Origin of the sequence: Nocardiopsis suaedae (assembly GCF_027706745.1) — a bacterium.
Taxonomy (GTDB): domain Bacteria; phylum Actinomycetota; class Actinomycetes; order Streptosporangiales; family Streptosporangiaceae; genus Nocardiopsis_A; species Nocardiopsis_A suaedae.
This window is the reverse complement of the sequence record NZ_JAQFWP010000027.1, coordinates 1-57,119: the sequence shown is the minus strand read 5'-3', so window position 1 is coordinate 57,119 and position 57,119 is coordinate 1. Positions and strand designations below refer to the sequence as shown.

The 57,119-nt window shown below is 74.4% G+C and carries 45 protein-coding genes, 2 tRNA genes and 1 pseudogene (1 of these 48 running past the window's edge); 19 read left to right on the top strand and 29 right to left on the bottom strand.

Going from position 1 to position 57,119, the window contains the following annotated elements:
* Positions 1 to 1,314 carry the 3' portion of a serine/threonine-protein kinase gene (locus tag O4U47_RS15685; RefSeq protein ID WP_270678605.1) on the top strand. The gene continues 657 nt to the left of window position 1, outside the view, so 1,314 of the gene's 1,971 nt are visible here — the last part of the coding sequence; the start codon falls outside the window, past its left edge; the stop codon is at positions 1,312 to 1,314.
* Between the two features lie 530 nt (positions 1,315 to 1,844).
* Here the strand turns inward: O4U47_RS15685 and rsmA are convergent.
* Both rsmA and O4U47_RS15675 read right to left on the bottom strand, forming a co-directional pair.
* Entirely contained in the window at positions 1,845 to 2,732 is an 888-nt protein-coding gene (gene rsmA / locus O4U47_RS15680) for a 16S rRNA (adenine(1518)-N(6)/adenine(1519)-N(6))-dimethyltransferase RsmA (RefSeq protein WP_270678604.1), read from the bottom strand.
* A gap of 124 nt (positions 2,733 to 2,856) precedes the next feature.
* Positions 2,857 to 4,044, bottom strand: a complete 1,188-nt coding sequence (locus tag O4U47_RS15675) for a ubiquitin-like domain-containing protein (protein ID WP_456299835.1) — start codon at positions 4,042 to 4,044, stop codon at positions 2,857 to 2,859.
* A gap of 356 nt (positions 4,045 to 4,400) precedes the next feature.
* On the opposite strand from O4U47_RS15675, the gene O4U47_RS15670 reads away from it, so the two are divergent.
* Positions 4,401 to 5,501, top strand: a complete 1,101-nt coding sequence (locus O4U47_RS15670; RefSeq protein ID WP_270678603.1) for a CaiB/BaiF CoA transferase family protein — start codon at positions 4,401 to 4,403, stop codon at positions 5,499 to 5,501.
* A 12-nt stretch (positions 5,502 to 5,513) separates the two neighbouring features.
* On the opposite strand, the gene O4U47_RS15665 is transcribed toward O4U47_RS15670, so the two are convergent.
* Both O4U47_RS15665 and metG read right to left on the bottom strand, forming a co-directional pair.
* Positions 5,514 to 6,440 (bottom strand): TatD family hydrolase, encoded by a 927-nt coding sequence (locus tag O4U47_RS15665; RefSeq protein WP_270678602.1) that lies wholly within the window; start codon positions 6,438 to 6,440, stop codon positions 5,514 to 5,516.
* A 102-nt stretch (positions 6,441 to 6,542) separates the two neighbouring features.
* Positions 6,543 to 8,360, bottom strand: a complete 1,818-nt coding sequence (gene metG, locus O4U47_RS15660; protein WP_270678601.1) for a methionine--tRNA ligase — start codon at positions 8,358 to 8,360, stop codon at positions 6,543 to 6,545.
* Positions 8,361 to 8,512: 152 nt separating this feature from the next.
* Between metG and O4U47_RS15655 the strand changes: the two genes are divergently transcribed.
* On the top strand, positions 8,513 to 8,932 hold the full coding sequence (locus O4U47_RS15655; RefSeq protein WP_270678600.1) for a hypothetical protein: 420 nt from the start codon (positions 8,513 to 8,515) through the stop codon (positions 8,930 to 8,932).
* Positions 8,933 to 9,025: 93 nt separating this feature from the next.
* Positions 9,026 to 11,710: a protein translocase subunit SecD gene (gene secD, locus O4U47_RS15650; RefSeq protein ID WP_270678599.1), complete on the top strand. Its 2,685-nt coding sequence runs from the start codon at positions 9,026 to 9,028 to the stop codon at positions 11,708 to 11,710.
* Between the two features lie 155 nt (positions 11,711 to 11,865).
* Here secD and rsmI read toward each other — a convergent pair whose 3' ends face one another.
* Positions 11,866 to 12,693 (bottom strand): 16S rRNA (cytidine(1402)-2'-O)-methyltransferase, encoded by an 828-nt coding sequence (rsmI, locus tag O4U47_RS15645; RefSeq protein WP_270678598.1) that lies wholly within the window; start codon positions 12,691 to 12,693, stop codon positions 11,866 to 11,868.
* Between the two features lie 163 nt (positions 12,694 to 12,856).
* Here rsmI and O4U47_RS15640 point away from each other — a divergent pair, with 163 nt between their 5' ends.
* Positions 12,857 to 14,488, top strand: a complete 1,632-nt coding sequence (locus O4U47_RS15640; RefSeq protein WP_270678597.1) for a dolichyl-phosphate-mannose--protein mannosyltransferase — start codon at positions 12,857 to 12,859, stop codon at positions 14,486 to 14,488.
* A 352-nt stretch (positions 14,489 to 14,840) separates the two neighbouring features.
* Positions 14,841 to 15,044: a cold-shock protein gene (locus O4U47_RS15635; protein WP_017540722.1), complete on the top strand. Its 204-nt coding sequence runs from the start codon at positions 14,841 to 14,843 to the stop codon at positions 15,042 to 15,044.
* Here the strand turns inward: O4U47_RS15635 and O4U47_RS15630 are convergent.
* Positions 15,041 to 15,943, bottom strand: coding sequence for an ion transporter (locus O4U47_RS15630; protein WP_270678596.1), 903 nt, complete (start codon positions 15,941 to 15,943; stop codon positions 15,041 to 15,043). The two genes, O4U47_RS15635 and O4U47_RS15630, sit on opposite strands and share 4 nt — an antisense overlap.
* Before the next feature lie 246 nt (positions 15,944 to 16,189).
* Here O4U47_RS15630 and O4U47_RS15625 point away from each other — a divergent pair, with 246 nt between their 5' ends.
* Positions 16,190 to 16,507, top strand: a complete 318-nt coding sequence (locus O4U47_RS15625) for a sec-independent translocase (RefSeq protein WP_270678595.1) — start codon at positions 16,190 to 16,192, stop codon at positions 16,505 to 16,507.
* A gap of 40 nt (positions 16,508 to 16,547) precedes the next feature.
* Here the strand turns inward: O4U47_RS15625 and O4U47_RS15620 are convergent, their stop codons facing one another.
* From O4U47_RS15620 to galU, 11 genes are all read right to left on the bottom strand, one after another.
* A complete protein-coding gene (locus O4U47_RS15620) occupies positions 16,548 to 17,114 on the bottom strand; it encodes a hypothetical protein (protein ID WP_270678594.1) in 567 nt (188 codons plus the stop codon).
* A gap of 238 nt (positions 17,115 to 17,352) precedes the next feature.
* Entirely contained in the window at positions 17,353 to 17,571 is a 219-nt protein-coding gene (locus tag O4U47_RS15615; protein WP_270678593.1) for a hypothetical protein, read from the bottom strand.
* A gap of 527 nt (positions 17,572 to 18,098) precedes the next feature.
* Positions 18,099 to 19,514, bottom strand: a complete 1,416-nt coding sequence (locus O4U47_RS15610; RefSeq protein WP_270678592.1) for a pyridoxal phosphate-dependent decarboxylase family protein — start codon at positions 19,512 to 19,514, stop codon at positions 18,099 to 18,101.
* A 21-nt stretch (positions 19,515 to 19,535) separates the two neighbouring features.
* Positions 19,536 to 20,021 carry a MarR family winged helix-turn-helix transcriptional regulator gene (locus tag O4U47_RS15605; protein ID WP_270678591.1) on the bottom strand — a complete coding sequence of 162 codons (486 nt, stop codon included), beginning with the start codon at positions 20,019 to 20,021 and terminating at the stop codon, positions 19,536 to 19,538.
* 336 nt (positions 20,022 to 20,357) lie between these two features.
* Positions 20,358 to 20,431 (bottom strand) — tRNA-Ala (locus O4U47_RS15600).
* Positions 20,432 to 20,500: 69 nt separating this feature from the next.
* Positions 20,501 to 21,202, bottom strand: coding sequence for a divisome protein SepX/GlpR (gene sepX, locus O4U47_RS15595; RefSeq protein WP_270678590.1), 702 nt, complete (start codon positions 21,200 to 21,202; stop codon positions 20,501 to 20,503).
* A 510-nt stretch (positions 21,203 to 21,712) separates the two neighbouring features.
* Positions 21,713 to 22,345 (bottom strand): GNAT family N-acetyltransferase, encoded by a 633-nt coding sequence (locus O4U47_RS15590; protein WP_270678589.1) that lies wholly within the window; start codon positions 22,343 to 22,345, stop codon positions 21,713 to 21,715.
* A 153-nt stretch (positions 22,346 to 22,498) separates the two neighbouring features.
* Positions 22,499 to 23,023 (bottom strand): MogA/MoaB family molybdenum cofactor biosynthesis protein, encoded by a 525-nt coding sequence (locus O4U47_RS15585; protein ID WP_270678588.1) that lies wholly within the window; start codon positions 23,021 to 23,023, stop codon positions 22,499 to 22,501.
* Entirely contained in the window at positions 23,020 to 23,547 is a 528-nt protein-coding gene (gene moaC, locus O4U47_RS15580; RefSeq protein WP_270678587.1) for a cyclic pyranopterin monophosphate synthase MoaC, read from the bottom strand. Before moaC ends, O4U47_RS15585 begins: the two co-directional genes overlap by 4 nt.
* A 67-nt stretch (positions 23,548 to 23,614) precedes the next feature.
* Positions 23,615 to 24,841, bottom strand: coding sequence for a molybdotransferase-like divisome protein Glp (glp, locus tag O4U47_RS15575; RefSeq protein ID WP_270678586.1), 1,227 nt, complete (start codon positions 24,839 to 24,841; stop codon positions 23,615 to 23,617).
* Positions 24,842 to 24,863: 22 nt separating this feature from the next.
* The gene (galU, locus tag O4U47_RS15570) at positions 24,864 to 25,796 is read right to left on the bottom strand and encodes a UTP--glucose-1-phosphate uridylyltransferase GalU (protein WP_270678585.1); all 933 of its coding nucleotides are present in this window, start codon (positions 25,794 to 25,796) and stop codon (positions 24,864 to 24,866) included.
* A gap of 160 nt (positions 25,797 to 25,956) precedes the next feature.
* Between galU and O4U47_RS15565 the strand changes: the two genes are divergently transcribed.
* Complete coding sequence (locus tag O4U47_RS15565) at positions 25,957 to 26,541, top strand: 5-formyltetrahydrofolate cyclo-ligase (protein ID WP_270678584.1); 585 nt, start codon at positions 25,957 to 25,959, stop codon at positions 26,539 to 26,541.
* A 163-nt stretch (positions 26,542 to 26,704) separates the two neighbouring features.
* Positions 26,705 to 26,845 (top strand): annotated as a pseudogene (locus O4U47_RS31295) (FmdB family zinc ribbon protein); the annotation flags it as partial.
* A gap of 14 nt (positions 26,846 to 26,859) precedes the next feature.
* On the opposite strand, the gene O4U47_RS31290 reads toward O4U47_RS31295, so the two are convergent.
* Positions 26,860 to 27,084 (bottom strand): hypothetical protein, encoded by a 225-nt coding sequence (locus O4U47_RS31290; protein WP_408638977.1) that lies wholly within the window; start codon positions 27,082 to 27,084, stop codon positions 26,860 to 26,862.
* Between the two features lie 155 nt (positions 27,085 to 27,239).
* Between O4U47_RS31290 and O4U47_RS15555 the strand changes: the two genes are divergently transcribed.
* Entirely contained in the window at positions 27,240 to 27,887 is a 648-nt protein-coding gene (locus O4U47_RS15555; protein ID WP_270678582.1) for an SAF domain-containing protein, read from the top strand.
* 107 nt (positions 27,888 to 27,994) lie between these two features.
* Positions 27,995 to 28,420, top strand: coding sequence for an MscL family protein (locus O4U47_RS15550; protein ID WP_270678581.1), 426 nt, complete (start codon positions 27,995 to 27,997; stop codon positions 28,418 to 28,420).
* Positions 28,421 to 28,484: 64 nt separating this feature from the next.
* Here O4U47_RS15550 and O4U47_RS15545 read toward each other — a convergent pair whose 3' ends face one another.
* Positions 28,485 to 29,537 carry a D-alanyl-D-alanine carboxypeptidase family protein gene (locus tag O4U47_RS15545; protein ID WP_408638978.1) on the bottom strand — a complete coding sequence of 351 codons (1,053 nt, stop codon included), beginning with the start codon at positions 29,535 to 29,537 and terminating at the stop codon, positions 28,485 to 28,487.
* Positions 29,538 to 30,016: 479 nt separating this feature from the next.
* Between O4U47_RS15545 and O4U47_RS15540 the strand changes: the two genes are divergently transcribed.
* A tRNA-Arg gene (locus tag O4U47_RS15540) sits at positions 30,017 to 30,092 on the top strand.
* A 159-nt stretch (positions 30,093 to 30,251) separates the two neighbouring features.
* Here O4U47_RS15540 and O4U47_RS15535 read toward each other — a convergent pair.
* The gene (locus tag O4U47_RS15535) at positions 30,252 to 31,031 is read right to left on the bottom strand and encodes an SDR family NAD(P)-dependent oxidoreductase (protein ID WP_270678579.1); all 780 of its coding nucleotides are present in this window, start codon (positions 31,029 to 31,031) and stop codon (positions 30,252 to 30,254) included.
* 85 nt (positions 31,032 to 31,116) lie between these two features.
* Here O4U47_RS15535 and O4U47_RS15530 point away from each other — a divergent pair, with 85 nt between their 5' ends.
* Positions 31,117 to 31,965: a helix-turn-helix transcriptional regulator gene (locus tag O4U47_RS15530; protein ID WP_270678578.1), complete on the top strand. Its 849-nt coding sequence runs from the start codon at positions 31,117 to 31,119 to the stop codon at positions 31,963 to 31,965.
* 436 nt (positions 31,966 to 32,401) lie between these two features.
* A complete protein-coding gene (locus O4U47_RS15525) occupies positions 32,402 to 34,336 on the top strand; it encodes an ABC transporter ATP-binding protein (protein ID WP_270678577.1) in 1,935 nt (644 codons plus the stop codon).
* A gap of 78 nt (positions 34,337 to 34,414) precedes the next feature.
* On the opposite strand, the gene O4U47_RS15520 is transcribed toward O4U47_RS15525, so the two are convergent.
* Complete coding sequence (locus tag O4U47_RS15520) at positions 34,415 to 34,972, bottom strand: hypothetical protein (RefSeq protein ID WP_270678576.1); 558 nt, start codon at positions 34,970 to 34,972, stop codon at positions 34,415 to 34,417.
* A 22-nt stretch (positions 34,973 to 34,994) separates the two neighbouring features.
* Entirely contained in the window at positions 34,995 to 35,561 is a 567-nt protein-coding gene (locus tag O4U47_RS15515) for a peptidoglycan-binding domain-containing protein (RefSeq protein ID WP_270678575.1), read from the bottom strand.
* 295 nt (positions 35,562 to 35,856) lie between these two features.
* Here O4U47_RS15515 and O4U47_RS15510 point away from each other — a divergent pair, with 295 nt between their 5' ends.
* Positions 35,857 to 36,471, top strand: coding sequence for a hypothetical protein (locus O4U47_RS15510; protein WP_270678574.1), 615 nt, complete (start codon positions 35,857 to 35,859; stop codon positions 36,469 to 36,471).
* A gap of 45 nt (positions 36,472 to 36,516) precedes the next feature.
* Positions 36,517 to 36,699: a hypothetical protein gene (locus O4U47_RS15505; RefSeq protein WP_270678573.1), complete on the top strand. Its 183-nt coding sequence runs from the start codon at positions 36,517 to 36,519 to the stop codon at positions 36,697 to 36,699.
* Positions 36,700 to 36,706: 7 nt separating this feature from the next.
* On the opposite strand, the gene O4U47_RS15500 is transcribed toward O4U47_RS15505, so the two are convergent.
* Positions 36,707 to 37,741, bottom strand: a complete 1,035-nt coding sequence (locus O4U47_RS15500; RefSeq protein WP_270678572.1) for a helix-turn-helix domain-containing protein — start codon at positions 37,739 to 37,741, stop codon at positions 36,707 to 36,709.
* Between the two features lie 120 nt (positions 37,742 to 37,861).
* Between O4U47_RS15500 and O4U47_RS15495 the strand changes: the two genes are divergently transcribed.
* Positions 37,862 to 38,758 (top strand): alpha/beta hydrolase, encoded by an 897-nt coding sequence (locus tag O4U47_RS15495; RefSeq protein ID WP_270678571.1) that lies wholly within the window; start codon positions 37,862 to 37,864, stop codon positions 38,756 to 38,758.
* On the opposite strand, the gene O4U47_RS15490 is transcribed toward O4U47_RS15495, so the two are convergent.
* The gene (locus tag O4U47_RS15490; RefSeq protein ID WP_270678570.1) at positions 38,727 to 39,389 is read right to left on the bottom strand and encodes a TetR/AcrR family transcriptional regulator; all 663 of its coding nucleotides are present in this window, start codon (positions 39,387 to 39,389) and stop codon (positions 38,727 to 38,729) included. The genes O4U47_RS15495 and O4U47_RS15490 overlap by 32 nt on opposite strands.
* 95 nt (positions 39,390 to 39,484) lie before the next feature.
* On the opposite strand from O4U47_RS15490, the gene O4U47_RS15485 reads away from it, so the two are divergent.
* A complete protein-coding gene (locus tag O4U47_RS15485; protein WP_270678569.1) occupies positions 39,485 to 40,006 on the top strand; it encodes a hypothetical protein in 522 nt (173 codons plus the stop codon).
* Between the two features lie 166 nt (positions 40,007 to 40,172).
* Entirely contained in the window at positions 40,173 to 40,997 is an 825-nt protein-coding gene (locus O4U47_RS15480; protein WP_270678568.1) for an SAM-dependent methyltransferase, read from the top strand.
* A gap of 46 nt (positions 40,998 to 41,043) precedes the next feature.
* On the opposite strand, the gene O4U47_RS15475 is transcribed toward O4U47_RS15480, so the two are convergent.
* The 5 genes from O4U47_RS15475 to O4U47_RS15455 all read right to left on the bottom strand — a co-directional run bounded on the left by O4U47_RS15475 (position 41,044) and on the right by O4U47_RS15455 (position 56,480).
* Complete coding sequence (locus O4U47_RS15475; protein ID WP_270678567.1) at positions 41,044 to 44,361, bottom strand: AAA family ATPase; 3,318 nt, start codon at positions 44,359 to 44,361, stop codon at positions 41,044 to 41,046.
* 67 nt (positions 44,362 to 44,428) lie between these two features.
* Complete coding sequence (locus tag O4U47_RS15470) at positions 44,429 to 45,949, bottom strand: hypothetical protein (protein ID WP_270678566.1); 1,521 nt, start codon at positions 45,947 to 45,949, stop codon at positions 44,429 to 44,431.
* A 59-nt stretch (positions 45,950 to 46,008) separates the two neighbouring features.
* Complete coding sequence (locus tag O4U47_RS15465; RefSeq protein WP_270678565.1) at positions 46,009 to 55,683, bottom strand: WXG100-like domain-containing protein; 9,675 nt, start codon at positions 55,681 to 55,683, stop codon at positions 46,009 to 46,011.
* A 6-nt stretch (positions 55,684 to 55,689) separates the two neighbouring features.
* Complete coding sequence (locus tag O4U47_RS15460) at positions 55,690 to 56,052, bottom strand: hypothetical protein (RefSeq protein ID WP_270678564.1); 363 nt, start codon at positions 56,050 to 56,052, stop codon at positions 55,690 to 55,692.
* Between the two features lie 53 nt (positions 56,053 to 56,105).
* Positions 56,106 to 56,480, bottom strand: a complete 375-nt coding sequence (locus O4U47_RS15455) for a YbaB/EbfC family nucleoid-associated protein (RefSeq protein WP_270678625.1) — start codon at positions 56,478 to 56,480, stop codon at positions 56,106 to 56,108.
* Positions 56,481 to 57,119 lie beyond the last annotated feature (639 nt).

Below are 57,119 nucleotides of genomic sequence, written 5' to 3'. Positions count from 1 at the left end.
ACGCACCCGTTCGGCAACGGCGACGCGATGACGCTCGGAAAGCGGGTGCTCTTCGCCGAGCCGCAGATCGGCGACCTCGACAGCCCGCTGGACCGCCTGGTGGCCCGCGCGCTGGCCAAGGAGCCCGAGCGCCGCCCCAAGGCGCAGGACCTCCTGCTGGAGCTGGCCGGGGGCGAGGACACCGGCGGCGACAGCGCCAACGACCCCAACGACATGGTGAGCCACGCGCTGCACCAGTCGTGGCGGCCCAACCTGCCGCCTATGCCGCCGCCCGGGCCGCCCATGCCCCCGCACCCGGGCCCCAACCCGAACATGACCAACATGGTCCCCCACGGCCCGCCGCAGGGCCCGCCGCCGGGGCCGTACCCGCCGCCGGGCGGTCCCGCGCACGGGCCGCACGGGGCTCCGCCCAACGGCCCCCAGGGCCCACCGCCTCCTCCGCCGGGGCCGCACACCAGCCAGCCGATGCAGCGCCCGGCCGGGGTGGCCCAGCAGGCACCCGCCGGGCAGACCGGCCAGTTCGGCCAGCACGGCGGGCCGATGCCCCCGCAGGGGCCGCCCGGGCCGCAGCAGACGGGGCCGATCCCGCTGCCCCCGCAGGAGCAGCAGGCGCAGCCGTACGTGCCCCCGGCCCCGCCCCCGCCGCACCGCCCGCTGCAGCCCGCCAAGCGCAGGATGAAGTGGGTCGCGATCACCGCCGCGGTGGCGGTGCTCCTGGTGGTGCTGCTGGTGGCGGTGCTGACCCTGCTCAGCGGATCCGGACTGCCGGTGCCGTGGGGCGGCCGGGACGACGCCGACGCGGCCGCGGACGGCGGCCAGGAGCAGAACGGCGGCGAAGGCGCGCAGAAGGAGCCGGGAAGCGGAGACGGAGCGGACGGCGCCGACGACACCGGCGCGCGGGCCCCGGACCCGGGCGACCCCGGGGTGGCCGACGACGGCCTGTCGGCGTTCACGGCGCAGGGCTACCGCTGTTCCGACCGGGTCGACGGGCGGCACCTGCGGGTGGAGAACGGCACCTACTGCGTGTTCGAGCTGGAGCTGTTCAACGGCGGCGACGAGCCGGTGCGGCTCGACCACCGGCGCCAGCGCCTGAGCGCACCGGGACTGGGCGACGTGGTGGCCGAACGCCCGTCGGACCTGGAGGCGGAGGCCCCGCTGTGGGACCCGGTGGCCCCGGGCGAGAGCGCCCGCGGCGAGCTGGTGTTCACCGTCCCCGACGCGGAGCGGGTGCGCGACGGCGTCCTGATGCTGACCAGCAACGACCGCGGCGGCGAAGCGGAACTCCCCATCGAGGAGTTCACCGAGTCCGACTGAGGCCCAGACGCCGACGGCCGCGCCCCAGTGGCCGGGCGCCGGGGCCCACCATGCCCGATCCCCCTCCGGCGGACCGGCAGGTACCCCTCTGACGGATCCCGGTCGGGCGCCGGGCCGCAGGGGCGCGAGGAAGAGAGCGGCGACCATGCGCACGCCTGACGAGCGACAGCGCTGCCGCACGGGGCGCCGACCCCCCGTCGTCGTAGTCCCTCTTCGTCTCGCTTCCGCACCAGGAGACCTGGCAGACGGCGGACCGCCGGAAGACGCGCGGACCCGGTCCGTCGCCCCGCGCGCAGGAGGCCGAGGCCCTGTCGGGGCGGGGTGGGCCCGCCCGGCCACGCGACCCACGCGACGCGCGGTGGGGATGCCACCGCAACCACACCCCCATGACTCCGCTACCCGGCCAGGGCCGCGCGAAGGGACACCTGCTCAGCCGTCGCCCCCTGCGCGGTGACCACACACTCGTGGCGGGCGGCGGCGGGCGGCGGCGATGCGTCCGGGACCGGCTCCCGAGACCTCCGCCGGTCTGTTCAGACCTCCTTGGGCGGGGCGTGCTCGGCGATCCTGGCGAACTCCTCGATTCCCAAGGCCTCGCCCCGCGCCGTCGGGTCGACACCCGCCGCCCGCAGTGCCTCCTCCGCGCGCGCGGGCGAACCCGCCCACGACGACAGGGCCGCCCGCAGGGTCTTGCGGCGCTGGGCGAACGCCGCGTCGATCACGGCGAAGACCTCCCGCCGGTCCACGTCCGCCACCGGCGCGTCCCTGCGCTCCAGCGACACCAGCCCCGAGTCCACGTTCGGCGCGGGCCAGAACACGTTCCGCCCCACCGCCCCCGCCCGGCGCACGTCGGCGTACCAGGCCGCCTTCGCCGACGGCACCCCGTAGGTCCGGCCGCCCGGCGCGGCCGCCAGGCGGTCGGCGACCTCGGCCTGGACCATCACCAGGCCGCGGCGCAGCGACGGCAGCAGCTCCAGCAGGTGCAGGACCACCGGGACCGCCACGTTGTAGGGCAGGTTCGCCACCAGCGCCGTCGGCTCGGGGCCGGGCACCTCGGTGATCCGCATCGCGTCGGCGGCGACCACCCGCAGCCGGCCGGCCAGGTCCGGCGCGTGCTCGGCGACGGTCCCCGGCAGCGCGTCGGCCAGCACCGGGTCGACCTCCACCGCGGTCACCCCGGCCACGTGCGGCAGCAGGGCCAGCGTGAGCGACCCCAGTCCGGGACCCACCTCCAGCACGGTGTCCCCGGCCCCGACCCCGGACACCCGGACGATGCGGCGCACGGTCCCGCCGTCGATCACGAAGTTCTGCCCGAGGGTCTTGGTGGGCCGCACGCCGAACCGGTCGGCGAGCCGCCGCACGTCGGCGGGGGTGAGCAGGCGGGCGCCGTCGGCGCTCTGGGAGCTTTCGGAGTCGGTCACCCGGACATTTTGCCAGGCGGCGGGGGCGACCGGGGTCGGACGAGCGGGGTACGGGGCCCGCTCGTGGGCCAGGCCGCCCGGCCGCCTCCGGACCGGAACCCCCTCCGCGCCGCCGCGCACGCCCTCAGTCGAACAGGTGGCGGCCGCATTCCGGCCACTGGCTCCGCCAGTTCCCGCCGACCATCTCGTACAGCTTCTGCGCCCGCATCGTCTGCTCGCTCGCCGACGCCTCCGCCGGGGAGCCCGTCCCCCCGGCCGACCGCCAGGTGGACGGCGAGAACTGGTACAGCCCGTAGTACCCGCCCGCCGCGTTCACCGCCGACGGGTCGCCGCCCGACTCGCACTGCGCCAGCGCCGACCAGTTCAGGCCGCCCGCCGACCCCGCCTGCCCGGGCTCGGCCGTGCCCACCTCCACGACCCCGTCGACGGGCTCCTCGACGACCTGCTCTTCCAGCACCCGCTCGGCCTCCTCGCCCTCCTCGAGGACCGGGAGCACGGTCACCTCCTTCACCCCGTCCTCCGCCTCGCGGACCGTGCGCTCCTCCCCCTTCTCCAGCTCGTCGGTCTCGCGCTCCTCCGTCTCGGCCTCGATGGCGACCTCCTCGGTCTCCGGCTCCCCCAGAGCCTCCACCACCCGGATCACCGCCCCCTCCTCGGCGGGCCGGTCCACCTCCGGTTCGACGATGTCGTGGGCGCCGACGTCGATCCCGTTCTCCGCCAGCACGTCCCCGACCACGGCCTCCGTGGTGGCGACCTCCGTGCGGACGCGGTCGCGCAGGATGACCATCCCGCGCGCCCTCTCCCCGGTGACCTCCAGCCCCTCCTCCGGGATGGGCGCCGACCGCTCCTCGGACAGCTCCAGCGGCTCTGCCGACAGCCCGATCTGGTCCAGGGCCTCGCCCACCGTCAGGGCCGTCACCCGGTGCGCCTCCGGCTCCTCCCCGTCGATGGCCACGGTCAGCTCCCTGGCCGAACGCACCACGACGGCCCCTCCTCGGCCGACCTCCTCGCCGAGCCCCGGCGCCACCGCGTCGTTCTCCTTCAGGCGCACCCCGGCGGCGTCCAGGACCTCCCCGACGGTGGCGGCGTAGGTGTGCACCACGCGTTCCCGGCCGTCGACGTCCAGCAGGACCTGCTTGTCCATCGCGTAGGCGGTCCCGCCTCCCGCCAGCAGCAGCGCCGCGGCCCCCGCCCCGATCGCGACGGCCCAGCGGGGCGGCAGGACGCGGGCGGGGCGCGGCGTCGGCGCGCGGTGGGCCCGCCTCCGGCCGCCCCGACCCCGCCGGCCCGGCCGCGAAGGTGGTTTGCGCACGATTCCTCCGATCCTTTCGAAGACGCGTGAAACGAGAGCAGGCACGAGGAACGGACACGAAGGGCGGACAGGGGAATCCACGCGAAGAGGAAAGGGATCCCCGGGCGCGCCGACCGCAAGGGCGTCCGACCTCGGGTTCCGCGGGCGCATCCGCCACACGGACATTATCACCGCGCCCTTTTTCGCCACGGACATCGACCGAAATTCAGTGCGCGCCGAATCCCTTTTTCGGCGAGCGCCCGCCTCCGCACCGCCCGCCCGCGCGGCGCCCCTCCGGGTCCGGGCGTGACCCGCCTCCAGCGGACCGGCACAATAGGGAAACCGAACGAGGTTCGAATCCGAGCGGAGGTCGATCGATGGGACCCCTCAAGGGTGTGCGGGTGCTGGAGTTCGCGGGCATCGGCCCCGGCCCCCTGGCCGCCATGCTCCTGGCGGACCTGGGCGCCAGCGTGATCCGGCTGGACCGCCCGCAGGCGGCGCAGGCCGCGGCGGCCGGGGTCCCCGGCCACCTCGACAACGGCCGCCCGGTCATCGGCGCCGACCTGAAGGCCGAGGAGGGCCTACAGACCGCCCGCACCCTGATCGCCTCGGCCGACGTGCTGCTGGAGGGGTTCCGCCCCGGCGTGATGGAGCGGCGCGGTCTGGGCCCCGACGCGTGCGCCGGGATCAACCCGCGCCTGGTCTACGCCCGCATGACCGGCTGGGGCCAGGACGGCCCGCTCGCGCACGTCGCCGGGCACGACATGAACTACATCTCCCTCAACGGCGCCCTGCACAGCATCGGCCGCAAGGGCGGGGCCCCGGTCCCCCCGCTCAACCTGGTCGGCGACTTCGGCGGCGGCACCATGCTCGTGGTCACCGGAATCCTCGCCGCGCTGGTGGAGCGCTCGGCCTCCGGGCGCGGGCAGACGGTCGACGCCGCCATGGTCGACGGCAGCGCCTTCCTCATGTCGATGATCTACGAGCAGCGCGAACGCGGCGGGTGGACCGATGAGCGCGGCGACAACTTCCTCGACACCGGCGCCCCCTGGTACGACGTGTACACCTGCGCCGACGGGCGGCACGTGTCGGTGGCCTGCATCGAGCCGCAGTTCTACGCGGCCTTCCTGCAGGGCGTCGGGCTCGCCGACGCCGACCTGCCCGACCAGTGGGACAAGGAGCGCTGGCCGGAGCTGCGCGAGCGGTTCGCCGCCGTGCTGGCCACCCGCACCCGCGACGAGTGGGCGGAGGTCTTCGGCACCGAGGACGCCTGCGTCCAGCCGGTCCTGTCGATGGCCGAGGCCGCCGACCACCCGCACATCGCCGCACGCGGCTCGGTGGTCCGCAAGAACGGCACGACCTTCCCGGGCCCCGCACCGCGCTTCGACCGCACCCCGGGCCGTGCGACCCGCGACCCCGGGTTCCCCGCCCCCACGGCCGAGGAGGCCCTCAAGGAGTGGGGCGTGGAGCTGCCGTAGGGGACCGCGGCGTCAGTCCTCCAGCTTGAACGCCCTGCGGCCGTTGTCTGCGATCTGCGCCGCCAGCGCGTCCTCGTCCTCGCCGCGCGCTTCGGCCAGCCCCCGCAGCGTGTACGGGACGAGGTAGGGCGCGTTCGGCCGCCCCCGGTACGGCTTCGGTGTCAGGAACGGAGCGTCCGTCTCCACCAGCAGCAGCTCCGGCGGGGCGACCGCCGCGGCCTCCCGCAAGTGGTGCGCGGTCGCGAACGTCACGTTCCCCGCAAAGCTCATGAAGTAGCCCTTGTCCGCGCACACTTTGGCCATCTCGGCGTCGCCTGAGTAGCAGTGGAACACCACCGCCTCCGGAGCGCCCTCCTCCTCCAGGATGCGCAGCACGTCCTCGTGGGCGTCCCGGTCGTGGATCATGAGCGCCTTGCCGTGACGCTTGGCCACGTCGATGTGCCGGCGGAAGGAGTCCTGCTGGGCCGCCTTCCCCTCTTCGCCGGTGCGGAAGTAGTCCAGGCCCGTCTCCCCCACGGCCCGCACCCTGGGCCGCGCGGCCAGCCGGTCGATCTCGGCGACCGCCTCCGCCAGCGCGCGCTCGCCGCCGGCCTCCCGGCGCTTGCCCGCCCAGTCGGTCTCGTCGACCTCGACGCCCGGGGCACCGTCGCCGTGCACGATGCGCGGCGCCTCGTTGGGGTGCAGCGCCACCGCCGCGTAGACCGAGGGATTGCGCGCGGCCAGCTCGGCCGCCCACCGGGAGGACTCCAGGTCGACCCCGACCTGCATCAGCGGAGTCACCCCGACCGCCTCGGCGGCGGCGATGATCGCCTCCGGCTCGGGCTCCTGCATGTCCATGTGGGTATGGCTGTCGGCGACCGCCACGCGCAGCGGCTCGGGGGCCGGGGGAGGCGTCTGCGCGTTGCGGTTCCGCACGGCCTCTCCACTGCGCTTGCCCATGGGTTCTGCTCCTCGCTCACTGCTCGAACGGCGTGCGCTGCGCACACGCGCGGCGGACCGTCGGGTACAACGGTCCGCCGCCTTCGGTATTCCCGCCGAGGGCTACCCGGCCCCGGCCTCCAGGCGCGCCAGCTCCTCGTCCACCACGCTCTGGTCCAGCTTGGCGAAGAGCGGCTCCGGCTTGGACAGCGGGGTCCCCGGCACGATCGGCCGGGACTCCCAGACCGCCCGGTCGTCGGCGTAGTCACCGGTGATCACCGGGTACTCCGAGGCGTCCTCCTCGCCGCCGACCCTGTCGTGCCCGGTGTCCACGCGCGGCATGCCCGACCACTGCCCGGTGCCGCCCAGCATCGCGTGCACCTTGTTGGACGACTCCGGTAGGAACGGTGTCATCAGCGACTTCGCGTCGTCGACGAGCTGCAGCGCCACGTGCAGCACGGTCTTCATCCGCTCCGGGTCGGTCTTCTTCAGCGCCCAGGGGGCCTGGTCGGAGATGTACTTGTTGGCCTCGGCGACGGTGCGCATGGCCTCCTGGAGCCCGGCCTTGAAACGGTTGGCGTCCAGGTGCTCGGCGACCGCCGCGAACGAGGCCCGCGAGGCCTCCAGCACCCGCCGGTCCTCGTCGGTGAACTCCCCCGGCTCCGGGATCGCGCCGAAGTTCTTGGCCGCCATGTTCAGCGAGCGGTTGACCAGGTTCCCCCAGGCGGCCACCAGCTCGTCGTTGTTCCGGCGGACGAACTCCGACCAGGTGAAGTCGGTGTCCTGGGTCTCGGGCCCGGCCGCGATGATGTAGTACCGCAGCGCGTCGGCCGAGTAGCGCTCCAGGAAGTCGCGGACGTAGATGACCACCCGCCGCGACGAGGAGAACTTGCGCCCCTCCATGGTGAGGAACTCGCTGGAGACCACCTCGGTGGGCAGGTTCATCCGCCCCAGCGCGCCCGGCTCGCCGCCGCGGTCGCCCCCGCCGTTGTAGCCGAGCAGCATCGCCGGCCAGATCTCGGCGTGGAAGACGATGTTGTCCTTGCCCATGAAGTAGTAGGACTCGGCGTCCTCGGCCTGCCAGTAGCGGCGCCAGGCCTCCGGGTCGCCGGTGCGGCGGGCCCACTCGATCGCCGCCGACAGGTACCCGATGACCGCGTCGAACCACACGTACAGCCGCTTGTTGGCCTGGTCGCTCCAGCCCTCCAGCGGGATCGGCACGCCCCAGTCCAGGTCCCGGCTGATCGCCCGCGGCTGCAGGTCGTCCAGCAGGTTCAGGGAGAACTTCAGCACGTTGGGGCGCCACTGCCCGGACTTGGAGCGCATCCACTCGCCCAGCACCTCGGCGAAGGCCGGGAGGTCCAGCATGAAGTGCTCGGTGTCGACGAACTCGGGGGTCTCGCCGTTGATCCGCGAGCGCGGCCCGATCAGGTCGACCGGGTCGAGCTGGTTGCCGCAGTTGTCGCACTGGTCGCCGCGCGCGCCGTCGTAGCCGCAGATCGGGCAGGTGCCCTCGATGTAGCGGTCGGGCAGGGTGCGCCCGGTCGACGGGGACACCGCGCCCTTGGTGGTGCGGGCGAAGATATAGCCGTTCTCGTACAGGCCCCGGAACAGCTCCTGCACCACGGCGTAGTGGTTGCCGGTCGTGGTGCGGGTGAACAGGTCGTAGGACAGGCCCAGGGCGACCAGGTCCTCGACGATGATCCTGTTGTAGCGGTCGGCCAGCTCGCGCGCGCTCACGCCCTCCTGGTCGGCCAGCACCTGGATCGGGGTGCCGTGCTCGTCGGTGCCGCTGACCATGAGCACGTCGTGGCCGCGCATTCGCTGGAAGCGCGCGAAGACGTCCGAGGGGACCCCGAACCCGGATACGTGCCCAATGTGGCGCGGCCCGTTGGTGTACGGCCACGCCACCGCGGTCAGGATGTGGCGTTTCGACGACATGCCTCCAAGACTAAAGCCCGCAGCCCCCGGCTTCGCCTCGTTTTCCCCTCTCGCCCCGCGTCGGCGCGGGCCGTCGCCGGATTCCGGGGAGCGACACCTGTCCGGGGCGTCGGTAGGGTGGTCGCGATCGCAGTCCGAAGGTGGTGGTCCGGGTGCTCTCACGCGCGCTGGCCGCCCTGCTGTGCGCGGCGCTGCTGCTGGCCGGGGCCCCCGCCGCGGCCGAGGCCGCCTCGCCGATCGGCCCCGGGGCGCCCGCGGTGCTGCTGCCCCGCGACGGGGTGGAGGTCGCGGCCCCCGGAGGGACCCACCGCCGCGGCGACCGGGTGTGGGCCGAGGACGGCCACCGGTCCGCCGCCGCCCTGCCCCCCGGCAAGGGGGACCACCGCACGCTGCGCGACCTCCCCGAGGTCTACGCGCACACCGCGCCGAGCCTGCCCGCCCCTCCGGGGCCCACGGGCACGGTGCCGCCCCCGCGCGACCAGACCGACCGCGGCGCCGCCGAAGTGTCGGCGCTTCCCCTGGGCCGCGCTCCGCCTCCCTCCGGCACGGCCCCCGTCCGTACCGCGGCCTGACCGCGGGCGGCGGGACCGCCGTGCGACCGGGCCGCGCCGCGCGGCCCGGCGACGACAGGAAGTCCGGAAAGCAGGCACCTGAGAGGGAGTGCATTGTCCACACAAGCGGGAGCGGGATCGCGCTGGTTGCGCGGGATCATCTCCCTGATCATCGTGCTCGGCGCGTTCGGCGCCGCATGGTTCATCCCGCCGAAGCTGGGGCTCGACCTCAGCGGCGGCACCCAGATCGTGCTGCAGACCCAGGACGGCGAGGACGGCACCGAGGCCAACGGCGAGAACACCGACAAGGTGATCGAGGTGCTGCGCCAGCGCATCGACCGCCTCGGCGTCAGCGAGGCCACGATGTCGCGGTCCGGCGACGACCGGATCATCGTCGAGCTTCCCGGGGTGCAGGACCCGACCGAGGCCGCCGAGATCATCGGGCAGACCGCCCAGCTGACCGTGCACCCCGTGCTCGGTGTCGACGCCTCCCAGGGCGGCGGCATGGGCATGGGCCTGCCCGGTGCGGGCGGGGGCGGCGGCGCCCCGGCCCCGGGCGGCGGGGGCGACAGCGCCCGCGCGCCGCAGGACAGCCCCGACGAGGGCTCCGGTGACGGCGGCGGCGAAGGCGAAGGAGGCGGCTCCGGCGAGGGCTCCGGCGGCGAGGGGTCCGAGGAGGACTTCTCCCAGTTCGACCAGGGCCAGCAGGGCCAGGGCGGCCAGCAGCCGCCGCAGGACATGTCCGCCCCCGACCCCGACAAGGTCGAGGAGACCCTGCCCGACGACCAGGGCCAGATGCTGCAGCTCGGCAAGGCCGTCATCCAGGGTGACCAGATCTCCAGCGCCGAGGCGGTGCTCGACCAGACCACGCAGACGCAGTGGCAGGTCAACGTCAACTTCTCCGGCGCGGGCAAGGACGAGTGGAAGAAGATCACCGGTGAGGCCGCCTGCAACCCGCAGGGCTCGCCGCAGCGGCGCATCGCCATCGTCCTGGACGACCAGATCATCTCCGCCCCCGAGGTGACCACGGACACCGCCTGCGACGTGGGCCAGACCGGCGGCCGCACCACCATCACCAGCTCCACCTTCGACTCGGAGTCCGCCGAGGAGCTGGCGGTGCTGATCGAGGGCGGCTCGCTGCCGCTGCCGGTCACCGAGATCCAGCGCCAGACCGTCGGCCCGACGCTGGGCGCCGACGCCATCAAGGCGAGCTTCATCGCCGGCGCCGTGGGCATCGCGCTGACCGCGCTCTACATCACCGTGGCCTACCGCCTGGTGGGCTTCCTCGCCTCGCTGGCGCTGGCCTGCTACACGCTCATCGCCTACGCGGCGCTGGTGGCGCTGGGGGCCACCCTCACCCTGCCGGGCCTGGCCGGGTTCGTACTCGCGATCGGCATGGCGATCGACGCCAACGTGCTGATCTTCGAACGGGCCCGGGAGGAGTACCAGCAGCAGAAGAAGGTCTACGAGGCCAACAAGTCCGCCGGCATGGCCGACGCGACCGACGCCGAGACCAAGCAGGCCGAGGCCGGGGTGCTCTCCCGGCGGCGGCGCCGGGCCATCCCGCCCAACCTGCAGAAGTCGTTCGTGCAGGGCACGCAAAAGGCGTGGAGCGCGGTGCTGGACACCAACATCACCACGCTCATCGCCGCCGCCCTGCTGTTCTTCCTGGCCTCGGGCACGGTGCAGGGCTTCGGCGTCACCCTCGGCCTGGGCACCGTCGCCTCGATGGTCTCGGCGCTGGTCATCGCCCGCGTGCTGGTCGAGTGGGCGGTGCGCCGCAAGGTGATCCGCAACCACCCGGCCTTCAGCGGCCTGGGCAAGATCAGCCGGGTGCGCCAGTGGCTGATCGACCGCGGCCCGGACCTGATGAAGCGGGGCCGGCTGTGGCTGGGCATCGCCGGGCTGATCGTCGCGGTGTCGGTCGCCGGCATGGTGGTGCGCCCGCCCAACTTCGGCGTGGAGTTCACCGGCGGCCGGGTCATGGACTTCACCACCGAGCAGTCGATCAGCGCCACCGAGGCGCGCCAGATCGTCGCGGAGGAGGGCGGCCAGCCCAGCGCGGTGGTGCAGGAGTCCGGCGACGGCGACGTCTCCGTCCGCACCGGGCCGATCGACGACGCCGAGGCCGAGCAGGTCGAGGACGCCCTGGCGGACGCCGCGGGCGGCGCCGAGAAGATCAGCGACGAGAAGATCGGGCCCAGCCTCGGCGATGAGCTGCGGAACAAGGCGCTGCTGGCGCTGATGGCCGCGCTGGTGCTGCAGATGATCTATCTGGCCTGGCGGTTCCGGTGGTCGTTCGGTGTGGCGGCCATGCTGTCCCTGGCGTTCACCCTGATGGTGGTCATCGGCCTGTTCATCTGGCTGGGCAAGCCCATCGACGGGGTGTTCCTCGCCGCCGTGCTGAGCGTCATCGGGTTCTCGGTCAACGACACGGTCGTGGTGTTCGACCGGATACGCGACGAATGGGCGCGGGACAGCGAGTCCCGGTTCACGCGCATCGCCAACACGGCGATCCTGAACACCATCCCGCGGACGGTGAACACCACCATCGGCGGTGTGTTCATCCTGGCGACGCTGGCCCTGTTCGGCGGCTCCACGCTGCGGGACTTCTCCATCGCGATGCTCGTCGGCCTGGTGACCGGCGTCTTCTCGACGGTGTTCGTGGCCTCGCCGCTGGCCGACTGGCTGCAGCGCTTCGACAAGACCCCGCCGCCGCACGTGGTCAAGGAGAAGAAGGCCAAGCAGCGCAAGGACCAGCGCGTCGCCCGTGAGAAGAGCGACGGGGCCGTGGTCTAGCCCTCCAACGGCCGGAAGGGGGCGCCCGTCGGGCGCCCCCTTCCGCTTGTTCTCGGGCATGTCCGAAGCTCGGCGGCTCCCCGTTGATCTCGGGGAAGAACGACGCTAAAACCGCGCGGGTAGCGTCGAATTCCCCGAGATCAACGCCACCGGTGTCAGATCCCGTGCACCGCCGCGTACACCTCGCGCTTGGGGACGCCCAGCTCACGGGCGGCCTCCTGGATGGCCTGCTTGCGCGGCACCCCGCGGGCCTCCAGCTCGGCGACGGCCGCGACGTAGTCGTCCGGGCCGAGGGACTCCCGCCGCTGCGGCGCCCCTTCGACGACGATGCTGATCTCGCCCTTGACCTCGCCCTTGGCCCACTCGGCCAGGTCCACCAGGCCGCCGCGGCGGACCTCCTCGTAGGTCTTGGTCAGCTCCCGGCAGACCGCGGCCCGCCGGTCGCCGCCGAACGCGTGCGCCATCGCCACCAGCGTCGGCGCCAGGCGGTGCGGGCTCTCGAAGAACACCATGGTGCGGCGCTCGGCGGCCAGGCCGTCGAAGTAGCGGTCCTGCCCCTTGCGGGGCGGGAAGCCCTCGAAGCAGAAGCGGTCGGTCGGCAGGCCGGACAGCACCAGCGCGGTGGTCACGGCCGAGGGGCCGGGGATCGCCGTCACCCGGACGCCCGCCTCGGCGCAGGCCGCCACGAGGCGGTACCCCGGGTCCGACACGCCGGGCATCCCGGCGTCGGTCACCAGCAGCACGTCCCGCCCCGCCCGCAGCTCCTCCAGGAGCTCCTCGGCGCGCCGGGCCTCGTTGGCGTCGTAGTAGGACACGATGCGCGCCCCGGCCTCGCCGCCCGGGCGGATTCCCATCCGCTCGGTGAACCGCCGCAGCCGCCGGGTGTCCTCGGCGGCGATCAGCGAGGCCCCCTCGATGGCGGCGAGCAGCCGCGGCTGGGCGTCCTCCCCGTTGCCGATGGGGATCCCGGCCAGCGTCAGCACGCCGGCCCCTTGCGCAGGTGCGGCGCCCTGCGCCACAGCAGGCCCGTCGGTCACTTATCGCCCCCGGTGTTAGACGCTACGGTTGGCACTGCCCGGTTGGCACTGCCCGACGGCCGCCGGTCCGGCACGGCCACCCGTCCCCGACCCGACTATAAGAGCCGCGATGACCACGACCGCACCGCCCGACGCGGCGGACCCCGCTCCCTCCACCGCGCACGCGCCCGCGCGGCCGCAGCCCCCGATGCCCCGGCCCTCGTGGCCCGGGTGGGCCGCGGCGGCCGCGCTGGCCCTCTTCGCGGGGGTGCTGCGCTTCATCCGCCTCGGGCAGCCGCCCGAGATCTACTTCGACGAGACCTACTACGCCAAGGACGCCTTCTCCCTCTGGCGCTACGGCTACGAGCACAACACCCTGGACAACGCCGACGACCTCCTCGCCCAGGGTGTACCCGACATCTGGGCGGGGGGACCGGACTTCGTGGTCCACCCGCCGGTCGGCAAGTGGATGATCGCCCTCGGCGACCAGCTGTGGGGCCTGCTGCCGTTCGGCACGTCCATGACCCCCGAGGGCTGGCGGGTGGCCTCGGCGCTCATCGGCGCGCTGACGGTCCTGGTCATGGTGCGCGTCGCGCTGCGCATGACGCGCTCGTGGCTGCTGGCCGCGGCCGCCGGGCTGCTGCTGGCCCTGGACGGGCTGCACTTCACCATGAGCCGCCTGGCGATGGTGGACGTGTTCGTGACCTTCTGGGTGCTGGCCGCCTTCGCCTGCCTCCTCGCCGACCGGGACCGGATGCGGGACCGGCTGGCCGCCTCCCCCGCGGCGGCGTGGCTGGGCGTGCGCTGGTGGCGTCTGGCCGCCGGGCTGTGCCTGGGGCTGGCCGTGGGCACCAAGTGGAACGCGCTGTTCTTCATGGCGGCGTTCGGCCTGCTCACCGTCGCCTGGGACTACGGTGCGCGGCGCAGCGCGGGGCAGAGCCGCGGCGGCGGCCTGCGGGACCTGCGCATCCGGTGGCTGCTCTTCGACGCGATCCCGGCGTTCGCGCAGACCGTGGTCGTGGGGGCGGTGGTCTACGTGGCCTCCTGGGCCGGCTGGTTCGCCTCGTCCGGCGCCTACGACCGGCAGTGGGGCGCCGAGAACGCGGGCGCGGGCGTCTCCCGCCTCCCCGACTGGCTGGAGGCCCCGGTCAACGCGCTGCGGGGGCTGATCCACTACCACGCGCAGATGATGGAGTTCCACAGCGGGCTGTCCGAGCCGCACGACTACGCGTCGCAGCCCTGGGAGTGGCTCATCATGCGGGTCCCGGTGGCGTTCTTCTACGACGGGGACTCCGGCGGCTGCGGAACCGACAAGTGCTCCACCGCCATTCTGAGCATCGGCACCCCGGCGCTGTGGTGGATCGGGCTGGTCGCGCTGGCGGTCATGCTCGGCTGGTGGCTGACCTACCGGGACTGGCGCGCGGGGGCGGTGCTGCTGTCCGTGGCCGCCGGCTGGCTGCCCTGGTTCGCCTACCCCGAGCGCACCATGTTCGTGTTCTACGCCCTTCCGTTCCTGCCGTTCATCGTGCTGGCCATCGTGCTGATGCTGGGGTTGGCCATGGGCGACGGAGAGAAAGGCGCCGCCTATCTGCCCGCCCGGCGGGCGTTGGGCGGGGTGCTGTTCGGCGTGGTGCTGCTGCTGGTGATCGCGAACTTCGCATTCCTGTACCCGGTGCTCAGCGCCGAGACGATCCCCTACGACCAGTGGGCGCAGCGGATGTGGTTCGACACCTGGATCTTCGGCAGCGGCGGCTCCGGCTGAGCGCCCCGCGGCGGCCGTGCACGGCGCCCCCGCCGCCCCGGTCCGGGGCGGCGGGGGCGCCGCCGTGTGAACGGCGGGAGACCGCGCGACAGGAGAGAAATCAACGTCCGGCGAACGGCGAAAATTCCATTTCGCGCCTCGGGATTTTCACACGGAAAGGTCTCGGCAACCCGGGGGGCGACTGGTAGTGTCTGGTCCCGGTTGCGGTTGCGGTTTCCACGGTAGCTTAGGCGCCTCGCGGAACTTCGCGCGGGCGCCGGTCGTTTGGGCAGGAGACTCCCCGGGGGCGGGCGCCCAGCAACCCGGGACCAGCAGGGTGCGGTCCCGAAAGTAGTCCCCAAAGGGAGAGCAAATGGCTCAGGGCACCGTGAAGTGGTTCAACTCTGAGAAGGGTTTCGGGTTCATCGCCGTCGAGGGCGGCGGCCCGGACGTGTTCGTGCACTACTCGGCGATCGCGGGTACCGGCTTCCGGAACCTGGAAGAGAACCAGTCGGTCGAGTTCGAGATCACCCAGGGGCCGAAGGGGCCGCAGGCCTCCAACGTGCGGTCGCTCTAAGCGCTCCCGAACGCTCCTGAACTCGGCCCTTCGCCCGGTCTCCGGGCGGAGGGCTTTCGCATGCCCGCGCCCTGCTCCCCCTGCGGCGCCGCCGATTCGCCGACCTGCGCCCGCAGCAGCGCCACCTGCTCGGTGAGCGCGTCCAGGCGGACCATCACCGCGTCGTGCTGCTCCTGCTCCAGCTCCTGGTCCTCCCGCCAGCGCTCGGCGTTGACCTCCTGCTCCAGCGCGGTCACGATCACGCCGATCACCAGGTTGAGGATGATGAAGGTGGTCGCCACCAGGTAGCAGACGAAGAACACCCAGGCCGCCGGGTGCACGGCCATCACCGCCTCGGCGACGTCCGGCCAGTCCTCGGTGGTCATCACCATGAACAGGGTGAACAGCGAGGTGCCCAGGTCGCCGAAGTAGGCGGGAGCGGTGTCGCCGAACAGCTTCTCCCCCAGCACCGCCGAGGTGTAGACGATGATCAGCAGCAGGCCGATCACCGTGCCCATCCCCGGCACCGCGCGGAAGAGCGCGCTCACGATCTGGCGCATCTGCGGGACCACGCTGATCAGGCGGAGGATGCGCAGGATCCGCAGCAGGCGCAGCACCGAGAACCCGGCCGAGGCCGGCACCAGCGCCACGCCCACCACGGCCAGGTCGAACCAGTTCCACGGGTCGCGGAAGAAGGCCCTGCCCCGGGCGTACATCTTGAGCAGCAGCTCGGCGGCGAACAGGCCGACGAAGGTCGTCTCGGCCAGCCGGAAGGCGGGGCCCCAAGCGCGCAGGAGCCCCTCGTAGGTCTCCAGCCCCAGGGTGACGGCGTTGAGGAGGATGAGAACGATCACCGTGTTGCGGAACCATCCGGCGTCCACGGTCTCCACCGCGCGTCCGCGCAGCGTCGGCTCGCCCACCTGTCCCCTCCCCCGCCCCGAAGCACCCGCGTGCGGCCTCCCCGAACGGGACCCCACCTTAACCCCCGGATGCGGGGCGGAGCAGGAGGGCGGCGGACAAGGGGGACCATAAGGACGTTTCCGGACCGGCCGTGACGGGTCGGGCGCGGTCCCGGCCCGGGGGTGCGCTGTGCCGGTCCGGTTCCGGAGCGGCTAACCTGCATGGGGTACCGGCAGGTGGGCCGGGGGGCCGACGGAAGGATGGGCATGTTCAACATCGGGATGGGGGAGTTCCTCGTTCTCGGCCTGCTCGCGGTCCTGGTCTTCGGTCCCGACCAGCTCCCCAAGGCCGCCAAGCAGGTCGGATCGGTGCTCAGGCAGCTGCGGCGGATGGCCGACAGCGCCAAGAGCGACATCCGCGACGGGCTCGGACCGGAGTTCAAGGACTTCGACGTGGAGGACCTCAACCCCAAGCGCTTCGTGCAGAAGCACTTCTGGGAGGCCGAGGACGAGGACGAGGCGGCGCAGCGCCCGGTCTCGCAGCTGAACGGACGGCGCCCGCCGTTCGACGACGAGGCGACCTGACGGCGAAACCTCCGCGCCGCGCCCCGCACCCCGGGGGGCGTCAGCCGAACAGCATGACGATGAACAGGAACAGGGCGCCGACCACCGCCGAGGCGACCAGGATCACCGGGGACCCGAAGAGCACGATCAGCAGCTCGGCCAGGAGCGTCCCGCCGAGCGCCGCCGCGGGCCACACCCACCGCGGCCCCGGCTCCCATCCGTTGCGCCGCTCGCGGGCGAAGGACACCACCGCCGCCGTCCCGATGCCGGCCCAGAACAGCAGGTGCCAGAAGGCGCGGGTGGAGGGGTCGATGTAGTCGGCCGCGCTCCCGGTGGCCATCACGAAGAACACCGTCACCGCGATGAGGCGCGCAAGGCCGCCGCCGCGGAGCTCGGGGATGCGCTTGCGGCGCGCGGGGGTGCTGCGCCGGAACGGGGTCCCGGCCACGGCCTCCTCGTCGGCGCCCGCGTCGGCCGGCTCCGGCGCCGGCCGCCACCGGGGCGCCCCCTGCTCGGGAAGGTGGTAGCCGCCCGGCAGGGTCTCGGCCTCGGGGTACTCGGTCCCGCCCGGGTACTGGGGGCGGTCGGGGCGGTCCGCACCGCCCGCGGGGTGGGGGCGATCGGTCACTGGTGCCTTCCTCGCTCACGCGGGGCGCGGGGGTCCTCGCCTGCTCCCTACCCCCGGCGGGGGCGGGGCAACCGGGCGGCGGGACGGGGGTGCGCCCGTTCGTTCGGGGCCCCGGACACGGCCGAGCCCGGCCCGCAGGTTCCGGGCCGGGCTCTCAGCGCGGGGGGCATGGCGCCCGTCACGGCCTCCGCCGGTCGGTCGTGCGCGTGCGCCGCCGCCTACCCCGCCGCCGTCCGGGTCACTCCCCTTCCGGGAAGAGCTTCTCGACGAAGTCGATGGAGACCTCACCGATGGTGTCGGTGGTCCACCAGCTCCACCCGGCCCACCAGCTCCACCCGGCGGCCCGCCAGGCGGCGCCGGCCTCCGGGGAGGCGGCCTGCTCCGCGGATGCGGGGAGCGAGGCGCCCGTGACGGCGGCTCCGGCTATGGCCGCGATCACGCAGATCCTCTTGAGCACAACGCACCTTTCACTCGTTTCGTCGTCCATCCCCGTGAATAAGATGACCTAACGGTCACAGTGCGCACAAGACCCAGATGCACATATTAATGTCGATCCAAGCCCTTTTTCTGACCATGTGGTAAAAAGTCCGCACCATCATTGGCGCCCGGTCGGGCCAGGGCGCGGGATCACCCCTCGGTCACGCCTGTGACCGGCAGGAACAGTGCTTCGCGCGGACGCGGGCCCGCCGGACGCGGAAGAATCCCCCTCGCCGTCCCGCGATCGCGCGCGGACCGCCGGTCCCCACGGCTCCGGGACTTTCGTCGACCGGTTCCGCGGCCCTGCGGACGGTGAATTCCCCTGCTTCTCGGGGTAAATTCAGCGCATGGCCCGAACGTACCGCATCGGGCGCGTTAAGGTGGGGCGGTCTCCGGGAAAGATGGCTCTTCTGGGCCCCCGGCCGCCGCGGGACGGACCCCGGAAGCGGCGAGAGCCCGGCCCCGGAGAACCGGGAACCGGGCTTCGCGTCCTGGAGACCGCCGGTCTCAGTGTGCTGCCGCTGCGAGCTTCTCGAGCCGGGGCAGCAACAGGGAGACGTGGGCCTCGCTCTCCGGCTTCATCAGGACGCTGCGCAGGATGCGCCCTCGATCCGCGTCAGCGGTCACCGGATGGCCGCGGCCGGCGAGCTCCGCTGCGCTGACGTCGTAGGTCGCGACGAAGACGGCTTCGTCGGGCGGCAGCGCCATCCCCGTTTCGAGCACGTGCGCGGACACCCGGTCGACCTCGGACAGCCGCCTGCGCCGCGGCAGGTAGGTGACGATGTCGAGTTCGGGTTCCTGGTAGAGGGCGTACTCGGCGGACTCGCCCAGCAGCGATGCCCAGCGCAGGGCCGCGCGGCGCCCGGGGCGCAGTACCGCGCCGAGCGCCTCGGGCGTGGGCGGCAGAACCTGGAAGGTCAACCACAGCGCCGCGGCCGCCGCCCCGGACCGGGAGCATTCCAGCGAGATCTCACCCAGGTGCAGCTGGTCGGAGGTGAAGTAGGTGTAGGGCGAGTCGTGCCGGTAGAACCGCATCACATCGGGGTCTTTGAAGAGCACGGCGCCGCAGCCATAGGGTTGGAGGCCGTGCTTGTGCGGGTCGACGACCACGGAGTCACAGTCGGCGATCGCGGTGAACGGCGCCGACGCCACCCCTTCGGCGGTGTCGTCCGCGATCAGGCGGAAGAAGCCGCCGTATGCGGCGTCCACATGGATGCGGGTCCCGTATCGCGAGCACAGCGCAAGCGCCTCGTGAACCGGGTCGACCGCGCCGAGTCCGGTGGTTCCGGTCGTCAGCACGACCGTGCCGATCGTCCCGGTCCGCAGCACCTCCTCGAGGGCGTCCAGGTCGATGCGGCCGCGGTCGTCGGTGGCGACGGGATGTGCGGGGACGCCGAGGAGGTGGCACATCCGCCCGTGGGTGTAGTGGGCGTCGGCGCTGAACGCGATCCCCTTGCCCGGATGCGATTCCCGCGCGACGAACAGCGCTTCGAGGTTGGCGATGGTGCCGCTGCTCGTCAGGTGCCCGAGGTGATCGTCGTAGCCGAACATGGTGGCCAGCTGGGCCACCGCCTCCCGCTCCATCCGCGCGGTCGCCGGTCCGCCGTCGAGCGCGTGGTTGTTCGGGTTGACCGTCATCGCGGCGACGTACCCGATCACGGCGGCCGGGTGCGGCGGTTTGAGCATTTGTCCCGCGTAGCGGGGGTGGAAGAACGGGTAGTTGTCCCGCAGCCGCCCCAGCAGGTCGTCGAGGGCCGCCCGGAAGGACGTCTCGTCGACCTGGAGCGAGGCGTGGGGGCGGTAGGGTCCGAACTCGGCCATCCAGCGGGACATCTCCCGCACGGCCGTCGAGAGGTACCCGCCGAGTTGTTCTGCCGCGGCCGGTCCGGTCGCCAGCGGTGCGGGGTGGGGAAGCTCGTTCATGTGATGTCCTGCGCTCCGAGGTTAGGGCTGTGTCCGGTCCTTCACCGGACCGCGGGAGGAGCGGGTCAGCAGTTTCGTGACCAGTTCCCGCAGGATCAGCCGCTCGACCGGGGTGAGCGGGTCGAACAGGTCCGCGGTGATCTGGGGCACGTGCGCTTCCAGCGCTCGCCGCAGCAGGTCCCGGCCGTGTGCGGTCGGTTCCAGCAGCACGGCCCGGCGGTCGTCGGGGTGGGGGTGCCGGATGAGCAGCCCGGCTTCTTCCATGCGGGTGATCAGCCGCGTCAGGCCGCCGGAGGTGAAGGAGAGGTCCTCGGCGAGACGGGCGCTGGTGGTGCGGCCTTCCGGATGCCGGGCGAGCCGCAGCAGGGCCTCGAACTCGGATCCGGTGAGCCCGGAAGCCTCCCGGATGAGCCGTTCGGCCCGTCCGCCGACCGCGTCCGTCAGGCGCAGGACGTCGCCGTACAGGACGACCGCCTCGTTGTCGATGAGCCCCGCATCGCCCTTCATAAACCTGACTGTACAGTAAAATATAGAAGAGATGAAGCCCATATGCGCAGTTAGAGCCCGTAGTCCACCGACAACGCGGTTCATAATCAACTGTCGCTACAGCTATATCCGAGGCGTGCGCACCTTTCCCGTCCGCACGTTCACCGCTGCGCGGCACAGGGGCCTGGCCCCGCCGGCCGAGTTCGAAGCAGACGCCTCCCAGCACGGGGAAGCCTCAGAAGATGGACACAGACGAAAGGACCACCCGCAACGCGGGTGGTCCTTGCACGCTGTCAAGCGCAACGGTCCTACTTCGCGGCCTTCATTCAGGCACGTGTCCCAGCAAGACCCTTGGGGTGGAGCTGAGGGGATTCGAACCCCTGACCCCCTCGATGCGAACGAGGTGCGCTACCGGACTGCGCTACAGCCCCTCAAGACGTTCCCCAGCCTAGCAGCTCCGCACGGGTGCTCTGAACGACTTTCCCCGGGGTGCAGGGGCCTCAGTCGCCGACGGCGCGCTGGTGGGCGTCGGCGTACTGGTCGTAGACCTCCTGGTCCCGGGGCGCGGGCATGTCGATGACCTCGGCCGTGCGGGCGGCGCGCACCGCCTCCGCCCGCCGCCGCGCCGCCGCCCGGCGGCGCCGGAGGCCCTCGGCGGCGGCGCGGCGCTCGGCGTCGGCCTTCGCCGCCTCGCGCAGCAGCGCCAGGTGCCCGGTGAGCAGCAGCACCGGCGGGGCCAGCACCCACCACGGGCCCAGCCCCATCCCGACGGCGGCCGCGGTCGCGGCCAGCAGGGTGCACAGCGCGAGCGTGCGGCGGCGGCGACGGGCGATCACCCGCGCACGGGTCTGCCGGACCCGGGGGGCGGCGGCGCGGCGGGCCGGGGCCCGGCGGCGCTCCTCCACGGGTGCGGGCTCGGGCTCCTCCCGGGGGGCCCAGGACTCGGCGGCCCCGTCGCGCGGTCCCGGGAGGTACTCGTCGTAGGAGAGGATGCGGGTGCGGTCGGGGTCGTCGTCGGCCTCCTCGGCGGGGCCGCGCTCCTCCTCGTCCTCCACGCGGTCCTCGGCGCCGCGGTCCGCCTCACGGTCGGCGTCGGGCTCGGCGCCCGGCTCGGGTTCGGCGCCGTCGCGCCGCATCAGCATGGGGACCAGGACGATCAGCCAGACGACGACAATGGCGAGGTACAGGGCAGAACTGTTCATCGCCCCTCCTCGCACCGCCGGCCACCGGACACTCCCAGACGCCCCGGCGACACCGGTCCCCGCCTACGGCCGGGATCCGGCACCACGGCCCCGCAGCCGACTGCGCGGCTCAGCGTTCCATGCGCCGTCCCCCATGCGCCGTATGTACGTGTTACCGACATCGTTGATGCGTCTACGTTCCGCACGGTACGACCGAGTGTCCGTAAATGCGCAATATTCGGACCGGAGTGTCGTGAGATTGCAGTCTTCCTCTTCCTCGGCCACCTCCTCCGCGAGGAGAAACGAAAGCGGGCGCGGCGTCCGCCGCGCCACCGGCGCCCCGCGCCGGTTCCGGAGATTATCCCGCGCCCGGCCCGCCTCCGACAGGGCTTCGGCGAGGCGGCCGGGACCGGCCCTCGACACCCCGGCTACGCGCGGCGCCGCCATGGTCGCACAGCGCGGGCACATTCGGCTCCCCGCGCATCCACGCCCGGATCGTCCGGTCCGTCCCGGTGCCGCGGCGCGGCACTCTCAGGAGCGCCCCTCGGCCGTCCTGCCGTCCTGGCGGGTGCGCCAGCGCGCGAGCAGCCCGCCCGGGACGTCCTCGACGGTCAGCGCGTAGCAGATGTGGTCGCGCCAGGCCCCGTCGATGTGCAGCTGCCGCTGCCGCACGCCCTCCTCGCGGAAGCCGAGCTTCTCGGCGACCCTGCGGCTGGCCCGGTTCTCCGGGCGGATGTTGGCCTCGATGCGGTGCAGCCCCACGGTGAAGAAGGAGTGGTCCACGGCCAGGGCGACCGCCGTCGGGGTGACCCCGCGCCCGGCGACCTCCCGGTCGATCCAGTAGCCCACCTGCGCCGACCGCGCCGATCCCCACACGATGGCGCTGACCGTCAGCTGCCCGGCGAAACGGCCCTCATAGGTGACGGCCCAGGGCATGGACAGGCCGTGGCGCGCCTCCCGGCGGATCGCCTGGAGCATGGCCACGTACGGGGTCAGGGACGAGGTCTGCAGCGGCATCTCGGGGTGGGTGGGCTCCCAGGGGCGCAGCCACTCGGCGTTGCGCACCCGCGTCTCCCGGAGGGCACGGGCGTCCCGCACGCGCAGCGGCCGCAGCCCGACAGGGCCCTCGGTGAGCGTGACGGGCCAGCCGCGTATCCGACTCAACGTCGCTCGTCCTCCCCGGCGCCTCGCGGGTCGCTGCCGTCCCGGGTGCCGCGCCGGCCGCGCCCGGGCCCAAGGTCCCCCGGGCGGTCCCGGGCGACACGTCCCAGTATTCCACTCCGGCCGCGGAGCGGGGCGGTGCGGCCGGTCCGCCGCTCACGCGCCGCCCGCGGGCCGGGGGTGGTCGCCGCCGCGCATCTGGTCGATGGCGTGGGCCAGCACGGGCGACAGCACCTCCATGCCATCGCGGACGCCGCCGCTGGAGCCGGGCAGGTTCACCACGAGCATGCGGTGGCCGTCGCCCTCGCGCTCGGCCACCCCGGCCAGCCCGCGGGAGAGGATCGCCGACGGCACGCCCTTCTCCCGTCCGGCGGCGCGCAGCGCCTCGGGGATGCCGGGGATCTCGCTGACCAGCAGCCCGCGGGTGGCCTCGGGGGTCGCGTCCCCGGGGGTCAGGCCGGTGCCGCCGGTCGTGAGGGCGGCGTCGTACCCCGCCTCCAGGGCCCGCCGGAGGGCCTCGGCGACGGGTGGGCCGTCCCGGACCACCCACGGGCCGTCGGCCTCGAACCCGGCGGCGCGCAGCGCCTCGGCCAGCACCGGGCCGGAGCGGTCCGGGTAGACCCCGGCGGCGGCGCGGTTGGAGGCGGTGACCACGACCGCGCGGTAGGGGCCGCCGCTCACCGCGGGTCCCCGGCACCGGTGTCCGCGGCCCCGTCCGGGCGGGTCCAGTGGCCGGTCTTGCCGCCGGTCTTCTCCTCCACCCGCACGTCGGTGACCACGGCCGCCGGGTCGATCGCCTTGACCATGTCGACCAGCGCGAGGGCGGCCGCCGTCACGCAGGTGAGGGCCTCCATCTCCACGCCGGTGCGGTCGGCGGTGCGGACGGTGGCGGAGATGAGCACGTCCTCGTCGCGCACCCGCAGGCCGACGTCGGCGCCGTGGATCGCGATGGGGTGGCACAGCGGCACCAGGTCGGGGGTGCGCTTGGCGGCCTGGATCCCGGCGATGCGGGCCACCGCGAGCGCGTCGCCCTTGGGCACGGTGCCGCCGCGCAGGGCCTCGACCACCGCGGCCGAGACGCGGACCCGGCCGGAGGCGGTGGCCGAGCGGGCGGAGACCTCCTTGCCGGTGACGTCCACCATGCGGGCCGCGCCCGCCGCGTCGAGGTGGGTGAACCCGGAGGAGTGGGGAGATGGTGCGGACATGGCACCGAAGGTATCCCACCCGCCCGCGGGCGCGCAGGTCCCCGCCGAGGCGCGGGGCGGCGGGCGGTCAGGGCCGGGGCAGTCGCAGCACGGCGACCTCGGTCCCTTCGGGCAGGCTCTCGGCGTCCTCGGGGACCACCGCCAGGCCGTCGGCGTCGGCCAGGGCGGAGAGCTGGTGGGAGGCCTGCCGGGACGCGGGGACCGCCCGCGGGCCGCCGTCGGCCCCGGGGTCTTCCTCCAGGCGCACGCGCAGGTAGGAGCGGCGGCCGGGCGGCGAGGAGACCGGGGCGGCCAGGCGCGCGGAGACCGTGGGCAGCGGGTCGGGCGCCACCCCCTGCATGCGGTGCAGCGCCGGGAGCAGCAGGACGTAGAAGGACACGAAGGCGCTCACCGGGTTGCCCGGCAGGGTGATGATCGGCGTGGCGTCCTCCCCCACCGTGCCGTACCCCTGCGGCTTGCCCGGCTGCATGGCGACCTGCTCGAAGCGCACCGTCCCCAGTCCGGAGAGGGCCTCCTTGACCGGGTCGTAGGCGCCCATGCTGACCCCGCCGGTGGTGACCACGATGTCGGCCTGCATCAGCACGTCGTCGATCGCGTCCAGCACGGCGGCGGGCTCGTCGCCGACGAAGGAGTGCCGGTGGCCGTCGCAGCCCGCGGCGATCGCCGCCGCGGTGAGCATGTAGCCGTTGGACTCCCAGATCTGGCCGGGCGCCAGCGGCTTGCCCGGCTCGACCAGCTCCTCGCCGGTGGACAGCACCGCCACCCGGGGCCGCGGGCGCACCGGTGCGGTGCGCCGCCCCACCGAGGCGAGCACGCCCAGCTCGGCGGCGCCCAGGCGGGCGCCGGCCCGCAGCACCGTGTCCCCCTCGCGCACGTCCCCTCCGGCGCGGCGGACCGCGTTGCCCGCGGCGGCGGGGCGGTGCACGGACACCTCGGCGCGGCCGCCGTCGGTCCACTCCACCGGCACCACGGCGTCGGCTCCGGCGGGCATCGGGGCGCCGGTCATGATGCGGGCGCAGTAGCCGCTGCGGACCGCGTGGGCGCCGGTGTCCCCGGCGGCGATGTCCCCGGCCACGGGCAGGCGCACGGGCGCCGTCCCGCTCGCGCCGGCCACGTCGGCGGCGACCACGGCGTAGCCGTCCATGGCGGAGTTGTCGAAGGGCGGCAGCGCCACGGGGGCGGTCACGTCCTCGGCGAGCACGGCCCCCTGGGCGCGCAGCAGGTCCAGCTCGATCGGGGGGAGCGGGCGCACCAGCCCGAGGATGTCGGTGATGTGCCTCTCGACGCTCTTCATCGGTCCCCTCTCGAAGCGGGTGTCACCCCGGCAGGTCGCCGGGGTCCTGCGCCGCCGCGAACTCGCGGAGCCACGGAACGAACTCCGCGGCGAGGTCGGGCCGCGCACACGCGAATTCCACCACAGTGCGAAGGTAGTCGAGCCTGTTTCCGGTGTCGTAGCGCTGCCCCCGGAACAGCACCCCGTGCACCGGGCCGCCCTGGTCGGGCCTGCGCCCGGCCAGCTCCCGCAGGGCGTCGGTGAGCTGGATCTCACCGCCGCGCCCGGGCGGGGTGTCGCGCAGCACCCCGAAGACCTCGGGGGCGCACACGTACCGGCCGATGATCGCCCAGCGGCTGGGGGCCGACTCCTGCGGCGGCTTCTCCACCAGGTCGGTCACGCGCACCACGTCGGGGTCGTCGGTGGACTCGATGGCGGCGCAGCCGTAGAGGGAGACCTGTTCGGGCTCCACCTCCATGAGGGCGACGACGCTGCCGCCGCGCTCGGCCTGCACGTCGATCATCCGCTTGAGCAGCCCCTCGCTGGCGCCGATGAGGTCGTCGCCCAGGAGGACCGCGAAGGGCTCCCCGGCCACGTGGGCGTCGGCGCACAGCACGGCGTGGCCCAGGCCGCGCGGCTCCCCCTGGCGCACGTAGTGCACCTGCGCCAGCTCGCTGGACTCGCGCACCGACCGCAGCCGCTCGGTGTCGTCCTTGGCGCGCAGCGCCTCCTCCAGCTCGTAGGCCCGGTCGAAGTGGTCCTCGATGGAGCGCTTGCTGCGCCCGGTGACCATGAGGACGTCGTTCAGCCCGGCGTCCACGGCCTCCTCGACGACGTACTGGATGGCCGGCTTGTCCACGATCGGGAGCATTTCCTTGGGGGTGGCCTTGGTCGCCGGAAGGAACCTCGTGCCGAGGCCCGCGGCCGGGACCACGGCCTTGGTCACCCGGGGCAGGGAGTGTCGCGTATCCGTCATGAGCGCACTCTAGGACACGGTCGGAGCGGGATCGGGCCGCCGCGCGCGGGCTGACCTGGGGATCCGGGAGAAACGCCCGGTCGCGCGGGGTGTGGGCGGACGGTGTTCACCGCCCCTTCTCCCCCTTCTCACGCGGCCGCTTCCTGACAGACTCGCCCCCATGGACGCTGATGCGAGGTCGGAGAAGGAGCGGCTGCGGGCGCGGCTGCTCGACGCGCGTGCGGCCCTGTCCGAGGAGCGCCGGGACCGCGCGGGGTCGGCGCTGCGGGACGCGGCGGCCGAGGTGCCCGAGCTGGCCACCGCGGGGACGGTCGCCGTGTACTACTCGGTGGACGCCGAGCCGGACACGCGCAAGCTGGTGACGATGCTGTGGAAGCGGGGTGTGTACGTGCTGCTCCCGGTCTTCCGGTCGGACCGGTCGCTGGACTGGGCGGCCTATGAGGGGCCGGACAGCGTGGCCCCCGCGCGCTTCGGGCTGCTGGAGCCGACCGGCCCCAGGTACGGGAGGGAGGCGGTCGCGCGGGCGTCGGTGGTGCTGGCGCCGGCGCTGGCGGTCGACCACGCGGGGTACCGGCTGGGGCGCGGGGCGGGATGCTACGACCGCGCGCTGTCCCTGGTCGGGCCGAACGCCCTGAAGCTCGGGGTGATTTACGACACAGAGTTCCTGGAGTCGGTGCCGGCCGAGGACCACGACCGGCCCGTGGACGGGGTTCTCACCCCGGAAGGCGGACTGCGGCGCCTGTGACCTGGCGGCGCGGGGGCGGGGCGCGGAACAGCGGGAGGCCGGGCGGCGTTGCATCCACCGGCGGCGCGGAGCCCGGCGTGTCGGCCCCCGAGGTCGCGGCACCGCTGTTCAACCGCGTACTATCTAGCAGTCGACGGGCGAGAGTGCCAGCAAGGAGGATCACGTGCCTACATACCAGTACGTCTGCACCGAGTGCGGCGAACCGCTGGAGGTCGTGCAGAAGTTCAGCGACGACTCGCTGACCACCTGCCCCTCGTGCGAAGGGCGCCTCCGCAAGGTGTACTCGGCGGTGGGCATCGTCTTCAAGGGCTCGGGGTTCTACCGCACCGACAGCGCCAAGACCTCCGACAGCTCGGCGATCACGAGCTCCTCCGGGGCGTCCGGCTCGTCGAACGGCGACGCGTCGGCCTCCTCGAACGGCTCCTCGTCGGAGAGCTCCTCGTCCGCGTCGAGCGGGTCCTCCTCCAGCGGTTCCGGCTCGTCGGGCTCGTCGGCCCCGTCCGGCACCTCCTCGTCGGGCTCGTCGAGCGGCTCGCCCGCCAAGGCCGCCTCGGCCTAGAACTTCCGCGCCGCCCACGGCTTTCCGAAGGCCGGGACCCTGTCGCAGGGTCCCGGCCTTCGCTGTACGTCCGCAGCCCCGTGTCCACAGCCCCGCGATCAGAGCCCGCCCCCGCCGCCCGGCGCCCTAGCCTTCCCCCATGACGCTTCGGCGACGGACGGCCCTCGCCCTGGCCCGCCACCGCGGCGCCGTCGGGACGCTGTGCGCCGCGGTGGCGCTCTCCGGGGCGGTCCTGCTGCTGCGCCCGGCGCCCGAGGGCGGGACCGAGGTCGTGGCCGCCGCGCGGGACCTGTCCCCGCTCGACCCGGTCGCCGCCGCCGACCTGGAGGTGCGCACCCTGCCCGCGGACGCGGTGCCCGACGGGGCGCTGCGCCCCGGCGAGGAGCCCGTGGACGGGGCGCTGACCGGCCCGGTCCGGCGCGGTGAGGTGCTCACCGACGCGCGGTTGGCCGACCCTCCCGCGGCCGGGTACGGGCCGGACACGGCGGCAGTGCCGGTGCGGGTCGCCGACGCGCAGGCGGCGGCGCCGGTCGCACCCGGCGACCGGGTGGACCTGGTGGCGGCGCCGCCCGCCCTCTCCGAGGCGCCGCCCGGGGCCGCCCCGGAGGCCGGTCCGCCCGTCGTGCTGGCGCAGGACCGGCCGGTCGTCGCCGTCCCCGATCCGCAGGACGGCGGGGCGGGCGGGGTGGGCGGCGCGGTCATCGTGGTCGCCGCGGAGCGGGGGGAGGCGGCGGCGCTGGCGGCGGCGTCCGTCCGCGGCGGGATTGCACTGACGATCCGCGTTTGACCGATGACCGGGGGTAGTGAATCCTGTTCGGCGCGGTTCCGGCGCCCCCGGCCCCCGGGCGCCGCAGGACAGGACCGCCGGTGAGAACGGGAGGGGACGACCGAGCGATGGACGGATTCAAGAGGTTCCTGCTCCAGGGCAACCTGGTGCAGCTGGCGGTCGCCGTGGTGATCGGCGCCGTCTTCTCCGAACTGATCACGGCCTTCACCGAAGGCTTCATCACCCCGCTTCTGGGGATCTTCGGAGGGGTGCCGCACTTCGGCGACCTCTACTTCGAGGTGAACGGCAGCCGCTTCCTGTACGGCGCCTTCGTGGACGCGCTGATCGGCTTCCTGCTGACGGCGGCGGTGCTGTACTTCTTCGTGGTGCTGCCGGTGTCCAAGCTGATGGACCGGCTCGCGAAGGCCGAGGAGGCGGCGACGCGGGAGTGCCCGCACTGCCGCAGCGAGATCAACCGCATGGCGGACCGGTGCCCGCAGTGCACCTCGGAGGTCGCTCCGGAGGCCTCCGAAGGCGAGCCCGCCTCGGCCTGAGGCCCGGGCGGGGCCGCTGGGCCCCGCCCCCTCTCCGGCCGGGCGGCCCACCCGGTCACTGCGCTCACTCCGCCTTGGCGGCCTCGTACTCCCAGTGCCAGGGCTCGAAGGGGTTGGAGTAGGCCCACTGCGGGTGGAACCAGCCCCACTTCCGGGAGTTGGCCTCCAGCCAGTTGAACTGGGCCGACCCCTGGTTCTGCACCCCGCCGCAGATGTCGACGGCCAGGCCCCAGCCGTGGTTGGAGGTGCCGGGGACGGCGGCGTTGCCCGGGGGCTGCTCGGCGTAGACGCGCTGCTGGTTCGGCAGGTCGCGGTAGGAGCTGGTCAGGCACATCTGGCTGCCGAACTCGTCGGCGTAGGCCTGGTTCATCTCCATGAAGTCCACGGCCGCGTCGGCGCGCAGGAACTCGCCGCCCTGCGGGAGCTCGCACAGCGCACCCTGGGGGAGCAGGCCGTTGGGGTAGTTGGAGGCCTGCGCGCCCTTGCTGGGGTCGCACTCCACTCCGGCCATGTAGGCGTCCACGTCCAGGCCGCGGTCCTTCAGCTCCTTGGTGAGCTTCTCGGTGCTCTCCTCGGACTGCTTCTTGAGGTCCTCCAGGTCGGACTTGAGCTCGACCCGGGCGAGCTGCGTCTCGGCCTGCAGGTTCTGGGCCTCGTTGGTGAGCTCGACCTGGCGGTCGCGCAGCTTGTTGGCCTCCTCGATGAGGGCGTCCTTGTCCTCGGAGAGCTTGCTGACGTAGGAGTCGACGCGCAGGTCCTGCTGGACGCTGCCGGAGGTCATCAGGCCCAGCGCCCCGGCGTCGGGCTGCTGGTAGAGGGTGCTGGCCATCTGGGAGAGCGGCTCGCGCATGTCGCCGAGCTCCAGCTCGGTCTGCTGCAGCTCGTGCAGCGTGGAGACCAGCTCCTCCTGGGCGGCGTCGAGGTCCTTCTCGCGGTCGGTGTAGTCCTCGGTGGCCTTCTCCAGGTCCTCCTTGGCCTGCTCCGCCTGTTCGGCGAGGGCGTCGAGGTCCTCGTCGGCATGGGCGGGGGCGGTGACCGGCGCGACGGCGGCCTCTCCGGCGGGCAGCAGGACGCCGCCGAGGAGCAGGACGGTGACGATCCCCTGGGCGAGCCGCACCCGCAGGGGGCGCGGAAGCGAGACCGCCGACACCGGGGCCCCGGACGCGCTGGAGGAGGGCCGCGGGCCCCGGGACGGCCTCGGAGGACGGGACGCCGATCCGCTTCTCCTGGCGCGGGGCGTCCGCCGCGTCGATGCGAGAGAGAACGGCACGTGAGTCCTCCGGCTACCTGTATCGGTCACGGTCGTGCACGGGCCGTAGGGCGGCCGCATGGCAGGGTACTGCAAAGTCCACATCCGGCCAGCAGGCCGCGGCCCCGCGCCCGGAGCCGACCGGGCCGTCCCCCCTGGCCGCCGCCGCACCCCGGGATCCGCCCCGCCCCAGCGGCGCGCACGGTGTGGCGCATGTCACGCGGGTGGAGTGACAACCCTATAGAGAGAAGAGTACTCACACCCAGAGGACGAGAGCCCCGGGGCGCCCGCCCCTGCCGGTGCGGGACACGAACGCCCCCGCTCCTCCGCTACGCTGGGGCTTGCAAGGCCTCATAGCTCAGGGGACAGAGCACGGCTCTCCTAAAGCCGGTGTCGCAGGTTCGAATCCTGCTGGGGCCGCCACGCAAACGGGCAACGATTCGCCCCCGCCCAGTGCTGACGCCTCACGAGTGCCGCCCATGACCCGTTCTGCGACCCCTGGGCAGCGGTGGCGGTCCGCGACAGGGGGTCGTGGCGACGCGGCCCGAGGTCCGTTCCGTCGCTCCTCGTCACGGTGGTCGGTCATGCTCCGGCACCACCGTCCACCGGGACGATCGCGCCGGTCACCATCGACGCACGGTCGCTCAACAGCCACGCGGCCACTTCGGCGACCTCGCGCGGCTCGGCCATCCGGCCCATCGGGGTTGCGGCGTAGTTCGCCTCGATCACCCCTGGCGTGGCCTTGTCCCAGTCGAGCATCATCTCCGTCGCGGTACCGCCCGGGGCGATGGCATTGACCCGGATCCCCTCCGGCGCCCACGTGACCGCAGCCGACTCGGTGATGCTGTTCAACCCCCGTTTCATGGCCCCGTAGGCGGGAAGCACCGGATTGGCTCGTCGGCCGCCGATGCTGGAGGTGTTCACGATCGCCCCGCCGCCGGCCCGCATCAGCGCGACCTCAGCGTTCATCGCCGTCCAGTGCGCCCGGAAGTTCACCGTGAACTGGCGCTCGATGTCGACGTCGCTCGTGCTCTCCAGCGACCCGGGCTCTTGCCCCGCGGCACCGTTGTTGAACGCTCCGTCGAGCCGTCCGTGCACCTCCCCTGCCTTCGCCACCGCCGCCCCGATGCTTGCGGAGTCGGCGAGGTCCACGGGGACCGCATCGGCGATGCCGCCGGACGCGCGGATCTCTCCGACGATGCGATCGAGAGCGCCGGTGCTGCGCGCGGCGAGCACGACGGCGGCTCCTTCAGCGGCGAAGAGCCGGGCCGCGGCCGCGCCGATGCCGCGGCTGGCGCCGGTGATGAAGACGGCCTTTCCGGCCAGTAGTCCGGCAGGGGTGCTGTTGTCGTCGTTCGTCATGACACCAAGGTCCGGCGAACGTCCGATCGGATGCAGGCACAATCTGTACCAGGATCCCCCGCCGAGTCGTGCGCATACTGGGGCCATGGACAAGCAGGGTCTAGGGGCGTTCCTCCGCGGCCGGCGGGAACGGCTGCTCCCCGAGGACGTCGGCCTCCCCTCCGGCCCCCGGCGGCGCACCCCGGGGCTGCGGCGTGAAGAGGTCGCCGTCCTCGCACACATCTCCACCGAGTACTACGTGCGTCTCGAACAAGGGCGGGCTCCGCGCCCGTCCGCCGACGTCCTCGCCGGGATCGCCGGAGCGCTCCGGCTCACCCCCGCCGAGTCCGACCACCTGCACCTGCTCGCCGGGACCGCACCGAACCGAGGCGGCGTGCACTCGCGGGAGGTCCGCGCGAGCATCCTCGCGCTTCTCGACCGTGTTCCGGGGACCGCCGGGTTCGTGATGTCCGCCGCGTTCGACGTGCTCGCCTGGAACGGCCTCGCGGCAGCGCTCCTGGAGGACTTCGCCGACCGCGCCCCGGAGGAGCGCAACCTCGCCCGGCGCGCGTTCCTGCCCGCCGCACCGGCCGACGATCCTCTGTTCGGGCTCTCCGACGCCGCCGAATTCCGGCGACAGGTCGCCATCGAACTGCGCTCGACTCTGGCCCGTTACCCCGAGGACCCGGCCATCACCGCCCTCGTCGACGACCTGCGCGCCTCCAGTGGCGAATTCGCACGGCTCTGGGATCGCAACGACGTGCAACCCGTGCCGACCCTCACCAAGACCTTTCGCCACCCGATCGTCGGCGACATCACCGTCGATTGCGACGCCCTACACCTCGCCGACCACGACCAGCACCTCGTGCTCTACACCGCGCCCGCCGGGACCCCTTCAGCCGAGAGGCTCACCTTCCTCGACGCGATCGGCGGCGAAAGCATCACGACTCGCTGAACCGACGTCCGACCGGGCACGGGACGGGAGCCCGGTCGCGAGTTCGTGTGCCGACCCCACACTCGACACGCGCCTCGGCACCACCGTCCGCAGGCCGTACCGCCCCTGGCCGAGGGGCGGCGGCCCCCGACCTTCGTTTCTGAGGAACGGTGCGGGCGTGTCGGTGCGTCGCCGTGCGCACGGCCGATTCCCGGGCGGATACGGACTCAGAGTTATCCGGGCCGACCGGTCTCCGCCCCGCCGTGCCCCCGCTCCGGCGGTGGGCCCGATCCGGGTCGGGAGCGGGGGGCGGTCGGCGCCTCAGGGGACGTGATCCGGCCCGCCCCCATTCCGGCCCCGCCGTGTCGTCCGGCTTCCGTCGTCCGAGGGCACCGGGCAGGATGCACCCCACCGACCGGTTCTCGAACACCAGTTCCATTCATCACGGGGGTGACCCATGCGCCGGACGCGCACGGACAGGGCACGATCACGGACCCGGCGGCCCGCGCCGCCCTGGGAGCTGCCCGAGTTCGCCAAGAGCAAGTACTACCCCTGGCTGGAGGAGATGGGCAGCATCCCGGTGCGGCGCGTGGCCGCCCGCCTGCCCGGCCAGGTCGCCACCGCCCTGCGGTGGGCCTGGCGCGCGAGCCCGCGCGACACGGCCACCGTCATCGGCCTCAATGTCGCCTCCGCCGTGCTGGCCGCCTCGGTGCTGGCGGCCCTGGCCGGAATCCTGAACGAGCTGTTCGCCGAGGGGCCCACCCCCGAGCGCATCCGGGCCGCCCTGCCCTCGCTTGTGCTGGCCGGTACGGCGATCACCGCCCGCGCGGCTCTGCGCACCGCCGCGATCCGGTCACAGGGGCGCCTGCGCCACCAGGTGGAGCTGCTCGCCGAGACCGAGCTGCTGGGGGCGGTCACCGCGGTACGGCTGGAGTCCTTCGACGAGTCGGACTTCTGCGACGCGGTCTACCGGGGACGCGACCGAGGGCTCCACGAGGCGGGGCGGATGATCGGGTACACCGTCGACATCCTCGCCGAGACGGTCGGGATCATCGCGGTGGCCTCGGTGGTCACCGTTCTGCACCCGGTACTGCTGCCGCTCCTGGCCGCGACCGTCCTGCCGGTCGGATGGGCCGCCGCGCGCTCGGCCCGCATGCAGTACCGGCGCATGCGCGAGCTGTCGACGACCAACCGGCTGCTCTACATCCACACCTTCACCATGACCCAGCGCGAGACCGCCGCCGAGCTGCGCGCCTACAACATGCGCACCCCGATGCTCGCCGACTACACCGCCCTGGCGCGGTACGTCCGCGACTCGCTGCTGGCCATCGTCGGCCGCCAGACCGCCGCCCGCGCCACGGGGGAGGCCGCGAGCGGAGCGGTCACCCTGGCCACCTACGCCGCGCTGGTGTGGATGCTGCTGGGCGGGTGGATGCCGCTGGCCGTGGCCGGAACCGCCTACGTGGCCCTGGGCCAGGGCAAGGCCGCCCTGGACCGCCTCGTCAACGCGGTCGCCTCCTTCTATGAGGCGAGCCTGTACTTCTCCGACTTCCTTGAGGTGCTGGACCAGGCGCGCGACCGGACGCCCACCCCCGTCGGCGGGCCCCCTCCCGGCCCCCTGGAGGAGCTCCGGCTGGACGACGTCCACTTCTCCTACCCCGGCGCCGACGCCCCGGCGCTGCGGGGGGTCTCCTTCCGCCTGCGCAAGGGCGAGGTGGTGGCGGTGGTGGGCCCCAACGGATCGGGCAAGACCACCGTGTCCACGCTGATCTCCGGCCTGTTCGCCCCGGACAGGGGCACGGTCGCCTGGAACGGGCGCGACCTCGCCGACATCGACCCCGAGCGCCTGCGCGAGCGTATCGGCGCCATGCGGCAGAACCACTCTTTGTGGCCGGCCACCGCCCGCCGCAACGTCGCCATGGCGGAGGGCGAGACGGCCGACGAGGGGCGCCTGCACCGCGCCCTGGCGCTGTCCGGCGCCGACGAGGTCGTCGGCGAGCTGCCCCGCGGCCTGGACACCGTGCTGGACCGCCGCTTCAAGGACGGCGCCGACCTGTCGGGCGGGCAGCGTCAGCGCATCGCCGCCGCCCGCGGCCTCTACCAGCGGGCGGACCTGATCATCGCCGACGAGCCCACGGCGGCGCTGGACGCCTACGCCGAGCAGCGCCTTTTCGACAGCCTCCAGCACGCCGCGCGCGGGGCGACGGTCCTGCTGATCACCCACCGCCTGGCGTCGGTGCGCATGGCCGACCGGATCGTTGTCATGGACCGCGGCCGCGTCGTCGAGCAGGGCACCCACGACGAGCTGGTGCGCAGGGGCGGGCTGTACGCGGAGCTGTATTCGATCCAGGCCGCCGCCTATGAGGTCCCGGGGGTCGAAGAGGCTTCGTGACCGGTCCGGGGACACCGCTCCCGCTTGGGGTCGGGCCCTGTCGCCTGGCGCGACAGGGCCCATGTGCTGCGCGGCTCGTCAGCCCGACGGGGCCGCGGTGACGTGGCCTGCGATGCGGAGGAGTTCGTCGGTGCCGGTCGCTCCTGGGAAGCGCGTGCTGACCTCGACGGTGAAAGGCCCCTCCTCGGGCGCGGTCTCGGTGTCGGAGAGCAGGATCAGGACCGCGCCGTCACCGGCGAGGCCGGTGCGCCCCCGCGCGTCGCGGACCGGCCGGGCCTCGGCGAACCGCTCGTCGCCCTGCGCGAGTTCATCAGGGGTGGTGCGCACGACGCCGTCCTCGTACCCCACGATCGTGAGGTCGGTGCCGTCGTCCAGGGCATAGACCCGCTTGGTCCCCTGGAGCTGGCCGGTGTCGAACCGGCGTGTGTCGTCGAGCCAGTCCGCCGTGCGGCCCGCGGGAAGCGCGCCGGGGCAGTAGTCGAGCACGGTACCCAGCAGTGGTCCGCCGATGCACCGGGCGTCGGCCTCGGCCTGGGGCGGTGCTGCGGCCGCCGCCCCCGAGGCCAGGGCGAAGGCGAGTGCGGCGAGCGCGGCGACCGTGGCCGACCGCAGGAATCGGAGTGGGGACAGGGACATGACGGCCTCCTCGCCATCGGGGTCACACGCCTCCGGTCACCAGGGCGCGGAAGGTGATGGGGCCGACGATTCCGTCGGCGTCGATGGAGTTCTCCTCCTGAAAGGCGATGACCGCGTTCTCGGTGCGGGTGCCGTAGATTCCGTCATCGGCCACCGAATACCCGTTGTGGCCGAGCAGGACCTGGACCGCCGTGACCTTGTCCCTGTCGCGGTTCCCGGGGCCGACGACACCGAAGTCCATCCGGATGTGGCTCCATGTCTCGTCGCCGATGCGGCCGTCGACGGGGATGTCCCGGTCGTCCTGGTAGGCGCGCACCGCGTCCGCCATGGGCTCGTCGAAGAAGATGTTGCCGAGCCCCTGCTCGGGCAGGTAGCCGTAGGATTGGAGGAGTTCGTTGGCGGCCTGGACGACCGCGCCGGAGTCGCCTTGGGCGAGGGCGGGCCACGGCAGCGCCTGAATCTCGGCGCGCACCTCGGGCGGGGTGCGGGGCCCATCGGCGAGCGCGGCCGGGGCGGTGGTCAGGGACGAGAGCAGAGCGCCCGCGGCGATCGCGGTCACGGCGGCGATGGAGCGGCGAGTGGGGGGCATGGTCCGCTTTCCTTTCTTCGTGGGCAACGTTCCATAGAGGAGACCCGCACGGGACACGCCCCGTTTTCACGGGCACGGGTGCGGAATTTCACGAAAACACCGGGGAGAGAATGTAAACCTTTCTGGATGGAACGGTGTCGCGCTTCGCGGAATCCGCACCGCCGACCACCCCGAAACCGGTGCTCCGCGGATTGCGGTCGGGCGGCATTGCGGTGCCGACCCGCCGCGGACACGATGGGCCCGACCACGCACACGCGCGGCTCCCCACCGCTCCCCCACCCCTCATGGAGCACTCGTGAAGCTCTACGCCGACCGCCCTGCACGATTCGCGCTGCAGGTCCTCGCCGACGCCCTGGCCGTTCTGTGGATCGCCCTCTGGATCAAGGCCGCCCTCGCCCTCCACGACACCGTCGCCGCCGCCGGTGCGTCCGGAACGATGCTCGCCGACGCGGGCGACGCCGTGGACCGCCACATGGGCGACGCGGCCGACGCCGCACGCCAGGTCCCCCTGGCAGGTGACAGCCTCGCCTCCCCGCTGACCTCCGTCGGTGAGGCCGGGGCCTCGCTGGGGGACGCGGGGCGATCGCTCCAGGAGTCCATCGCGTCGTCGGCGGTCATCCTCGGCCTGCTCACCGCCTTCCTGCCGATCGTCGTCCTGCTCGGCACCTGGCTGCCCGCGCGCTTGCGCTGGATCCGGCAGGCTTCGACGGCCCGGAGCGCCGGCGCGCTGAAGGGCCGCGCGGGTGAGCGGGTCCTGGCGCTGCGCGCTCTGGCCTCGGCACGGCCCGCGCGCCTGGCGGCGGTCCGCGACGACCCGGTGGAGGCCTGGCGCGACGACGACGAGGAGGCGGTGCGCGCCCTGGCCGCACTGGAACTCCGGCGCCTCGGCCTGCGCCCCCGGATGTCCTGAGGACCTGCGCTCCGCCGCATGCCCGCGGATCGGTAGTCTCCCGGCATGGATGAGCGAAACGGGCGGAACGACGAGAGCTCCGAGAACGACGAGGCTTCCGAGGGCACCGTCGTGAACACGGTCACTGGCGACATCGGCCCCGGCGCCGTGGTCATCCAGGCGGGCACCGTCTCCTTCTCGCAGGCGTCAGGGCACGACGACGGCGAGGAGCAGGCCGCGGAGGCGTGAGACCGGCTCAGCCGTCGAGCAGCCTCCACAGCGCCAGGGCGACCCCGGCGCGGGTCGCACCGGCCGGGCTGGTGAGGTCCATGCCCAGTTCCCCGCCGATCCGGTCGATCCGCCGGGCGACGCTGCTGTGGTGCATGTGGAGCCGTTCGGCGGTCCGGCGGACCGATCCCTCCGCGCAGTAGGCCTCCAGGGTCTCCAGGTCGGCCGGGGCGGCGGCCACGCGGCCGACCGCGGCCACGTCCGGGGCGGCCCGCGCGGCGTCGGGCGGCACCTCGGCGAGCAGAGCCAGCGCGCCCAGGTCGCGGTGGCGCACGACGGGGCGGAGCGGGGTGGTGAAGCGCAGGGCCGTGTGCGCCTGCCTCCAGGAGTCGGTGGGCCCGTCGGCGGCGCCGATGCCCGCACGCGCCCCTTCCGGGAAGCGTTCGGGGTCGATCGCGGCGGCGAGAACCACGCCCACCCCGCCCACCGACGCCGTCTTCACCTGCCGCTCCGGGCAGACCCGGGCGCCGACGCGGTCGAGCGGCAGGGACGTGCGGACGGCGGCGACCAGGACCGGAAGGCCCGGCGCGAAGCCCAGCAGGCGCAGCGCCCGCGCCCGGGCCGCCTCGTCTCCGGGGCCGATCACCAGTTCCACGAGCGCGGGGTCGGCCATCGTGGTCTGCGCGGGTCCGTGGCGTTCGAGCGCCGCCGAGACGGCGATGGCGAACCGCTCCAACAGCAGGTCGTCGAGCGCGCGCGGCGCGGCGTCCCGCTCCAGCCACACGGTCCCCGCCTCCTCCTCGTCCAGGAGGACGGGGCGGACGGTCGAGCGCGCGGGCGGCAGGGGCCCCAGCGCCTCCCGGCCGTTCGGCGCGAAGCGGACCGCACGCCCTGTGCCGTGCAGCCGGACCCCCGCCACGCACTCCGCGAGCCCCGCCGACGCGCGGGCCAGCGCGGGCAGGTCGACTCTCCGCCGCATCAGCGTGTCGTAGAACGCCACCACCCGCAGCGCCCCCGCGGCCTCGGTGTCCAACTGCGACAGCCGCACCACCAACGCGTCCATGGGGGCGATCCTACGCACGCGCCCCGCACCGGTGGCCCCGCCGTCCGTCGCAGGGTCCGGGGCGGATGCGCGACGACCGTCGGATGCCCTGGGACGGCCGCGTGCCACAGGATGACCGGCATGGATCCCGAACTCGAGCCGTACCTGTCCGTCTTCCCGCCGTCCGACCTGAGCGACCCGCCCGCCGCGCGCGATCAGCTCGCCGAGCTGATCGCCACCCTGCCCGAACCGGACACCGCCGACCTAATGGTCGAGGACCGCACCGTCCCCGCCGACCCGCCGGTACCGGTGCGGATCTACCGGCCGCACCACCCCCGGGGCGCCCTCGTCTGGCTGCACGGGGGCGGGTTCGTCATGGGCGACCTGGACACCGAGCACCCCTGGGCCGCGATGATCGCCGCCGGATCGGGCGCGACGGTCGTGTCCGTGGCCTACCGCCTGGCCCCGGAGAACCCCTTCCCCGCCGCGCACGACGACGCCTACGCGGCGCTCGTGTGGGCCTCTGAGAACGCCGACGCGCTCGGCACGGCGCCGGAGCGGATCGCCGTCGGCGGCCACAGCTCCGGCGGGGGCATCGCCGCCTCCGTGGCGCTGCGCGCCCGGGACGAGCAGGGGCCGCCGGTCCGGTTCCAGCTGCTCAACCAGGCGGGCCTCGACGACCGCCAGCTGACCGTGTCGGCGCGCACCTTCACCGACACCCCCTTCGTGACCCGGAGCAAGGTCGCCCAGATGTGGGGCCACTACCTGGGCGGGGCGGCCGCCACGCCCTACGCGGCCCCCGCGCGCGCGGCCGACCTGTCCGGGCTGCCGCCCGCCTACATCGCCGCCGCGGAGTTCTGCCCCAACCGCGACGAGGACATCGACTACGCGGCGCGCCTGCTGCAGGCGGGCGTCTCGGTCGAGCTGCACCAGTGGGCCGGGACCTTTCACGGGTCCCAGCAGATCCAGTCCGCCGAGGTGTCCCAGCTGCAGATCGCCGAGCTCTTCACGGCGCTGCGCCGCGGCCTGGCGGGGTGAGCACCGGCTCGCCGGGCGCAGCGGGCGGCAGGCCGAGGACTCCGCGGACGGCCCCCTCGGCGAGCCGGACGTCGTGCGGGGCGCGCCCGGCGAGCGCGATGGTGACGCCCTGCAGGGTGCCGAAGTAGGCCGAGGCCGTCTCTTCGGGCGGCGGCCCCGGCGGGAGGGCGCCGGACTCCCGCGCCTGCGCGATCCGCCCGCCCCACTCGGTGATGAGCGGGCGGACGTTGCGCTCCAGCGCGCGGGCGACCGGATGGTCCCGGCCGGAGAATTCGATCTGCAGCGTCATCATGACCCCGGCGATGTCGCGGCGGCAGTAGACGGCGTGCGCCCGCGCGAGGGCGCACAGCGCCTCGACGGGGTCCTGGTGCGCCGACGCGGGGCCGCCCACCTCGGCGCGCCAGGTCTCGCCGACCCACTCCACCACGGCCTGCGCGAGTTCCTCCTTGTTGGCGAACTGGTGGTACAGCGCCCCGCGGGTGTAGCCCGCCTCGCCCGCCACCCGCTCCAACGACAGGTTGGCGTAGCCGTGCGCGGACAGCCCCCGGGCCGCCGACTCCAGCAGCGCGCTCCTGGTGCGCGCGCGCCGGTCGGCCTGCGTGCGGCGGTCGCCCGACCGTGACGTTGCCACGTCACCCTCCCCACTCACATACGTACATGTCTGTATGTTACTTTCCGGGCATCGGTACCGCCACCGCGCGGACCCCCACCCGAAGGGAGCCGGACATGACGGCAGAAACCACATCGGAGGCCCCGGGCGCGGCCGGGGCGGGACCGGACGCCGAGCCGGTCGTCGCCGAGCGGCGGACCCCGCCCCCGCAGATCGCGGACCTGGTGGCGTTCACCCGCTGCGACTACGCCGACCTGTTCACCCTCACGATGGACCGGGGGACGGCGGGGACGCCCGAGGAGTGGCTGCGGGCCATGTTCGAGGAGGTGCTCGACGGCTCGGCGCAGGTCCTGTGGCGGGGCGTGCTGGGGCTGCGCCTGCGCCCCGGCCCCGCGCCGGACCGCGTGGCCGGGTGGCGGATCTCCGGCCGCGGCGACGGGTGGGTGCGGGTGGAGGCCCCCGGGTGGATGATGAGCGTCCGGATCGTCATGGCCGTCGACGGCGACCAGGCGACGTTCGCGACCTTCGTGCGCTACCGGAACGGCGCCGGGAGGGCCCTGTGGTCGCGCCTGTCGGCCGTCCACCGCGGCTCGGCGCCCGGCCTGCTCCGCAGCGGCTACGGCGTGCTGCTGCGCTGACCGCTCCCGGCCCGCGGTATGCACGGGAGGGCCGGTCTCGCCTAACCTCGACACAGATCCCCGCCACGGGCGGGTCCCCGGGTGCACAGGGGCCGGGAACGGCCCCCGGGGCCCACCGCGGCGGGCCGGTCCTCCCCACCCCACACGGCTAGACAGGTACCCCCTCATGACAGACGGTCCGTCCGCTTCCGCGGTGAACGGCGGAGGCGCCCCGCAGCCGCAGATCGACACCACGGTCCCCCACTCGGCCCGCATCTGGAACTACTGGATGGGCGGCAAGGACAACTACCCCATCGACCGCGCGGTGGGCGACCAGGTGATCGCGTCCTTCCCGGAGATCGTGGACCTGGCCCGGACCAGCCGCGACTTCCTCATCCGGGTCGTCACCCACCTCGCGGAGGAGGAGGGCGTCCGCCAGTTCCTCGACATCGGCACCGGCATGCCCACGGTCAGCAACACCCACGAGGTCGCCCAGTCCATCGCGCCGGAGTCCCGCGTGGTGTACGTGGACAACGACCCGCTGGTGCTGACGCACGCCCGCGCGCTGCTCGTCGGCTCCCCCGAAGGGGCGACCGACTACATCGACGCCGACCTGCGCGACCCCGAGTCGATCCTGCGCAAGGCCGCCGAGACCCTGGACTTCGACGAGCCGGTGGCGCTGATGCTGCTGGGCATCCTCGGGCACATCCCCTCCGAGGACATCATGCCGATCGTGAACCGCCTCCTGGACGCCCTGCCGTCCGGCAGCTTCCTGGCGATGTACGACGGCACCGACACCAGCGACGCCTACAACGCGGCCATGGAGGAGGGGAACTCCCAGGGGGGCCTCCCCTACCACCTGCGCAGCCCCGAGGAGATCGCCGCCCGCTTCGAGGGACTGGAGCTGCTGGAGCCGGGTGTGGTTCCGTGCCCGCTGTGGCGGCCGGGCCCCATCGAGGTCGGCACCCGCCGCGGCATGGACCAGTACGGCGGCGTCGCGCGCAAGCCCTGACGGCGGGGGCCGGGGGCGGAACGGCCCCGGCCCCCGCCGGGGCGGGTCAGGGGACGTCCTCCGGTGCCAGCACCACCAGGTCCTCGCGGCCCGGATCGGCAACCGCGACGAGCCGCCCGGCCTGCCGGGTGATCATCTTCTCCATCACCTGGCGGGCGTAGCGGGCGTTGCCGAAGGCCTCGCCCCGTGGGGCCGCGTCGAAGTGCGCCAGCAGCCGCTCCGCCGTGGCGTCCGGGATCGTGTACCCGCCCGCCTGGGCCATGCCCCGCACGATGGACACCAGCTCCTCGCCGCTGTAGTCGGTGAACGGCACCCGCTGGGCGAACCGGGACGCCAGTCCGGGGTTGGAGGCGAGGAACCGCTCCATCTCCGCGTCGTACCCGGCGACGATCACCGCCACCTCGTCGCGGTGGTCCTCCATCAGCTTCACCAGGGTGTCCACCGCCTCCTGCCCGAAGTCGTTCCCGCCGCCCGCCGGGGTCAGCGTGTAGGCCTCGTCGATGAACAGCACCCCGCCGCGGGCCTTCTCGAACACCTCGGCGGTGAGCTGGGCGGTGTGCCCGACGTACCGCCCCACCAGGTCGGCGCGGGCCGCCTCGACGGTCTGCCCGCCGGGCAGCACCCCCAGGGCGCTGAGCAGGCGGCCGTAGATGCGGGCCACCGTGGTCTTGCCGGTGCCGGGCGGGCCGGAGAACACCAGGTGGTGGCTGAGCGTGGGCACCGGCATGCCCAGCTCCCGCCGCCTCCGGGCGGCCACGAGCACGTTCACCAGGTCGTTGACGACCTCCTTGACTCCGGCCAGGCCGGTCAGCGCGTCCAGCTCGGCGCGCAGCCCGGCGACCTCGTCGGAGCCGCCGCCCGCCTGCCCCGCCTCCGCGCCGCCGTCCAGGTCCTCGGGCAGCAGCAGGGTGAGCTCGGCGGGGTCGGCCGGGGGGTTCTCGCCGAGCCGGTGCGCCTGCCGGTCCACCATCTGCTCGAACACCTTGCGGGCCTCGCGCCCGTTGCCGAAGGCGGGCCCCTTGTGCATCCGCTCGAAGCGGCGCAGCAGGGCCCCGCGGAGCCCCTCGTCCAGCGTGTAGCTGTGCGCGGCGCCCTGGGCCTCCACGATCGCCACCAGCTCCTCGGAGCGGTAGTTGGGGAACTCGACCGTGCGCGCGAACCGGGACGCCAGCCCCGGGTTGGAGGCGAGGAACCGCTCCATCTCCGGGCCGTACCCGGCGACGATCACCACCACGTCGTCGCGGTGGTCCTCCATCAGCTTCACCAGGGTGTCCACCGCCTCCTGCCCGAAGTCGTTCCCGCCGCCCGCCGGGGTCAGCGTGTAGGCCTCGTCGATGAACAGCACCCCGCCGCGGGCCTTCTCGAACACCTCGGTGGTCTTGATCGCGGTGGCGCCCACGTACTGGCCGACGAGGTCGGCGCGGGCCGCCTCCACGACGTGCCCGTACCGCAGCACGTCCAGGTCGGCCAGCAGGCGCCCGTACAGCCGCGCCACCGTGGTCTTGCCGGTGCCGGGCGGGCCGGAGAACACCAGGTGCCGGGCGACGGGCGGGGACGGCAGCCCCATCTCCGCCCGGTGGCGGGCCATCCGGTTCCGGTTGACCAGCGTGGTGACCTCGCGTTTGACGCCCTCCAGGCCGATGAGCGCCTCCAGCTCGGCCAGCGGCCCCGCGTCCCCGTCCCCGTCCCCGGGGTCCCCGTCGGCGTCGCCGCCCCCGGACGCCCCGGGGGCGCCCGGCGCCCCGGCGCCCTCGGGGACCACGTCCGGGCCGTACCGGTCTTCGTCCGCGTTTCCCTCGCTGACCAGCGATTCGGCGGTGACGTTCGCCCCGGCGACGGTCTGCCTCAGCCCGGCGCGGCCGTTGTCGCGCACCGAGCACCCGTCCACCAGCACGTCCTCGCCGGTGCCGACGAGCACCCCGTCGGCCCGGTTGCCGAACAGCTCACAGGAGCGCAGCACGGCGCGGCCGCCCGCCGCCACCAGCGCCCCGTTGCGGCCGTTGCCGTGCGAGCGCATGCGGGTCGCGGCCAGCTCACCCCCGGCGTGCACCGCCAGCCCGTCCCCGCCGCACCCGGCCACCTCGCCGTCGCGCAGGTCCAGCACCGCGCCCGCGGCGGCGCTCACCCCGTTCTCCCCGGCGTCGACCACCCGCAGGCCGGTGAGGGAGGGGCGCGCGTCGCCCGAGGCGTGCACCCCGGAGCGCCGCACCCCCGTCGCCTCCAGCTCCTCCAGGCGCCCGCCGCCGCCGTCGAAGCGGACGCCGTGCCCGCGCACCCGCCGCACCCGGACCCGGCGCAGGAAGGGCGAGGCGCCCGACACCACCGCCATCCCGGCGCCGTCCGCGCCGTCCACGGTGAGGCGGTCGAACTCGGCGGTGGAGTCGTCGGCGACCACCACCCCCTCGGCCGCGCCGCCGTGCACGTCCAGCCCGGTGAACGCGGTGGAGGAGCGGCCGGTGACGCGCACCGCCGCACCCCCCGCGTCGCGCACCTCGACCCCGGTGAGCAGCCCGCGCGCCTTCTCCTCGGCGAGCACGCCCTCGCGGCCGCTGCGCACCACCGCGACCCGGTCGGCGCGCGGGTCGGTGCCGCCGCGCAGCACCAGCCCGCGCCCGGCGGCGCCGTGCACCTCCACCTGCTCCAGCCGCACGGCCGAGCGGGTGGAGAGCACCACGCCGTCGTCGCGGACGTCGCGCACCCGGAGCCGCACCAGCTCCGGGGCGGCGTCCCCGTCCACCGCCACCGCCGGCTTGGCGGTCCCGGTGACCTCGCAGTCCTCCACCCGGCCCGCGCCGCCGCCGGCCGCGTACACGCCGTTGCCGCCCGCGTCGCGGATGGTGCAGCGGCGCACCCGGGGCGCCCCGCGCTCGTTGATGACCAGGCCGCTGGTGCCCACGTCCTCCACGACGCAGTCCTCGATGACGCTGGGCTGCGCGGAGGTCACCACGATGCCCGCGCCCTCCGAGCAGGTCACCCGGCAGTCGCGGAGCGCCAGGGCGCCCTCGTCGCGGGCGAGCACCGCCGCCCAGGCGGCGCCGTCCACCCGGCACTCGGCCAGCTCCACCTGCCCGGCGGCGGCGTCCACCACCGGCGCCTCGGGGTCGCGCCCGCGCAGGACGAGCCCGGTGAGCTTGACCGCCTCGGCGACGGAGGTGACCGCACTCCCCTCCGCGCAGAGGATCTCCACCGACCCGGGCTCATCGGCGGCCATGAGGGTGACCACGCGGGTCAGGACGAGCCGCTCGGTGTAGCGGCCCGGGGCCAGGGAGAGCACCGCGCCGTCGCCGACCGCGGCCACCGCCTCGCCGATCGTCCGGAACTCCGCGCCGCCCGACGGGTCGACGGTGCGCACGTGAGGGGTCATCGAACTGTCCGTTCCTTTCTGTCTTCCGCCCGGCCCGCCGCCGCGTCCGCCGCGGCGGTACGGGGGGTCATCGGCACTCGGCCTCGACCACCGACGCGGGGAGCGTCGGGTGCGGGGCGCCCTGGGGGGCGGCGCCCGCGTTGGTCAGCCGGAGGGTGAAGGCCCCGTCCACGTCCGAGAACTCGGTGACCGCCCAGTAGTTGCCGGGGTCGGGCCGCTCGATCTTGTAGACGCCGCGGTTCGGGCCCTCGGCCCGCGCGCCGTCGAAGAGCTCGACGTTGGCGGGCTCGCCGCTGCCCCACAGCGGGGAGTCGCCCGCGATGACCAGCATCTTCAGTGAGCAGGTGGCGTCGTCGAAGCCGGGGGTGAACGTCCAGGTGGCCGCGGTGTCGGTGTAGGCGTTGGAGTCGCCGCTCACCGGGACGGCGTCGTAGCCGCCCGCGCACCCCGAACCGGTGTAGTGGCCCGAGCCCGCGCGGGCCACCCCCTGGCCGTGGACCGCGTAGGACGCGCCGGGGTCGGTGCAGTCCGGACCGGCGACGGCGGAGTACTCGCGCTTCTGACCGCCGCCGTCCGCGCCCTCGTCCGCGCGCGTGCTGAGCGGGGCCGCGCCCTGGTCCTGGGCCTGGCCCGCGTCTGCGCCGCCCGCCGCCTCCGGCCCGTCGGCGGGACCGTCCCCGCCGTCGGGGGAGCCGGATCCGGAGCCGGAGCCCTCGGACTCCTCCTTGCCGGAGCCGCCGGGGCCCTCAACGTCTTGCGCGTCCTTGCCGTCCTCGGCGTCCTCCGCGCCCTGCGCGTCCTCCGCCTCCCCGGAGTCCCGTGGGCCGTCGTCCCCTCCGTCGCCGCCGGCCTCCTCGGAGCCGTCCGATCCGGACAGCGGCACCCCGTCGAGCAGGGACCCCATCCGGGTCTCGGCGTCTGGGCCGGAGCCGCCCGCACCGCCGTCGCCACCGGGGCCTCCCCCGTCGCCGCCGTCGCCGCCGGAACCGGCCTGGGGGCCGCCGTCCTGTGCGCCGTCGCCCTCCCGGTCCTCGCCGCCGACCGCGCCGGGGGCCTGCGGCAGCACGTCGGGCACGAAGCCGCCGGGGTCCTGCCCGCCGCCCGCGGCGCCGCCCGCGCCACCGCCGCCGCTCTCGCCCGGGACGACCGGTGCGCCGCCCGCCACCGGCGCCTGGGCCTGGGCGCCCGCCGTCCCGGTGGCCGGGTCGGTCCCGGCGGCCCCGGCTCCGGCCCCCTCGCTCCCGACCATCCGCAGCCCCGTCTCCGAGGCGCCGAACGGCGCGGCGACCAGGAGCAGCCCGGCGATGGCGGCCAGCGCCATGGTGGGTTTGCCGGGCCGGTGGGCGACCGCAGCCGTGCTCCTGCCGTCGGAGGCCGCGGGGGCGCCGAACCGGCCGATGGCGGCGGTCAGCCCGGACAGGGCGCCGCCGCCCGGGGGCGCGGCGGCGGCCTCGGCGGTCCGGGCCTCAGGGGCCGCCGGGGGCGGGACGGGCACCGGTTCCGCCGCCCGGGACGCGGTGGCCGGCGCCGGGTCGGCGGAACTCGCCAGGGTTCCGGGCCTCTCCGCCTTCGCGGATTCTGCTGCCATGTGGGGGTTCCTCTCTCGGTGGGGTCGGGAGTGAGGGTGAAGGGTGGGGGTGGACCGGGTCAGGGCACGCGCCGCCTCCCCCCTTCCGGGTTCAGTGCCGCTTCGAAGGCGGCCCGCAGGGTCGGCGCCTGTTCCAGGGGGCGGTCCCAGGCCGCGGCCAGGGCCCGCCCGAGCCCGTCCAACGCCGTGCGCTGGCCGGTCAGGGCGGCGTGCAGTGCGTCACGGCGCCCGACCAGGTCGCCGAGGGCCGCCACGATCTCGCGGGGAAGGACGGGCGCACCGGCCGCATCGCGCTCCCGGAGCAGGTTCAGGGCCTCCGCGGCCCGCTCGCCGTCGGCCGTCAGGGCGTCCGGCCCGCGGTCCCACCCGTGGTCCGGGGCGGCACCGACGCCCAGGTGCCGACGGAGTGCGGCGACGGCGCCGCGCACCGGGCCGTCCCAGCCTTCGGGGTCCAGCGCCGGGTCGAGCCCGAGCAGGTCCATGGCCTCGCGCGCGTGGGCGCCTTCGGCCCGGCCCTGGTCGCTCCGGGGGTCGCGGTCCAGGCCGAGGTGGCGGTCGACCGCGTCGAACAGCGCCTTCTCCTTCTCCTCCGCGGCCTCCTTGGCCTCGGCGACGGCGTCCCAGCGCTCCGCCGCCCCGTCGCCGAGCAGCCCGTACCGCTCCGCCTGGTCCCGTGTGAGCCACACCTCCACCTCGGTGGAGGCGGTGACACCGCGGGGGTGGGTGCGGGTGCGGCCGAAGGGGCCGCCGCGTCCGCCGGGGTCGTGCGCGGCCACCAGCGCGTCCATGGGCATGCGCACGAGGAAGCGGCGGCCCTCGTCCTCGGGCGCCCCGTGGTCGGTGTGCAGGACGGTGGCCTCGTCCTTGCTCGTTCCGGCGCCGACGGGCGGCGCCGCATTGCCTGACACGCTCTGGCTCCCGTAGACCGCGCTCGGGGCGAACCCGCCCCGGCCCGCCCCGTCGAGGCCGCCGACGAAGTTCAGGTCGCCGGAAACCGGAAGGCTCTGGCCCCCGTCGTGCGTCCCGGACCGCTCCTCGCGGTGCGTCGCCTGCGTGTAGCGGTCGGTCGAGGCGCCCTCGTCCACGTCGATGATGCGCCCCTCGCCGGGCCGCAGGGACGTGTACAGCCGCGCGTCCAGGCCCGGGACGGCGAAGGGGCCGTCCCCGCCGCCCAGGAGCGGGGCCCCGTCCCGGCCGTGCGCCCCGCCCCCGGCCGGGGGCTCCGCACCCTGCGACCGCGCGAAGACCGACCGGAGCACCTGCTCGCCCGCGGCGGCGCGGAGCACGCCCGCGCGGACACCGAGCCCGCCTTTCCCCCCGAGATAGGCCTCCGCGGCGCCGGGGTCCATGCGGCCCCCGTCCGGGGTCCACCCCTTGGCCAGGGCGGCGGAGAGCACGAGCGCGTCGGCGACACCGGGGCCCACGGACTCGGGCATCGGCACCTGCGGCTGCCGGTCGGCGGCGCGTCCGCCGCCGCTCCGCCAGGCGTCCCCGACCTGTTCCACGCGCTCCTGGTGGGCACCGCCGCGGTCGTACTCGCGCACGGTCCCCGGGCCAAAAGCCGCTCCCCCGTCCGCTCCCCCGTCCGGGGCCATGGCGCTGACCGGGACGATCTCCTTCACCCGCCCGGCGTCCACCCCGCGGCCGCCGTCGGTGATCGGCGCCTTGGCACCGCCCAACGCCCCTTCATGGGTGAGGGTGAACCGCAGCCGGACGGGGGTGTCCATGGACACCCCGGGCTCCTTGACCGTGCGGGCGCGGTTGTCGGTGGTGGAGTCGGCGCTCCCGTGGGTCCGGTCGACGCCCGCCTCGGCGGCCTGGAGCGGCCCTTGGGCGTTGAGCAGGTGCATCCGGGTCGGCGGCAGTGCGGGGTCCTCCCCCTCCTTCGCCCCGACGGGCAGCACGGCGCCGTCAGCCTTGGCCGTCACCCCGGCCCTGTTCCCCTTCGCCTCCGCGCGGCTCTTCTCGTCGCTGTCGGTGTCGGTCCGCGAGGAGGACATCTGCGCCTCGACCGCCCCGGCCGAGGCGCCCGGACCGCGCTCCAGCCGGATGCGCATCCAGCCGCCGTCGGTGAACCGCTGGTCCCCGGCGTCCTTGTGGCGCAGGCGGACCCGCACCGGCACCCCCTCGCTGAACAGGGCCCGCCGCCGCCCGCGGGAGGCGTTGGGCGAGAGGGCGATGCGGATGTCGTGCTCGCTCTGGTCGGTGAGGGCGAATCCGGCGTCCTCCACCCGGTTCTTGACCCCCTGGACGGCGCGGTCGACGTCCAGGCCGCTCAGGGTGAGGCCGCGCGAGGCCCCCGGCCCCGCCGCGCGGGAGGTGACCGCCTCGGGCAGCGCCCGCGCGGCCCGCAGCGGGCCGACGAGCCCTTCGGTCCCGCGCAGGAGGCCCTTCGCGGCCAGGTCGACCACGCGGTACCGGGTCTCCTCCTTGCCGCCGACGGTCCCGTCGTCGGGCCCGTCGCGGGGCCCCCGGCCCTCCGGGCCGTTCTCCCCTTCACGGCCGTCCTCACCGCCGCCGTGGTCGTCCCGGCCCCGTCCCTCCTGCGCCAGGTCCCTCGTCCAGGGCAGCGGAAGGCTCGCGACGAGGTTGGGCCGCACCCGGGCCCGGGCCGCGAAGGTGTAGGCGACGTCCCTGACCACCCCGACGGTGCTGCCGGGCAGGGAGAACTGGTCCTCCTCGGTGAAGGTCTCGGTGTGGGCCTGGGACCCCGAGCGGGTCCAGCTCCACATCGCCCCGAGCACCCCGCCCAGCCGGTTGTAGTGGGCGGCGCCGTGGTCGGGGGAGCCCCGCAGGCCGAGGGTGAGCCCCAGCCGGTCGGAGAAGGACCGGCCCGAGGAGGCCGTGCGCTCGTTCTCGGCCTTGACCGTCAGGTCCAGGCCGCCGCCGTGGAACACCTCGGAGGCCGACATCCCCCGGTCCTCCGCCGTGAGCCGCGCGTCCACGTCGGACCTGCGGGTGATCGCGTCCTCGTACTGCTGGCGCAGCGGCACGCCCCCGTTGCGCAACGCGTCGGACTCCGCCGCGAGCGACCTGGGCGAGGTCAGCACACTGACCTGGCCGTCGACCGCCGACCCGGACCACAGCGCCCTGGCGTACCCGGTCGCGCGCGAAAGCGTCCTGCGGGCGGTGTCGAGGAGTCCGCCGTCGTCGCTCCGGGCCGACCGCGGGGCGTGCGGCAGGCCGGTGAGGGCGTCCCCCTTGTCTCCGTCCCGCCGGATGTCCTGGTCCCGGCGCCCTCGGAACGCGGCGTCGTCCGCTTCGGCACGCGCCCGCGCGGTGCGCTGCCGGGCGTCCGCCTCCCCTACGCCCTCGAACCCGGCGTCGCGGACGGTGCCCCGGGTCCGCCCGGCCCGCTCATCGGCACGGTCGGCGCGCCCCTGGGCCCGGTCGCGCTCCTCCTCGCGGTCGCGTACCCGCTGCTCGGCGTCGCGGACGTCCCGCTCGGCCCGGTCCCGCGCGCGCTCGGCGTCGTCGCGCCCCTCCACCGCCTCCCGGAGGTCCTCGGCCGCCTGACCGGCCTCCTCGCGAAGGTCCTTGGCCGTCGCCTCGGCCCGGCCGAGCCGCTCTTCTGCGCCGCGCAGCCCTTCCTCCGCGCGCGCCACCGGGTCACCGCCGTCCGCGCCGGGCCCGCCTTCCTGCGCGTCCGGCGCCCGTTTCGCCCTCTGCACGCCTTCGGCCGCCGCCTCGACGTCCCGCTCGGCCCTCCCCACGGCCTCCTCTGCGCTCTGGGCCCGTCCGTCGGCGTCGTCCGCCCGGGTCCGGGCGTCGTCTACCTCCCTCTGCGCGTCGCCCAGGTCCCGGCGCGCGCCGTTCAGGCCCTCTCTGGCGTCTTCGGCCTCCCTCTCCAGGCCGCCGACCTCGTCCGCGATCCGGTCGGCCTCGGCGCGCGCGTCCCGCGCCTCCCGCTCCTGTCCGGGCAGGTCCATCAGCCCGCGCAGGCCTTCCTCCATCCGCCGCGCACGCTGGTCCGCCCGTTCCGCACCGGGGCCGCCGCCCTCGTCGCCCGCGCCGGTCTCCGCCGCCGCCTCACCGGGGACCGGGCGGCCCACCGGGGTCTCGACCAGGAGCACGGGGCCGCCGCCGTCCATGGGGACCGGCTGCGCGGCCCCGCCTGCCATCTCGACCTGGAACCCGGCGGTGTAGGACCAGCTGTCGACCGGGCCTGTATAGGAGGCTCCCCCGTGGATCGCGCCTTTGCCCGTGTCCAGGACCGACCTGTTCCACCCCGCCTCGGCCGTGTTGGTGAGCCCGCCCTCGGCGATGAACCAGGGCAGGCCCGCCGGGGTCTCGCCGTGCCGGTACTGCGCCTTGGCGCCCGCCTCACCGGTGATCTTGCGCCCGTGGTCGGTGCCGTCGGAGAGCGAGGCATGGGCGGCCAGCGCCGAGGAGAGCTTCCCCTCGGCGCGCGTCCCGCGGTGCACCCCGTCGGTGAAGTCGGCGCGCACCCGCAGGCTGAAGTGGTCGGCCCCGTCCTGGGAGCTGCGCTCGGCCATCAGCCCGATGCCGTGCAGCGCCTGCCGCAGCGGTCCCGGGCCGAGGCGGAAGAGGTTCCTTCCCCCCGACGGCCGCAGGTCGATCGCGATCCCCTCGCCCGCGAGCGCGTCCGCGTTCAGCGCCGCGCGCTCGACCTGCCGGTGGAGCCGCAGCGTGTTCTGCATCCGGGTGTCGCGCTTGCGCCACATCCGGTTCCAGGCGTTGGGCCGGTGCCCGTCTCCGTCCGGCGGCATGACCAGGTCCGGCCGCTCACGGTGCACCATCGCCTGGACGGCGCGCGCGACCTCCTGGGCGGGGGTGGTGCCGTCGTCGCCGCGGCGCAGATCTCCGTTCCCCCAGCGCAGGCCCACGGGGTGGGCCTCGCCGAATCCGTCGATCCGGGCCTTGCCGACGCCGAGCCCGCCGGGAGCGGGCCCCGTGTCCCCGCGTTCCCGTCCGCCGTTCCGTTCGGCGGTGCCGCCGTCCGTTCCCCCGGGGGCCGCCCATTCCGGGCCGGTCAGCGCCGTGGCGTCCTCGGTCGAGAGCAGGTCCAGGGTGACCATGGTGACCGTCTCCCGGCCGCCCTCGGTGGTGGTGACCGTGTACTCCCGGGTCACCCGGTACAGCGCCGAGTGGTCCTCGGCCGAGGCGCCCCGGGCGCGCTCCGCCCCGTGGTCGGTGCCCCGGCCCTGCTTGTTGGTGCGCTGATGGCCGACCTTCCCCGCGGCCCCGGCCCGGACGGTCGCCCCCGGGGCGGGGTCGGCGGTCGCCATCAGCCCGCCCTCGACCTCCACGTCGACCTTCCCGGTGCGGTTCGCGGTGGTCGCCGCCGACGCCGACGTCTTGTCGGTGTCGCTGAAGGAGGTGCCGTCCAGGACCGGCCCCACCCGCTCGTAGTGGACCGGCCCGCCCCGAAGCTCGGTGCTCTCCATCCACTCCGGCTCGGTCAGGCGGTCCCCCTCCCGGCGGCGGAAGGGCAGCGCGAGCGCCTCGCCCTGGTCGAGCCGCCCCATCGCCTCCTTGAGCTCCCCGTCGCCGAGCAGCTCCTTGAGGCGGGCGCGCTCATCGGCCTCCAGGGGCGGCCGGTCCCGGCCGTCGCCGGCCACCCGGTCGGCGACGCCTCCGGTGTCGAGCACCGCGAGCGTGCGGCCGAACCTCGGCGTGCGGGGCAGCACCGGCCCGCCGCGGTCGCCGATGGCCTCCGGCATCCACGGCTCGGGCCCCGGCGACCTGCGGCCGGGCAGCGTGACCTCGTCGACCCCGGGGACGGTGGCGGTGTCCTGGCGCAGGACGGCCCCGCCCGCCTCCCGCCCGTCCCGCAGGCTCAGGCCGATGCGGAGGTCGGCCGCGAAGCCCTCGCCGCCGTCCTTGGCGTCGACGGCCCGCTTGACCTTGCTCTCGGCGGCCGTCTGGTACTGCGTCCCGCGCTGCCGCTGCGCCACGGCCGCCTTCAGCCGCAGGTTGAGCAGGGCGAGCTTGCTCGCGACCTCGCCGATCACGGTGAAGGGGCCGGTGATGCCGAACTGCTTGCGGGACTGCTGCACGGCGGTCCCGCCCGTCTTGGCGCGGCTCTCGTACGTGGTGGTGGGGCGCACGGGCGGGTCGTCCACGGGGCGCCAGGCCCGGGAGACGTCCACGACGGCCGTGGCGCGCGCGGCGCCGTCGGCGGACACCACCGGGACCTCGACGGTGACCGGCCGCCGACCACCGCCGCCGTTCAGGCCGTGGTCGGCGAGCCTGTTGCGCAGCAGGTCGAGCCCGACCGCGGTGAACCGCCAGTCGTCGCCCAGCCACCGCCGGACCCGGTCCACCACGGCCGGGGCGGGGTCGTCGACCGTGGTCCGGGAACCGTCGTACCGGCCACCGCCGTTCCCCCCGCCGACCAGGGCGTCGAGCATCCGTGCCGTGGCGCCGTCGACGGGCCGCCGCTCCTCCGGGGCCTCAGGGGGCTCACGGTCCCGGTCGTTCCCGTCCCGGCGGTCCCGGCCCTCATCGTCCCGGCGCTCACCCTCCCGGTCCGGGCCGGTGCCGGAGGGGCCTCCGCCGGAGGGGGCAGCACCGGTGGCGTCCTCCGACCCCTCCCCCGTTTCCTCGCCGGACCGGCCGTTGAAGGAGGTCATCTCGATCCATTCGCCGCCCGTCCCGTCATCGAGGGATTCAGTCGGAACAGGCGGCCCCGGCGGCGGTTCCGGCCCCTCGAACTCACCGGACGCGCTCTCGGTCCGCGAAGGAGCCGGAGGCACCGGAGGAGGGGGCCGGCCCTCGGAGCCGCCGTCACTACGGTCGGGGTCCCCCGAAGACACCCCGGACCCGCTCTGGGTCCGGGAAGGAACCGGGGGCACAGGAGCGGAACGCCCGACCCCAGAGTCCTCAGAGTCCTCGCCACTCCGGCGGTCCGCCTCGGGCCTCGGGCCCCGTGCCGATGTCGCGGCGCCCTGGTTGTCCGGCGTGCTCCGCTGCGGCCCCTGGGCGGCCGATCCGCCGCCGATCCCCATGGGAGCCGGGGCCGGGGCCGGGACCGGCTGCGGGGAGCGGTCGGTGGCGTCGATGGTTCCGGAGGTGTCGTCCCGAGGCCCGGCTCCGGTGAACGGGGACGCCCCGCCCCCTTGCTCAAGGAGAGGTCCCGACCGCCCGGCGCCCTCTTCGTTCTCCTGACCGCCGCCGTCCGTGGGACCGCCGACGGGACCGGAGGCAGCGGGCACGCCGCCCGTGTCCGGGGACGACTGCGGCGTCTCATCGGTGTCCAGGGGCGCCTGGACGTCGTTCCGCCCGTCGACCGCGGAAGGGCCGGACGTGGAAGGGCCGGACACGGGGTCATCGTCCGACGCCCGCGCTTTGTCCGCAGAATCGTCGGGCCCAGGCGTCGGCGGGGCGTCCGCGGGCCCACCGCTCTCCCCTGGCCGGGAGGCGTCCGCGTCCTCGTCCCCCGCGTCGGGGGCCTCCTCCCCTGTCCTCCCGGTGTCGGAGACCGCGCCGTCGCCGCCGCGCCCGTCTCCTTCGCCGGTCCGCGGGCCGCCTCCCTGCGGCCCGTCGCTCCTGTCGCCTCTGTCCTCTCTGTCGGCTCCGTTCTCCGCTCCCTCTTCTCCGTGCTCCTCCCGGGGCCCGTCGGTACCGCCTTCGGAGGGCACCTCCGTCGTGTCGGGCGGAGAGGCGTCCCCCTCGGGGCGGCCGCCGTCGGGACGGATCTCCTCCTCGTCCCGGAGGTCCCCCGTCCCTTGCGGCTCTCGGGGCCACGCATCGCCGCCGGTCGTCGGGGGTGTCCCGAGGCGATCCGAGGATTCGGGGGTCTCCGAGGACGTCGCCGCCTCCCGGGGCGGCGGGACGGCGCCTGTCGCCTCCGCCCCGCCCTGTCCCGCACCACCGGGTGGGGCGATGGCCGGTCCAGGGCCGTCCGACTCGTGCGTGCCGTCGGTCCCGCGCCGTCCCGGAACCGCCCGGTCCTCTCCGCCGGACGCGCCGCTCCCCTCGCGCTCGCCCGCCGCTCCTTCCCGCGGCCCGTCCTCGGAGGCACCGCCTCCGGTCGTGTCCCTGTCCGAGGCGCCGTCGTCCAGGCCGTCCTCCTCCGGGTCGCCCTTCCCGGCCTCGCCGTCCTCGGAGGACACCCTGGACGCTCCGTCCGAGTCCGACGGGTCGTCGAGGGACTTGTCCCCACCCCCTGAGGTCTCCACGTGCGAGGGAGGGTCCGGCAGGTCCGGGCCGAGCCCGGCGATCTTGTCGAGCATCGCGATGCCCGCCTCGGTGAGCCCCTGCTGGACCGCGCCGGAGACCGCGCCCGAGACCGCCGACAGCCACGTCACCGAGAAGGTGTTGTCCTCGCCGAACAACAGGTTGTAGAAGCCCTCGGCCAGCATGCCCTGCCCGGCGTTGGCGATCGCCTGCGACGAGTACTGCGACAGCGCGGTCTTCCACGCGGAGCCCACCTCGGCCAGACCGTCCTCGACGGCGTCGGGCACCCCGCGGGCCAGGATCTCCCGGACCCGGGGGGACAGGCCCGGTCCGGCGTCCGCAAGGGCCTCGTCCAGCGCCTTGCCCAGGTTCGGCGAGCCCCAATTGCGCGCGAACGCCTCGGCGTACTCCCGTCCGAGCCCCTCCGCCCGGCCCCGGCCGAGCGCGTCGCCCATGCCGTCGCCGAAGGCGTTCCCCATCCGGTCCTTGAAGCGCTCCAGGTCCACCGGCCGCGACCAGCCGGGCCCCGCGTCCTTTCCGTAGGGCGCCAGAAGGTGGGCGGCTTCGTCGCCGAACAGGTCGCCGATGTCGTCGGCCATGCCTTTGCCCGGTGAACCGTTCTCCCCGGCACCCCGCTCCGGGCCGCCGATACCGCCTGTGCCGCCTGTGCCGCCCGGACCATCAGCGGCCCCGTCGCCGATGCCGTCGGCGGGGCCGTCGTTCGGCCCCTTCTCGTCCGCGGCACCCCGCCCCGGGCCGCCGACGCCGTCACCGGCGCCCTTGCCGCCCGCCTCCGGACCGTCCGGGCCGCCTGGACCTCCCCGGCCGCCCGGACCACCGGGGCCGTCGAAGAGGTCGTTCAGGTACTTGGCGATCGCGGGCCCCGAGGCGTTGCCGAGGAGCTCGTCGAACTTCTTGGCCAGAGCACTGCCCCCGAACGCCGCGCCGGTGCCGAACAGCCCGTCGAGCAGCGCCCCCTTGGCGGCGTCCTCGGTCAGCTCGTCGTCCCAGGTCTCTCGGTTGCCCTGGTCGATCTGGATGCGTTGGATGACCGCGTCCAGCGCCAGCGCGAACATCTGGCTGATCGCCATCTGCTGCACCAGCTCGGAGATCAGCCGGAACAGCACCCGGCCGATGATGGTGCGGGTGATCGCCTGGAAGAGGGGGATCTTGGCCAGCGAGGCGCCGAAGGTGAACGGGGCCATCGCGATCGCCCAGGCGATCTCCGCGGCCAGCTGGATCAGCTGGCCGATGATCATCCACTTGGCGTACTGCACCTGCGTGGCCGCGTTGTCCGCGTAGTCCCGCAGCCCGCGGGCGGCGGCCGCGCCCTCGCCCAGGTAATTGCGCTCACCGCCGACGAACTGGTTCACCGACTCGTCGAAGAAGTCGGCCGCGGTGGCGTCGAACTCCTCCCGGACCTTGTTCTTCACGCGCAGCACGAACTGCGGCAGGTCGACGTCGAGCCGGTCGGCCGTGGTGCCGTAGACCGAGGCCAGCTCCCACAGCAGGTCCTCGTCGGCGTCGGGCCACTCCGAGCCGGTCAGCACCATGAACATGGTGCGCAGTTCGTCGGGGGGCTGCATGCCCATGTGCCGCTACCGCCTCCCGGGGCCGGACGCCCCCGGGCCGGTGCCATCGGCCCCGATCAGCCCGTTCGCCGTGTCGATGCCGTGCTGCTCACTGAGCGCGAACTGGCGCGCGGTCTCGATGGTGCCCTCGGCGGTCTTGTCGAAGGCCACCGCCAAGGCGGTGAAGAACGCGTCCAGGCCGCGCCGGGCGGGCAGGTAGTTCGTCTCGAAGGAGGCGGCGATCTCGTCGCCCTCGCCCCACGGGCGGCCCAGCGCCTCGGTACGGCTGCCCAGCCAGCGCTGGATCTCGCGCACCTCGTCCCCGAGGGCGTACAGGTCACCGCCGTGCTTGGCCACCGCGTCCGGGTCGACCGCGATCCTGTCGGCCATCGCCGTTCCTCCTTCTCACCCGTGTCCGTCCGGCCCTGTCCGCCGCACTCCGCTCACGACTCCTCGGGCGCCCGGGAGCGCAGGCCCAGCTCGGCGAGGAGCCGTGCGGGGTCCCCGCCGTCCACCACCTCCGCCCGCGCCTCGGAGCTGCCGGGGGCCAGGTCGGCGAAGGCCTCGGAGACCCGGTGCTCCATCTCCTCCCGGGCACGGCCGATCACGTCCAGGACGGCCGCGGACAGCTCGGCGGGGGCCATGGTGCGGTACTTGGAGGTGTGGAACCGCAGCTCGGCGACCTCACCTCTCGCGTTCACCCTCGCGCTGACCATCCGGTCCCTGGACACGGCCTCCGCGTCGGCCGATTCCAGGCTTGCGCTTGCCTCCGACAGACTCCGCTGGGTCTGCCGAAGACGTTCGAGGTCGCGCGCCATCCGCTCCGGCAGGGACATGTCCAAGGCCGGTCGCTCCCTTCCCCGGACCGGCGCCCGGCCGGCCCAGCACGGCGGGGCCGCCGCGGTCGGCGGTGCCCCACACCTTCTCGTCCTCGGTCAGCCAGGTGCTGCGGTTGCGCTCCCGCTCGGGCCCGCCCGCACCGGCGCCTCCGCCCATCGGGGGCATCATGGGCGGCATCATCGGGCCCCCGGCGCCTCCTCCCACGGCACCGCCCGCGGCGCCACCCGCACCGGCCGCACCGGCGCCTCCTGCACCCGCGCCGGGCGCGCCGAAGCCGCCCGTTCCCGCCGCGCCGCCGCCGACGCCCGAACCGGACCCCTGCAGCCCGCCCGCGCCGCCGGAGGCCGATGCCCCCGGTCCGGGCGAGGCTCCGCCGCTCACACCGTCGGCCCCTCCGCCCGCCGAGCCGGAGCCCGACATGTCGACCGTGCCGCCTGCGGGGCGGTCCTCTGACGGCCCCGGGCTCCCGGGGCCCGAGGTCCCGTCAGAGGAGCCCCAGCCGGGCATGTCTACCGACCCACCCGGAAGCGGGCCGCCATCAGACGACGACCCCAGATCGAAGGAACCACCCGAGCCACCCGACCCGACATCAGGAACATCCACCGACCCACCCGGAA

Coding starts and splice junctions, on each gene's coding strand:
- O4U47_RS15670 (WP_270678603.1), top strand. CDS start 4,401: ATGGGACCCCTCAAGGGTGTGCGGGTGCTGGAGTTCGCGGGCATCGGC.
- O4U47_RS15665 (WP_270678602.1), bottom strand. CDS start 6,440: ATGGGCAAGCGCAGTGGAGAGGCCGTGCGGAACCGCAACGCGCAGACG.
- metG (WP_270678601.1), bottom strand. CDS start 8,360: ATGTCGTCGAAACGCCACATCCTGACCGCGGTGGCGTGGCCGTACACC.
- O4U47_RS15640 (WP_270678597.1), top strand. CDS start 12,857: ATGACCACGACCGCACCGCCCGACGCGGCGGACCCCGCTCCCTCCACC.
- O4U47_RS15635 (WP_017540722.1), top strand. CDS start 14,841: ATGGCTCAGGGCACCGTGAAGTGGTTCAACTCTGAGAAGGGTTTCGGG.
- O4U47_RS15625 (WP_270678595.1), top strand. CDS start 16,190: ATGTTCAACATCGGGATGGGGGAGTTCCTCGTTCTCGGCCTGCTCGCG.
- O4U47_RS15610 (WP_270678592.1), bottom strand. CDS start 19,514: ATGAACGAGCTTCCCCACCCCGCACCGCTGGCGACCGGACCGGCCGCG.
- O4U47_RS15605 (WP_270678591.1), bottom strand. CDS start 20,021: ATGAAGGGCGATGCGGGGCTCATCGACAACGAGGCGGTCGTCCTGTAC.
- sepX (WP_270678590.1), bottom strand. CDS start 21,202: ATGAACAGTTCTGCCCTGTACCTCGCCATTGTCGTCGTCTGGCTGATC.
- moaC (WP_270678587.1), bottom strand. CDS start 23,547: ATGTCCGCACCATCTCCCCACTCCTCCGGGTTCACCCACCTCGACGCG.
- glp (WP_270678586.1), bottom strand. CDS start 24,841: ATGAAGAGCGTCGAGAGGCACATCACCGACATCCTCGGGCTGGTGCGC.
- galU (WP_270678585.1), bottom strand. CDS start 25,796: ATGACGGATACGCGACACTCCCTGCCCCGGGTGACCAAGGCCGTGGTC.
- O4U47_RS15565 (WP_270678584.1), top strand. CDS start 25,957: ATGGACGCTGATGCGAGGTCGGAGAAGGAGCGGCTGCGGGCGCGGCTG.
- O4U47_RS15555 (WP_270678582.1), top strand. CDS start 27,240: ATGACGCTTCGGCGACGGACGGCCCTCGCCCTGGCCCGCCACCGCGGC.
- O4U47_RS15550 (WP_270678581.1), top strand. CDS start 27,995: ATGGACGGATTCAAGAGGTTCCTGCTCCAGGGCAACCTGGTGCAGCTG.
- O4U47_RS15535 (WP_270678579.1), bottom strand. CDS start 31,031: ATGACGAACGACGACAACAGCACCCCTGCCGGACTACTGGCCGGAAAG.
- O4U47_RS15530 (WP_270678578.1), top strand. CDS start 31,117: ATGGACAAGCAGGGTCTAGGGGCGTTCCTCCGCGGCCGGCGGGAACGG.
- O4U47_RS15525 (WP_270678577.1), top strand. CDS start 32,402: ATGCGCCGGACGCGCACGGACAGGGCACGATCACGGACCCGGCGGCCC.
- O4U47_RS15520 (WP_270678576.1), bottom strand. CDS start 34,972: ATGTCCCTGTCCCCACTCCGATTCCTGCGGTCGGCCACGGTCGCCGCG.
- O4U47_RS15515 (WP_270678575.1), bottom strand. CDS start 35,561: ATGCCCCCCACTCGCCGCTCCATCGCCGCCGTGACCGCGATCGCCGCG.
- O4U47_RS15505 (WP_270678573.1), top strand. CDS start 36,517: ATGGATGAGCGAAACGGGCGGAACGACGAGAGCTCCGAGAACGACGAG.
- O4U47_RS15500 (WP_270678572.1), bottom strand. CDS start 37,741: ATGGACGCGTTGGTGGTGCGGCTGTCGCAGTTGGACACCGAGGCCGCG.
- O4U47_RS15495 (WP_270678571.1), top strand. CDS start 37,862: ATGGATCCCGAACTCGAGCCGTACCTGTCCGTCTTCCCGCCGTCCGAC.
- O4U47_RS15485 (WP_270678569.1), top strand. CDS start 39,485: ATGACGGCAGAAACCACATCGGAGGCCCCGGGCGCGGCCGGGGCGGGA.
- O4U47_RS15480 (WP_270678568.1), top strand. CDS start 40,173: ATGACAGACGGTCCGTCCGCTTCCGCGGTGAACGGCGGAGGCGCCCCG.
- O4U47_RS15475 (WP_270678567.1), bottom strand. CDS start 44,361: ATGACCCCTCACGTGCGCACCGTCGACCCGTCGGGCGGCGCGGAGTTC.
- O4U47_RS15470 (WP_270678566.1), bottom strand. CDS start 45,949: ATGGCAGCAGAATCCGCGAAGGCGGAGAGGCCCGGAACCCTGGCGAGT.
- O4U47_RS15465 (WP_270678565.1), bottom strand. CDS start 55,683: ATGGGCATGCAGCCCCCCGACGAACTGCGCACCATGTTCATGGTGCTG.
- O4U47_RS15460 (WP_270678564.1), bottom strand. CDS start 56,052: ATGGCCGACAGGATCGCGGTCGACCCGGACGCGGTGGCCAAGCACGGC.
- O4U47_RS15455 (WP_270678625.1), bottom strand. CDS start 56,480: ATGGCGCGCGACCTCGAACGTCTTCGGCAGACCCAGCGGAGTCTGTCG.